This window comes from Cytobacillus pseudoceanisediminis (genome assembly GCF_023516215.1).
Taxonomy (GTDB): Bacteria; Bacillota; Bacilli; order Bacillales; family Cytobacillaceae; genus Cytobacillus; species Cytobacillus pseudoceanisediminis.
The window spans coordinates 5,273,430-5,331,100 of record NZ_CP097349.1; the positions used below are offsets into that span (position 1 = coordinate 5,273,430).

At 42.3% G+C, this 57,671-nt stretch carries 45 protein-coding genes, 1 other RNA gene, 12 pseudogenes and 1 other annotated feature (2 of these 59 cut by a window edge); of the genes and pseudogenes, 50 read left to right on the plus strand and 8 right to left on the minus strand.

Features of this window, described 5'->3' with window-relative positions:
* On the minus strand, nucleotides 1–1,135 hold the 5' portion of the coding sequence (locus M5V91_RS28005; RefSeq protein ID WP_284521634.1) for an IscS subfamily cysteine desulfurase. Its footprint begins 134 nt before the window's first position; the window shows 1,135 of its 1,269 coding nt (coding positions 1–1,135); it begins with the start codon at nucleotides 1,133–1,135; the stop codon falls past the left edge of the window.
* A gap of 141 nt (nucleotides 1,136–1,276) precedes the next feature.
* Here M5V91_RS28005 and M5V91_RS28010 point away from each other — a divergent pair.
* The 15 genes and pseudogenes from M5V91_RS28010 to yajC all read left to right on the plus strand — a co-directional run.
* Nucleotides 1,277–2,328 (plus strand): annotated as a pseudogene (locus M5V91_RS28010) (FAD-binding protein); the annotation flags it as partial.
* Between the two features lie 213 nt (nucleotides 2,329–2,541).
* The gene (locus M5V91_RS30775; protein ID WP_369426009.1) at nucleotides 2,542–2,859 is read left to right on the plus strand and encodes a hypothetical protein; all 318 of its coding nucleotides are present in this window, start codon (nucleotides 2,542–2,544) and stop codon (nucleotides 2,857–2,859) included.
* Nucleotides 2,828–3,664, plus strand: a complete 837-nt coding sequence (nadC, locus tag M5V91_RS28015; protein WP_251175119.1) for a carboxylating nicotinate-nucleotide diphosphorylase — start codon at nucleotides 2,828–2,830, stop codon at nucleotides 3,662–3,664. The genes M5V91_RS30775 and nadC overlap by 32 nt, the downstream gene beginning before the upstream one ends.
* 310 nt (nucleotides 3,665–3,974) lie before the next feature.
* Nucleotides 3,975–5,081 (plus strand): quinolinate synthase NadA, encoded by a 1,107-nt coding sequence (gene nadA, locus M5V91_RS28020; RefSeq protein ID WP_009333106.1) that lies wholly within the window; start codon nucleotides 3,975–3,977, stop codon nucleotides 5,079–5,081.
* 420 nt (nucleotides 5,082–5,501) lie between these two features.
* Complete coding sequence (safA, locus tag M5V91_RS28025; RefSeq protein ID WP_284521635.1) at nucleotides 5,502–7,511, plus strand: SafA/ExsA family spore coat assembly protein; 2,010 nt, start codon at nucleotides 5,502–5,504, stop codon at nucleotides 7,509–7,511.
* Nucleotides 7,465–8,487 (plus strand): phosphotransferase, encoded by a 1,023-nt coding sequence (locus M5V91_RS28030; RefSeq protein ID WP_026041805.1) that lies wholly within the window; start codon nucleotides 7,465–7,467, stop codon nucleotides 8,485–8,487. Before safA ends, M5V91_RS28030 begins: the two co-directional genes overlap by 47 nt.
* A 109-nt stretch (nucleotides 8,488–8,596) precedes the next feature.
* Nucleotides 8,597–9,340 carry a YhcN/YlaJ family sporulation lipoprotein gene (locus tag M5V91_RS28035; RefSeq protein ID WP_009333102.1) on the plus strand — a complete coding sequence of 248 codons (744 nt, stop codon included), beginning with the start codon at nucleotides 8,597–8,599 and terminating at the stop codon, nucleotides 9,338–9,340.
* A gap of 162 nt (nucleotides 9,341–9,502) precedes the next feature.
* Complete coding sequence (locus M5V91_RS28040) at nucleotides 9,503–10,051, plus strand: intercompartmental signaling factor BofC (RefSeq protein WP_019382921.1); 549 nt, start codon at nucleotides 9,503–9,505, stop codon at nucleotides 10,049–10,051.
* 238 nt (nucleotides 10,052–10,289) lie between these two features.
* A complete protein-coding gene (locus M5V91_RS28045; protein ID WP_019382920.1) occupies nucleotides 10,290–10,853 on the plus strand; it encodes a tyrosine-type recombinase/integrase in 564 nt (187 codons plus the stop codon).
* Nucleotides 10,854–11,015: 162 nt separating this feature from the next.
* Complete coding sequence (gene ruvA / locus M5V91_RS28050; protein WP_019382919.1) at nucleotides 11,016–11,627, plus strand: Holliday junction branch migration protein RuvA; 612 nt, start codon at nucleotides 11,016–11,018, stop codon at nucleotides 11,625–11,627.
* Nucleotides 11,628–11,679: 52 nt separating this feature from the next.
* Complete coding sequence (ruvB, locus tag M5V91_RS28055) at nucleotides 11,680–12,681, plus strand: Holliday junction branch migration DNA helicase RuvB (protein WP_019382918.1); 1,002 nt, start codon at nucleotides 11,680–11,682, stop codon at nucleotides 12,679–12,681.
* Nucleotides 12,678–12,884 (plus strand): DUF2905 domain-containing protein, encoded by a 207-nt coding sequence (locus M5V91_RS28060; RefSeq protein ID WP_009333097.1) that lies wholly within the window; start codon nucleotides 12,678–12,680, stop codon nucleotides 12,882–12,884. Before ruvB ends, M5V91_RS28060 begins: the two co-directional genes overlap by 4 nt.
* Before the next feature lie 27 nt (nucleotides 12,885–12,911).
* Nucleotides 12,912–13,940 carry a tRNA preQ1(34) S-adenosylmethionine ribosyltransferase-isomerase QueA gene (gene queA / locus M5V91_RS28065; protein ID WP_071156896.1) on the plus strand — a complete coding sequence of 343 codons (1,029 nt, stop codon included), beginning with the start codon at nucleotides 12,912–12,914 and terminating at the stop codon, nucleotides 13,938–13,940.
* 91 nt (nucleotides 13,941–14,031) lie between these two features.
* Nucleotides 14,032–15,171, plus strand: a complete 1,140-nt coding sequence (gene tgt / locus M5V91_RS28070; RefSeq protein WP_009333094.1) for a tRNA guanosine(34) transglycosylase Tgt — start codon at nucleotides 14,032–14,034, stop codon at nucleotides 15,169–15,171.
* A 73-nt stretch (nucleotides 15,172–15,244) separates the two neighbouring features.
* Nucleotides 15,245–15,529, plus strand: a complete 285-nt coding sequence (gene yajC / locus M5V91_RS28075; protein ID WP_009333093.1) for a preprotein translocase subunit YajC — start codon at nucleotides 15,245–15,247, stop codon at nucleotides 15,527–15,529.
* A gap of 146 nt (nucleotides 15,530–15,675) precedes the next feature.
* Here the strand turns inward: yajC and M5V91_RS28080 are convergent.
* Nucleotides 15,676–17,033 (minus strand): annotated as a pseudogene (locus M5V91_RS28080) (IS1182 family transposase).
* Nucleotides 17,034–17,152: 119 nt separating this feature from the next.
* On the minus strand, nucleotides 17,153–17,539 hold the full coding sequence (locus M5V91_RS28085; protein WP_082919404.1) for a TIGR04086 family membrane protein: 387 nt from the start codon (nucleotides 17,537–17,539) through the stop codon (nucleotides 17,153–17,155).
* Nucleotides 17,540–17,737: 198 nt separating this feature from the next.
* Between M5V91_RS28085 and M5V91_RS28090 the strand changes: the two are divergent.
* Nucleotides 17,738–18,386: pseudogene (locus tag M5V91_RS28090) on the plus strand (DUF421 domain-containing protein).
* A gap of 55 nt (nucleotides 18,387–18,441) precedes the next feature.
* Here the strand turns inward: M5V91_RS28090 and spoVB are convergent.
* Nucleotides 18,442–20,006: pseudogene (gene spoVB / locus M5V91_RS28095) on the minus strand (stage V sporulation protein B).
* A 122-nt stretch (nucleotides 20,007–20,128) separates the two neighbouring features.
* Between spoVB and M5V91_RS28100 the strand changes: the two are divergent.
* From M5V91_RS28100 to dtd, 8 genes and pseudogenes are all read left to right on the plus strand, one after another.
* Nucleotides 20,129–20,425, plus strand: a complete 297-nt coding sequence (locus tag M5V91_RS28100) for a post-transcriptional regulator (protein WP_019382914.1) — start codon at nucleotides 20,129–20,131, stop codon at nucleotides 20,423–20,425.
* A gap of 305 nt (nucleotides 20,426–20,730) precedes the next feature.
* Entirely contained in the window at nucleotides 20,731–22,995 is a 2,265-nt protein-coding gene (gene secDF / locus M5V91_RS28105; protein WP_251175122.1) for a protein translocase subunit SecDF, read from the plus strand.
* Between the two features lie 140 nt (nucleotides 22,996–23,135).
* Nucleotides 23,136–24,038, plus strand: coding sequence for a cation diffusion facilitator family transporter (locus tag M5V91_RS28110; RefSeq protein ID WP_009333088.1), 903 nt, complete (start codon nucleotides 23,136–23,138; stop codon nucleotides 24,036–24,038).
* Nucleotides 24,039–24,062: 24 nt separating this feature from the next.
* Nucleotides 24,063–24,380: a LapA family protein gene (locus M5V91_RS28115; RefSeq protein WP_019382912.1), complete on the plus strand. Its 318-nt coding sequence runs from the start codon at nucleotides 24,063–24,065 to the stop codon at nucleotides 24,378–24,380.
* A 162-nt stretch (nucleotides 24,381–24,542) separates the two neighbouring features.
* Nucleotides 24,543–26,910: pseudogene (recJ, locus tag M5V91_RS28120) on the plus strand (single-stranded-DNA-specific exonuclease RecJ).
* The gene (locus M5V91_RS28125) at nucleotides 26,901–27,413 is read left to right on the plus strand and encodes an adenine phosphoribosyltransferase (protein WP_009333085.1); all 513 of its coding nucleotides are present in this window, start codon (nucleotides 26,901–26,903) and stop codon (nucleotides 27,411–27,413) included. The pseudogene recJ and the gene M5V91_RS28125 overlap by 10 nt, the downstream one beginning before the upstream one ends.
* 291 nt (nucleotides 27,414–27,704) lie before the next feature.
* Nucleotides 27,705–29,899 (plus strand): annotated as a pseudogene (locus M5V91_RS28130) (RelA/SpoT family protein).
* Nucleotides 29,900–29,913: 14 nt separating this feature from the next.
* Nucleotides 29,914–30,354, plus strand: a complete 441-nt coding sequence (dtd, locus tag M5V91_RS28135; protein WP_251175124.1) for a D-aminoacyl-tRNA deacylase — start codon at nucleotides 29,914–29,916, stop codon at nucleotides 30,352–30,354.
* A 62-nt stretch (nucleotides 30,355–30,416) separates the two neighbouring features.
* Here dtd and M5V91_RS28140 read toward each other — a convergent pair whose 3' ends face one another.
* Together M5V91_RS28140 and M5V91_RS28145 are read right to left on the minus strand one after the other, a co-directional pair.
* Nucleotides 30,417–31,115, minus strand: a complete 699-nt coding sequence (locus M5V91_RS28140) for an N-acetylmuramoyl-L-alanine amidase (RefSeq protein WP_369426010.1) — start codon at nucleotides 31,113–31,115, stop codon at nucleotides 30,417–30,419.
* Nucleotides 31,070–32,158, minus strand: a complete 1,089-nt coding sequence (locus tag M5V91_RS28145) for an SH3 domain-containing protein (protein ID WP_284521636.1) — start codon at nucleotides 32,156–32,158, stop codon at nucleotides 31,070–31,072. Before M5V91_RS28145 ends, M5V91_RS28140 begins: the two co-directional genes overlap by 46 nt.
* Nucleotides 32,159–32,386: 228 nt before the next feature.
* Between M5V91_RS28145 and M5V91_RS28150 the strand changes: the two genes are divergently transcribed.
* The 5 genes and pseudogenes from M5V91_RS28150 to M5V91_RS28170 all read left to right on the plus strand — a co-directional run bounded on the left by M5V91_RS28150 (nucleotide 32,387) and on the right by M5V91_RS28170 (nucleotide 37,547).
* Nucleotides 32,387–32,611 (plus strand): hypothetical protein, encoded by a 225-nt coding sequence (locus M5V91_RS28150; RefSeq protein WP_284522321.1) that lies wholly within the window; start codon nucleotides 32,387–32,389, stop codon nucleotides 32,609–32,611.
* 63 nt (nucleotides 32,612–32,674) lie between these two features.
* Nucleotides 32,675–32,912, plus strand: a binding site (T-box leader).
* Nucleotides 32,913–33,042: 130 nt separating this feature from the next.
* Nucleotides 33,043–34,316: pseudogene (gene hisS, locus M5V91_RS28155) on the plus strand (histidine--tRNA ligase).
* Between the two features lie 28 nt (nucleotides 34,317–34,344).
* Nucleotides 34,345–36,138, plus strand: coding sequence for an aspartate--tRNA ligase (gene aspS, locus M5V91_RS28160; RefSeq protein ID WP_284521637.1), 1,794 nt, complete (start codon nucleotides 34,345–34,347; stop codon nucleotides 36,136–36,138).
* A 171-nt stretch (nucleotides 36,139–36,309) separates the two neighbouring features.
* A non-coding RNA gene (gene ssrS, locus M5V91_RS28165) (6S RNA) lies at nucleotides 36,310–36,497 on the plus strand.
* Nucleotides 36,498–36,785: 288 nt separating this feature from the next.
* Nucleotides 36,786–37,547 (plus strand): tRNA threonylcarbamoyladenosine dehydratase, encoded by a 762-nt coding sequence (locus tag M5V91_RS28170; protein ID WP_009333078.1) that lies wholly within the window; start codon nucleotides 36,786–36,788, stop codon nucleotides 37,545–37,547.
* A gap of 60 nt (nucleotides 37,548–37,607) precedes the next feature.
* On the opposite strand, the gene M5V91_RS28175 is transcribed toward M5V91_RS28170, so the two are convergent.
* Complete coding sequence (locus M5V91_RS28175; RefSeq protein WP_251175126.1) at nucleotides 37,608–38,126, minus strand: Myb-like DNA-binding domain-containing protein; 519 nt, start codon at nucleotides 38,124–38,126, stop codon at nucleotides 37,608–37,610.
* A 171-nt stretch (nucleotides 38,127–38,297) separates the two neighbouring features.
* On the opposite strand from M5V91_RS28175, the pseudogene M5V91_RS28180 reads away from it, so the two are divergent.
* Nucleotides 38,298–39,238, plus strand: a pseudogene (locus M5V91_RS28180) (ABC transporter ATP-binding protein).
* Nucleotides 39,216–40,175 carry an ABC transporter permease gene (locus tag M5V91_RS28185; protein ID WP_019382903.1) on the plus strand — a complete coding sequence of 320 codons (960 nt, stop codon included), beginning with the start codon at nucleotides 39,216–39,218 and terminating at the stop codon, nucleotides 40,173–40,175. Before M5V91_RS28180 ends, M5V91_RS28185 begins: the two are co-directional and overlap by 23 nt.
* Nucleotides 40,176–40,219: 44 nt before the next feature.
* On the opposite strand, the pseudogene M5V91_RS28190 reads toward M5V91_RS28185, so the two are convergent.
* Nucleotides 40,220–41,484 (minus strand): annotated as a pseudogene (locus M5V91_RS28190) (replication-associated recombination protein A).
* Between the two features lie 254 nt (nucleotides 41,485–41,738).
* On the opposite strand from M5V91_RS28190, the pseudogene M5V91_RS28195 reads away from it, so the two are divergent.
* The 19 genes and pseudogenes from M5V91_RS28195 to M5V91_RS28285 all read left to right on the plus strand — a co-directional run.
* Nucleotides 41,739–42,424: pseudogene (locus M5V91_RS28195) on the plus strand (YczE/YyaS/YitT family protein).
* On the plus strand, nucleotides 42,424–42,843 hold the full coding sequence (gene cymR / locus M5V91_RS28200) for a cysteine metabolism transcriptional regulator CymR (RefSeq protein WP_009333072.1): 420 nt from the start codon (nucleotides 42,424–42,426) through the stop codon (nucleotides 42,841–42,843). The pseudogene M5V91_RS28195 and the gene cymR overlap by 1 nt, the downstream one beginning before the upstream one ends.
* Nucleotides 42,844–42,911: 68 nt before the next feature.
* A complete protein-coding gene (locus tag M5V91_RS28205; RefSeq protein WP_009333071.1) occupies nucleotides 42,912–44,054 on the plus strand; it encodes a cysteine desulfurase family protein in 1,143 nt (380 codons plus the stop codon).
* A gap of 56 nt (nucleotides 44,055–44,110) precedes the next feature.
* Nucleotides 44,111–45,226, plus strand: a complete 1,116-nt coding sequence (mnmA, locus tag M5V91_RS28210) for a tRNA 2-thiouridine(34) synthase MnmA (protein WP_019382899.1) — start codon at nucleotides 44,111–44,113, stop codon at nucleotides 45,224–45,226.
* A 115-nt stretch (nucleotides 45,227–45,341) separates the two neighbouring features.
* Nucleotides 45,342–46,006 (plus strand): annotated as a pseudogene (locus M5V91_RS28215) (tetratricopeptide repeat protein).
* A 24-nt stretch (nucleotides 46,007–46,030) separates the two neighbouring features.
* Nucleotides 46,031–48,457, plus strand: coding sequence for an SF1B family DNA helicase RecD2 (gene recD2 / locus M5V91_RS28220; RefSeq protein ID WP_071156914.1), 2,427 nt, complete (start codon nucleotides 46,031–46,033; stop codon nucleotides 48,455–48,457).
* Between the two features lie 62 nt (nucleotides 48,458–48,519).
* The gene (locus tag M5V91_RS28225; protein ID WP_019382896.1) at nucleotides 48,520–48,681 is read left to right on the plus strand and encodes a hypothetical protein; all 162 of its coding nucleotides are present in this window, start codon (nucleotides 48,520–48,522) and stop codon (nucleotides 48,679–48,681) included.
* 37 nt (nucleotides 48,682–48,718) lie between these two features.
* Nucleotides 48,719–48,871: a hypothetical protein gene (locus M5V91_RS28230; protein ID WP_009333066.1), complete on the plus strand. Its 153-nt coding sequence runs from the start codon at nucleotides 48,719–48,721 to the stop codon at nucleotides 48,869–48,871.
* Between the two features lie 101 nt (nucleotides 48,872–48,972).
* Nucleotides 48,973–49,443: a PRC-barrel domain-containing protein gene (locus M5V91_RS28235; protein ID WP_009333065.1), complete on the plus strand. Its 471-nt coding sequence runs from the start codon at nucleotides 48,973–48,975 to the stop codon at nucleotides 49,441–49,443.
* 15 nt (nucleotides 49,444–49,458) lie between these two features.
* Nucleotides 49,459–49,649: pseudogene (locus M5V91_RS28240) on the plus strand (YrzR-like zinc ribbon domain).
* A 24-nt stretch (nucleotides 49,650–49,673) separates the two neighbouring features.
* Nucleotides 49,674–50,153 (plus strand): YrzQ family protein, encoded by a 480-nt coding sequence (locus M5V91_RS28245; RefSeq protein ID WP_284521638.1) that lies wholly within the window; start codon nucleotides 49,674–49,676, stop codon nucleotides 50,151–50,153.
* On the plus strand, nucleotides 50,056–51,051 hold the full coding sequence (locus tag M5V91_RS28250) for an AI-2E family transporter (RefSeq protein WP_284521639.1): 996 nt from the start codon (nucleotides 50,056–50,058) through the stop codon (nucleotides 51,049–51,051). Before M5V91_RS28245 ends, M5V91_RS28250 begins: the two co-directional genes overlap by 98 nt.
* A gap of 383 nt (nucleotides 51,052–51,434) precedes the next feature.
* Nucleotides 51,435–54,068, plus strand: a complete 2,634-nt coding sequence (alaS, locus tag M5V91_RS28255) for an alanine--tRNA ligase (protein ID WP_251175129.1) — start codon at nucleotides 51,435–51,437, stop codon at nucleotides 54,066–54,068.
* Between the two features lie 42 nt (nucleotides 54,069–54,110).
* Nucleotides 54,111–54,314, plus strand: coding sequence for a hypothetical protein (locus M5V91_RS28260; protein ID WP_019382892.1), 204 nt, complete (start codon nucleotides 54,111–54,113; stop codon nucleotides 54,312–54,314).
* Complete coding sequence (locus M5V91_RS28265) at nucleotides 54,311–54,577, plus strand: IreB family regulatory phosphoprotein (protein ID WP_009333061.1); 267 nt, start codon at nucleotides 54,311–54,313, stop codon at nucleotides 54,575–54,577. The genes M5V91_RS28260 and M5V91_RS28265 overlap by 4 nt, the downstream gene beginning before the upstream one ends.
* A 2-nt stretch (nucleotides 54,578–54,579) precedes the next feature.
* The gene (ruvX, locus tag M5V91_RS28270; RefSeq protein ID WP_026041800.1) at nucleotides 54,580–54,996 is read left to right on the plus strand and encodes a Holliday junction resolvase RuvX; all 417 of its coding nucleotides are present in this window, start codon (nucleotides 54,580–54,582) and stop codon (nucleotides 54,994–54,996) included.
* 14 nt (nucleotides 54,997–55,010) lie between these two features.
* Nucleotides 55,011–55,295, plus strand: a complete 285-nt coding sequence (locus tag M5V91_RS28275) for a DUF1292 domain-containing protein (RefSeq protein ID WP_009333059.1) — start codon at nucleotides 55,011–55,013, stop codon at nucleotides 55,293–55,295.
* A gap of 298 nt (nucleotides 55,296–55,593) precedes the next feature.
* A complete protein-coding gene (gene mltG / locus M5V91_RS28280; protein WP_019382891.1) occupies nucleotides 55,594–56,727 on the plus strand; it encodes an endolytic transglycosylase MltG in 1,134 nt (377 codons plus the stop codon).
* A 537-nt stretch (nucleotides 56,728–57,264) separates the two neighbouring features.
* Nucleotides 57,265–57,671: the 5' portion of an O-methyltransferase gene (locus M5V91_RS28285; protein ID WP_009333057.1), read on the plus strand. The gene runs 229 nt beyond the window's last position; 407 of the gene's 636 nt are visible here — the first part of the coding sequence; the start codon lies at nucleotides 57,265–57,267; the stop codon falls past the right edge of the window.

Below are 57,671 nucleotides of genomic sequence, written 5' to 3' on the forward strand. Positions count from 1 at the left end.
GGTCCGAGTTCCCGGGCCATTTCTGCCAGCTTTTCCCCCAGTGACTTTGCCTCCTCAACAGCAGTATTCCACCCGAAAGAAATCCGGAAAAATTCCTTTCCTTTTTTTCTGTAACCCCTAGGGCCATCATCGTTTTAGAAACAGTTTTCATGCCTGTGCTGCATGCGCTTCCTGTAGATATGGCATATCCATGTCTGTTGCATTCAAGCATGATATATTGCCCTTCGACCCCTTTTAACCGAAGTCCCAATGTAGAAGGAAGCTGGTAAGAGCCTGCAAAATCGTATAACACAAATTTCTCCTGTGAAGACTCAAGCTCCTTCAGCAGTGCTTCACGCAGTGTTTGGAAATGGCTGTTATGTCTGTTTAAATTTACATAAGCTTTCTGTGCAGCTACTGTCATTCCGGCAATTCCTGGAAGGTTCACAGTGCCTGGCCTGAAACCTTTTTCATGTGATACGCCTGGTAAGAAGGAGCTCCACCGCCTGCCAGGTTTGAGGTAAACCCCGCCCACCCCTTTTGGCCCGTAAAATTTATGGGCAGAAAAGGACAGGCTATCAACAAAGCTGGCGACTTCTTTTAAATCTGATTTTCCAAAAGTATGGACACAATCACTATGCAGCAATATCTTCCTTTGCCTGCAAAGTTGGCTGATCTCAGGGACAGGCTGCAATGTGCCAATTTCAGGATTTCCATGCTGTATGGTAATTAAGACGGTATCATCCCTGATGGCCGAACTTAATTTTTTTAGGTCAATACGGCCATCCGCCCCAAAAGGGATTTCTGTAATTTCATAGCCATTATCAAGGCTTAATTTCTCTAGGACACTATGAATAGAGGAATGTTCAGCCATTCCCGCTATAATATGTTTTCCTGATTTTTCAGAGGCAGACAGCAAGGCTAATATAGCGAGTAAATTGCTTTCTGTACCTCCACTGGTAAAGTAGATTCCTTCACTCTCAACTCCCAAAAGGATGGCTAATTCTCTCCGGCAGTTTTCAAGAAGCCCTTCTGCTGCGCTCCCGGTATCATGAAGGCTGAGGGAGTTGCCAAAGTATTCAGTTGAGGCTTTAATATAGGCATCTGCCGCTTCCGGATCAAGCGGACAAGATGCTGCATAATCGAAATATTTCATGTTCTCACCTGCTCTCTCTCTTTAAATAAAGCCTTCGAAAAGCAAGAAGTTCCTCTTAAACTATGAAAACCTCTTGTCATAATTCTAAATCTGTGTAAATATAGGTGTCAAGACACCTGTAAAAACAGGAGGTATAAAATAATGAATGCCGACGTTTTGATTATTGGAAGCGGGGTAGCCGCTTTGCAGTTGGCAAAGAGGCTGCGACAGGACTTAAATGTGATTATTCTCACAAAGTCAACTGTAAAAAATGGAAACTCATATATGGCGCAGGGCGGCATTGCGGCTGCCCTGGGAGTAAATGATCACCCATCCAAGCACTACATGGATACACTCGAAGCAGGAAGGTTTCATAATGATTCTGATGCAGTGCTGTCCCTGACCAGTGAGGCACCCTCCCTGATAAAAGAGCTTAATCAAGAGGGATGCCTGTTTGATATGGATTCTGAAGGAGCATTTGCGTTAGGCATGGAAGGGGCTCATTCAGAAAGCAGAATTGTTCATGGAGGCGGGGACAGCACTGGAAAAACAGTCATTGATTTTATGCTGTCAAATAAAAATCAAAACGTTCGAATCATGGAAAATGTTCTTGTGTTTCAATTGCTGATAAATGAAACGGAAGGCAGTTGTATAGGGGTAAAAGGAAAAGATTCCAATGGTGTAATTCATCGTTTCATTTCATCTCATGTTGTGCTTGCAACAGGGGCTGCGGCCAGCTATATGAATATACATCCAATGCCGATTCCGTAACCGGAGATGGTATTGCCTTAGCGTACAGAGCAGGTGCGGAGATAGCGGATATGGAGTTCATCCAATTTCATCCCACACTTCTATATAAAGACGGTAAAGCATTAGGGCTAATCTCGGAAGCTGTCAGGGGAGAGGGCGGCAGGCTCGTTACAGAAGACGGAAGACCAGTAATGGCAGGACTTCATCCACTGGGAGATTTAGCGCCAAGACATGTTGTGTCACAAGCAATTTTTCATTCTTTAGAGAAAGGGAAATCCGTGTTCCTGGATATCTCCTCAATTGAAAACTTTAAATCCAGGTTTCCGACAATAACAAAAATCTGTGAACAAAACGGAGTAGATCTAAGCATTGGGAAAATTCCAGTTTCACCCGGAAGCCACTTTTTAATGGGAGGAATTAAAACAGATTTATTGGGCCGCACCAGCATTCCTGGCCTGTATGCGATTGGTGAAGCTGCATGCACAGGCGTACATGGCGCTAACCGGCTTGCAAGTAACTCCCTTCTGGAAGGTTTATATTTGGGCAAAAGGCTTGCGGAGTGGATTAATGAACAGCCATCAAGTGATCCTGCTAAAGGACTGACATTTCCCGAGACAGCATTAAGATGTCAAGTCAAAGAAAGTTTACCTTCAGTTGAAGAAATTAAATTGAGAATGATGAAAAATGCAGGGATTATCAAAACAAAAGAAGGGCTTTTAGATCAGCTTGCCTGGCTTAAAGGCTGCAAAATTGAAGAATGGATTAAAGCAGAACTTGATGATCTTTCAATAGAGGAAGCAACACGGGCTTTCATGCTTATCGCAGCTTATCTGATAACAGACGCTGCAGTAAGGAGGACAGAGAGCCGGGGAGGCCATTTCCGGCAGGATTATCCCTTCGAAAGTCATGAATGGCTTGGAAAAAGAATCATTCAATCCCGAAAATCTGAAAAGGGTGGTAAATATGAACAAATTAAAGCTGCGATTGCAACTTGAACAGTTTTTTCTCGAGGATATCGGGGACCGCGACCTGACAAGCGGACTTATTTTTGGAGAAGATCAGACTGGAATGGTCGTTTTCCTTGCAAAGGACAATGGCATTTTTTGCGGAGAAGAAATAATCAGGTCCGGATATAAGATGCTAAATCCAGCCGCTGAAGTCAATATAATAGTAAAGGATGGAGAATGGATTGAGAAAGGTCAAGTCCTTGCTGAAGCTGCAGGGCCTGTATCCGATTTATTAAAAGGAGAAAGAGTGGTCTTAAATCTGCTCCAAAGAATGAGCGGAATTGCAACAAAAACAAGTGAGGCTGTCCGGGTATTAAATAGTTCACATACGAAAATCTGCGATACAAGAAAAACTACACCTGGCCTTAGAATGCTTGAAAAATATGCAGTCAGATGCGGAGGGGGATTTAACCATCGATATGGCCTCTATGATGCAGTCATGATTAAAGACAACCATATTTCTTTTGCAGGATCAATTTCGAAAGCTGTGGAAGAAGTACGGTCAAAAGTTGGGCATATGGTAAAAGTTGAAGTCGAAACGGAAACAAAAGAACAGGTTCTTGAAGCAGTTGAGTCAGGGGCAGATGTTATCATGTTTGACAACAGGAGCCCTGAAGAGATTAAAGAGTGGATCAGCAGCGTGCCGAAGGGGATCCTGACAGAAGCATCCGGCGGAATCACGTTGGATAACCTGTCAGCTTACAGCGATACAGGGGTTGATTTTATTTCATTGGGTTTTCTTACTCATTCCGTGAAATCGCTTGATATAAGTGTGAAGGTTACTGTGGAATAAAAGCGGAAGCGCCTTGCCCACAAAAGAACGCAGACTAGGAACGCCACGTCCTGTGGCAACGTCTGCAAGACCCCCATCCTAGGGGCCTCAACCCACAAGACGAGCCTCCCAGGAAGGTGTTCTTGCCTTTTTGGAGGATTGGCGCTTGTTACCTCGAGGTGGGAGACGCTTCTCTAATGAGCTAACGCTTTTAGTCGTGCGATGAATACGCTGTCGAAGCGTTCCATGTGGAGCTGGACTGTTACCGACGTTCAAAGGATATAAATTCCTAAAAAAATAAATGCATAATTGGCAAAGGGGTATGGAGGAAATGAATATTTTTCAGACAGCAGAAAAACAAACAACTATTCTTCCGGAAAAATATCGAATGATGACTATAAAGGAACTGGAGGATCGAGCAAGAGAAATAAAAGATAAGCTTGGAAATAAGCTGTTTATTCCGGGTCATCATTATCAGAAGGATGAGGTCATCCAGTTTGCGGACGCTACCGGTGATTCACTAAAGCTTGCCCAGCTTTCACAGGAAAATGCAGAGGCAGAATATATTGTGTTTTGCGGAGTTCACTTTATGGCTGAAACGGCAGATATATTAACAGATTCTAGTCAAAAGGTGCTATTGCCTGATATGCGCGCAGGCTGCTCTATGGCCGATATGGCTGATATCAGCCAAACAGAAAGAGCCTGGACGAAGCTGCAGAATATGTTTGGCGATACAATGCTTCCTTTAACATACGTAAACTCTACTGCGGGCATCAAGGCTTTTGTAGGCCGCCATGGAGGAGCAACAGTTACTTCTTCGAATGCTGAAAAAATGGTGAGCTGGGCGTTTGAGCAGAAGCCGAGAATTGTATTTCTGCCTGACCAGCATCTTGGAAGAAATACGGCTTATAACCTCGGAATTGGGCTTGAGGAAATGGCTGTATGGAACCCCATTACGGATCAGCTGGAATATGAAGGGCCGCTTGAGGACATTAAAGTAATTCTTTGGAAAGGCCATTGTTCAGTTCATGAAAACTTTACTGTTGAAAATGTCAAAGAAGTTCGGGAACAATATCCGGCAATGAAGATCATTGTCCATCCGGAATGCAGAAGGGAAGTTGTGGAACTTTCCGACATGGCCGGGTCGACCAATTATATAATAGATGCAATAGAACATTCAGAACCTGGGTCTTCATGGGCGATCGGTACAGAGATGAATTTGGTTAAAAGGATTATCACCCAGCATTCAGATAAAAAAATCATCTCACTTAACCCTCATATGTGTCCTTGCCTGACCATGAACCGAATCGATTTACCGCACCTTGTTTGGTGCCTTGAAGCAATTGAGCAGGGGGAAAGCCAAAATCTAATTCAGGTTGAAGAACAAACAGCAGCATTTGCTAAATTGGCATTAGATAGGATGCTCGAACGTCCATAAGCGTTTGCAAAAGGTTAGCCGGTCATTAAATCAGCGGAAATTACACAGAAATACTCTGCGTAAATTTAGGCAATAAAAAATTCTCCCCGCCCGGGAGGATTTTTTTATTGCCTTGCTGCCCTTTGCTGTTAATAGGATTAGAAGAAACGATGAAGCATAAATCCTGGGAAAAATGCATATCTTTTTGTGTAGATTGTTAGCAATTTGCCCATTTCTTCATACACTATATGGACTCATCGCGATTAACGGGCACTAATCTGCAATTTTCAAATAAATGGATGAAATGCCCGTAAATGCTGATTAGGAACACAGACTAGGAACGCCACGTCCTGTGGCAACGTCTGTGTGACCCACATCGTGTGGGCCTATACTAACCATCATTGATGGAAGTATCACCTTACGCATAGGAGGGAATTCAGAGTGAAAATCCATATCGTACAGAAAGGGGATACTCTTTGGAAGATTGCAAAAAAGTACGGCGTGAATTTTGAAGAGCTGAAAAAGATGAATACACAGCTCAGCAACCCTGATATGATTATGCCCGGTATGAAAATAAAAGTTCCTGCAAGCGGGGGCTCAATAAAAAAAGAGGCTCCTATTGGAGGAAAACCGGAAGCAAAAATAAATATGGGTGCCAAAAAGGAAATGCCAAAAGCAGAACAACCTTTTGCCAAAGAGAAACCTATTACCATGCCATCAGCTGAAGCACCTAAGGAGAAGCCGGTAAAAGAAGCACCGAAAAAGGAAATGCCAAAAGTAACGGCGCCAAAGGTTGAAATTCCGAAAGAAGTGCCAAAACCTGCACCAAAAGAAGTTCCCAAAAAACCTTATACGCCAAAAATGCCAAAGCCTATTATGCCTGAAATTGATATAAATAATTATTATATGATGAATATTCAGCAGCCGGCTCCGCAGCAAAAGCCGCTTCCAGCAAAAGAGATTAAACCGCAGCAGCAAAAGCCGCTTCCAGCAAAAGAGGTTAAACCGCAGCAGCAGAAACCGCTTCCGGCTAAAGAGGTTAAAGTGAAGGAAAAACCAGTGAAGCCTGCAGAAACAAAACCACAGCAAAAACCACTGCCTATATCAGAATCCAAGCCACAGCCCCAGCTCCCGCCTAAACCAGTCAATATCCTTCCGCAGGCAAAGCCGGCTCCAAATCAAGAAAGTCCTGAATCGCCGGAAAGCGAATCTTCTTTATATACACATCAAGGAGGTCAATATCAGCCAATGTTTCCTTTTAACCCATGTTACCCGCAAATGCCTTATCCTCAAGTACAGGGAGCAATGATGCCGCAGATGCCGCATCAGATGCCGCATCAGGTGCAGGGAGCAATGATGCCGCAGATGCCGCATCAGATGCCACACCAGGTGCAGGGAGCGATGATGCCGCAGATGCCGCATCAGATGCCACATCAGGTGCAGGGAGCGATGATGCCGCAGATGCCGCATCAGATGCCACACCAGGTGCAGGGAGCGATGATGCCGCAGATGCCGCATCAGATGCCACACCAGGTGCAGGGAGCGATGATGCCGCAGATGCCACACCAGATGCCGCAGGTACAGGGAGCGATGATGCCGGAGCATCAAATGCCGCATATGGGTATGATGGCTGGAGTTGAAAGTCCGGATTATGATGAATCTTCGCCGTTCATGCCAATGGCTCAAATGCCATCAGGTGTGATGGGTGCAGAAGATATGGGACAACAGATGCCACATCAAGTGCAAGGGGCGATGATGCCGCAGATGCCGCATCAGATGCCACATCAGGTGCAGGGAGCGATGATGCCGCAGATGCCGCATCAGATGCCACATCAGGTGCAGGGAGCGATGATGCCGCAGATGCCGCATCAGATGCCACAGGTGCAGGGAGCAATGATGCCGCAGATGCCGCATCAAATGCCATCGGGAGTGATGGGTGCAGAAGATATGGGAATGCAAATGCCGCATCAGATGCCGCATCAAGTACAAGGAGCAATGATGCCACAGATGCCGCACCAAATGCCATCGGGTGTAATGGGTGCAGAAGACGTGGGAATGCAAATGCCGCATCAGATGCCGCATCAAGTGCAAGGAGCAATGATGCCACAGATGCCGCATCAAATGCCATCAGGTGTAATGGGTGCAGAAGACATGGGAATGCAAATGCCACACATGCCGCAGGTGCAGGGAATGGAAGAATCTCCGGGTATGTCTCAAAAGCCATTAATGCCTGGTTCAGTGATGGGTGCTTCTAATGATTGCGGATGCGGAGGACCGAAATTTGCTCCGGGAGGATACGGTCCGGGACCAGGATTCGGTCCAGGGCCGGCATATGGTCCGGGATTTGGCTATGGCCCAGGACCAGCATTCGGTCAAGGTTTTGGCCAAATGGGCGGAGAGGCATTTGGAATGCCAAGAAGCTTTGACGAAAGCAGTGAATACGACGGTTAATAATGGAGGAGACGATTTAGTTCAAAATCGTCTCCTCTCCTATTTGCAAGATCAGCTGCCCTTTAAAATTGAAGAGTTAAAGCCGATTAGAAAGAAGGTTTATTTACTGAGGACACAGGAACGGGCCTTTGTATTGAAAGGATTTTCATCCTATCACCGGCTAAAGCTTCAGGAGGCATTTACTTCATCATTAATGAATGAAGGATTTGCAAAAACATATATTTTTTATGAGGTTGCCAAAGAACCGCCATTGTTTTTTGACCGGACATATTTTGGGTGTCTGGAATACATCCCGCCTTCTGAAGAAGTGTTCACCTATTTTTTGAAGAGCGATCGTTTGGAAGGGCTAAATTTGCTGAAGAATTTCCACGATACTACAGAGAAGCTTGTAAGCCGTTACCAAACGGTTGTGCCGGCATATCGGCAGGCAGACAAGTGGAGAGAGAGAGCGACCCTTTTCCTTAATAATCTCCCAGTAATAAGATATTTTGTCCAAAAAGAAATTATTAATGAATTATTAGCCTGGGCAGATTGGGCCTTGAAAGGCATTGAAGAGGACGCCTGGCTTTTTCAATCCGGGAGGAAGGTTATTCTGCATGGTGATGTAGCACATCATAATTTTCTCAGAGCTAAAGATCAATCTTTATATTTGCTTGATTTTGACCTGATAGCAATAGGTACTCCACATTCCGATTACCTGCAGTATGCGAACCGCATCCTCCCCTTTATGAAATGGTCATTTGACGATTTGGGAAAATATTCAATATTTAAATCCAATCTTGAAGAAAAGGGCTTTCTTCATGCATTGGCATTTCCAACTGATATATTTAGGGAATGGAATCGTGTAATAAGGGATAGAACATATCTTGATTCTGTAAAGATTCGTCCTGTTTTGGATTTAACTGTTGGTCAGTTTGCTGAGAGACAGCGTTTTATTAAAGCTCTTAAATATGCCGTTAATGAGATAAACAAATAATGTACAAAAAAATGGACGTAAATGGACAGAATGAAAGCCTCCTTTCGCTCACAAGCTAAGAAAGAGCAGCAATGCTCAGGGCTTGTAATATTAGCGAGGGGTTTTTCGCTTGCACAAGAAATTAATTGCAGTACCGATGGCTGCCATCATGACAATGGGATTGGCAGGATGCGGAACGAACGAAGATGCATCTGTTGATCGAAAGAATGAAATTGGTCAGCCCATGGGATATTATTCAAATGAAAATCACGGAAACCGCGGTGGAAATGTCCGGGTTGAAGATGGTACAGATAATGATGGGCCTCTGACAGAAATGATGGATCATACTCTGGGTGCAGAGGGAAAAAATAATGGCTCCAACAGAGTGGAAAATAATGCAAGAAGAGTCAGGAATGAAAATACCGGAAACCCAACTGTTCCTCTTGCTGACAGGGACCGCAGCTTTTTGCAGAGAGATAATCGTTTTAGCCATAGCGATGCAAATTATCATGGCCATCTCGATGACAATACACGACAAGCCAAAAATTCTTATTATCAGGCTTATGAAGGTGAGCTTGCTGAAAAAATTGGCAACGTTGCAGCTTCTGTTCCTAACGTTGAGGATGTCCGTTCCGTGACCTATGGAAGCGATGTTTTGATTGCTGTGGATTTGAATGATTATGATAAGGAAGAACAGACGAAAGAAGCGATTCATGAAGCTGTTCAGCCATATTTACGCGGAAGATCTGCTACGGTGGTAACGGACGAAGGAACGTTTAGCCGTTTAAGAAATATTGATAACAATCTTCGTGATGGCGGCCCGCGAGAGCAAATTGATTGGGATTTAAAAAGTTTATTCCGCAGGGAAAAATAATGATTCAGCAAAGAGGGCAAAGCTGCTGGGCTTTGCCCTTTTTACATAATTAATTTTTTTCAGGATAAACATGAAAATGTTGGTCACACTAAGCATAAAGATCTGGGAAAACAGGCTCAGGCGGATGCTGCAGAAGTTACTATTTAATCGAGGTGATCGATCATGAGAACCATATGGGGCTTGCTAATAATAGGAGCTGCTTCCTTTTATCCCTTCTTCCAGACGGATGCATTCAACTTTTTATCTGAGGGTACTTCTGTATATGCTGAGGCAGCAGGAAAACACATTGAAGGGCCGCTTAAGATGGATGTCATTTTGGAGAGAGAATATCTGGATGGGGAAGTAAGCCAGGAAACCATAGAGGAAATCATATGGACCCTTGAAGATTTCTGGGCTAAATATGATCAATGGCAGCTTGTTGATATGGATATGGATTATATAGTGTTCCGCCGGAAAATGGATGATATATCGCCATTATTAAAAGCAAATGGGTACTTCGGTGTAACCGAGGACGGCACATTAACCATTTTCAATGGAAGGCCGAAAAAAACAAATATTATTCAGTCTTTCTTTCAAATCGATTTAGGGAAATTAGAAAGCACGAAATGTGAAGAATTAAAAAAAGGAATCCCCATTGTAACAAAAGATCGATATGTGGAAGTTCTGGAGACCTTTAAAAGCTATACTGCCGGTGAAAAGCAAGCGAATTGAAAAGCAGTAAAACATGCAAGGGAATGGGATTCTCTTGCATGTTTCTGTTTTTTAAACAATAAGAAAATAATTATTTTGAACGTTGATAATCTGACTAGGTCCAGCGTCTTCCTGCTCAAGATGTCGGGGGAGAGCAAGGCGCTTCCGCTTTTCTTATGAACTGCATTCAATCATTTGTAATGTTACTTATTTTTTGATAGCTTATACTTATGTAACATTAGTTGCAGGAGGGAATCTTGTGGAATATGTTGATCCTATCAAGGACATCAAAAGCATAAATAAAATTAAAGAGATTTTAAGACAGCAGTCACAGCGGGATCTTTTGCTTTTTGTATTAGGTATAAATACGGGCATAAGAGTGAGTGATTTGCTATCTCTGAAAATTAGTGATGTTTGGGATGGGAAGGAGATAAAAGAGTTTATTTATTTAAACGATCTCAATAGTGATGAAATTAAAGCATTTTACTTAAATAGCAGCGTGAAAAAAGAACTGAAAAAATATTTTACTCAGCATGATTTCTCTGAATGTGATTATCTCTTCAAATCCAAAAAGAATAACCAGCCAATTACCCGCCAGCAAGCCTACCGGATCATAAATAATGCAGCAAAGGAAGCTGGAATTCCAGGGAAGATCGGAACACATACACTTCGAAAAACATTTGGCTATCATGCCTATAGAAAAGGGATTGCCATTTCAATCATTATGTCCATCTATAATCACCATTCTTCCGCTGAAACTTTGCGCTATCTCGGTATTGAAAGAGGCGGGAAGCAATTAATAAAAGTGGACGTTAACCTATAAAATGAGTTTAATGCATTGGCTGATATAAAGCGTCTTGTGTACCATAAGGATTTTCCTCCATAAGCAATGTATCTGGCCCCATTCTGTTCAGCATTTTATTCTTCGTGCCTAAAATATAATATGGTACAATGAGGTACAGTTAAACTAGAGGAGAGAAAGGCATTGTATGAATTCGTAAGAGGCAAGCTGGATTTTATCGGGCCGGAATATGTGGTTATTGAAAACAATGGTATTGGCTATCAGATTTTAACGCCAAATCCATTTAGCTATACCCCGGAGTTCGGGCAGGAAGTAAGGATATACACGTATCATTATGTACGGGAAGATATTATGGCACTGTACGGTTTTCAGACTCGGGAGGAGAAGACCCTTTTTACCAAGCTGCTGAATGTTACCGGAATTGGGCCGAAGGGAGCTCTTGCAATTCTTGCTTCAGGTGAACCGGAACAGGTGGTGCAGGCAATTGAAAATGAAGATGAAGCGTTCCTCGTTAAATTTCCTGGAGTCGGAAAGAAAACAGCGAGGCAGATGATTCTTGATCTGAAAGGGAAACTGCCGGATATTGTACCTGACTTTTTCCCTAATCTGTTTTCTGCGGATAAACTTCAGGCTGAAAGCGGACCTTCAGGGGACCTGGAGGAAGCTTTGCTTGCATTAAAGGCGCTGGGCTATTCAGATAAGGAACTGAAAAAGATTACACCGGAAATGAAGAAGGAAAAGCTTACAACGGACCAATACATAAAGAAAGCTCTGCAAAAGCTTTTAAAACTATAATGTATTGGACGGGTCCGATTCATTTAAGCTGATATTAAGTAGGTGATTATGTATGGAAGAGCGGATAATATCCGGTGAAGCTGATCTTCAGGATCTTTCATTCGAACAGAGTCTGCGACCGCAGACACTAAAGCAGTATATTGGACAGGATAAAGTAAAGCAGAACCTCGAGATCTTTATCAAAGCTGCCAGAATACGCGAGGAGACCTTAGATCATGTCCTTCTATATGGGCCGCCTGGATTGGGGAAAACCACACTGGCTGCCATTATAGCCAATGAAATGGGAGTAAATATCAGAACCACTGCAGGCCCTGCCATTGAAAGGCCTGGTGATTTGGCTGCGATCCTGACTGCATTGGAACCTGGTGACGTCCTGTTTATTGATGAAATTCATCGCTTGCCGCGTTCTATAGAAGAAGTTCTATATCCGGCAATGGAGGACTTTTGTCTTGATATCGTCATCGGAAAAGGGCCAAGTGCCAGATCAGTCAGATTGGACTTACCGCCTTTTACACTGGTTGGCGCGACTACAAGGGCGGGGTCGTTATCGGCCCCGTTAAGGGACCGTTTTGGTGTGCTTAGCAGGCTTGAATACTATTCAGAAGAGCAGCTGACTGATATTGTTGTCCGTACAGCTGAGGTCCTTGATACAGGTATAGATCTAAAAGCCGCCATTGAGGTTGCCAGAAGGTCAAGAGGCACGCCTAGAATTGCAAACAGGCTCCTCCGGAGAGTCCGGGATTTTGCTCAGGTCAAATCAGATGGCCAGGTTGATGAAACACTGGCAAAGGAAGCTTTGGAGCTTTTGCAGGTTGACCGTTTAGGCCTTGACCATATTGACCATAAATTATTAAGAGGGATTATAGAGAAATTCCGCGGCGGTCCTGTTGGCCTTGAAACAATTGCAGCGACCATTGGGGAAGAAGCACACACGATTGAAGATGTTTATGAACCATATTTATTGCAGATTGGGTTTCTTCAGCGGACGCCAAGAGGAAGAATTGTAACGGACCTGGTGTACCGCCATTTTCAGATGGAGGTGCCTGCTGATTGAGCGGCATATCAAAGTGGCTGATGGTCATTGGTGCCATCATTTTTGCTATCGGATTTATAAGCCAGTTTATTAATATTGGCAAGCTGCCGGGGGATATAGTGATCAAGAAAGGCAATACGACATTTTATTTTCCAGTCGTTACATCGATTTTGATCAGTGTTATCCTTTCTGCCATCTTTTATTTTATAGGAAGGCTTCGGTAGTCTATATGAATAACAGAGGGTGACATCATGAAAGTAGATTGGTTTGATTTTCATTTGCCTGAGGAATTAATAGCACAAACGCCTTTGGCTGATCGGACTAGCAGCAGGCTAATGGTCCTTGATAAAATAACCGGAGATCTTCAGCATAGTGTATTTAAAAATATTAAACATTATCTCAAAGCTGGAGATTGTCTTGTGCTGAACGACACAAAGGTCCTTCCTGCCAGGCTGTTTGGAGAAAAAACAGGCACTGGTGCGAAAATAGAGGTGCTTCTTCTAAAACAGCTTGAAGGGGATTCCTGGGAAACGCTGGTCAAGCCAGCCAAGAGAGTGAAAGAAGGAACTGAGATAACGTTTGGAAACGGCAATTTGACTGCTGTTTGCACTGGAACTTCAGATCATGGCGGCAGGGTACTGGAGTTTAAGTATGACGGGATATTCTATGAGGTGCTGGAGGAATTGGGAGAAATGCCATTGCCACCTTATATTAAGGAGCAGCTTGATGATCGTGACCGTTATCAGACTGTATTTGCCCGTGAACGCGGTTCTGCTGCAGCCCCTACAGCAGGCCTTCATTTTACTGAGCAGCTTCTTGAAGAGATTAAGGAAATGGGTGTGCATATTGCTTTTATTACTCTGCACGTTGGTCTGGGAACTTTCAGGCCGGTTAGTGTGGATGATTTGAATGAGCATGAAATGCACGCTGAATTTTACCAGGTAACAGAAGGGACTGCACGGCTGTTGAATGAAGTTCGTGAGCAGGGAGGAAGAATTATCAGTGTGGGGACTACATCCACAAGGACTTTAGAAACCATTGCTTCCATGCATAATGGCCGTTTTGAAGAAGCAAGCGGGTGGACAGATATTTTCATTTATCCCGGCTATGAATTTAAAGCGATTGATGGCATGATTACAAATTTTCATCTGCCTAAATCGACCTTGATTATGCTTGTAAGTGCACTGGCTGGCCGTGAGAACGTTCTGAATGCCTATAATCAGGCCGTGGAGGAGCATTATCGGTTCTTCAGCTTTGGAGATGCTATGCTCATTATTTAATAAATAGGTTATCTCTGTACTTCGATAACTGTCTAGCTCCTAGCGCCGATAAAGGGGCGCTCTGCGCTTTAAATGGAAGGAGAACTGTAAGTTGACTGCAATTCGTTATGAATTAATTAAAACATGTAAGCAAACCGGTGCCCGTCTGGGACGGGTCCATACGCCGCATGGATCTTTTGAAACTCCTGTGTTCATGCCTGTGGGAACACTTGCTACAGTAAAAACCATGTCCCCTGAAGAATTAGTGGAAATGGGTGCGGGCATTATTCTGAGCAATACTTACCACCTGTGGCTTCGACCCGGTCAGGAAATTGTGGAAGAAGCAGGCGGCCTGCATAAGTTTATGAATTGGGACCGGGCCATTCTGACAGATTCCGGCGGGTTTCAGGTGTTCAGTCTTAGTGAATTCCGTAAGATTGAAGAAGAAGGCGTTCATTTCAGGAACCACCTGAATGGAGACAAGCTGTTTTTATCACCTGAAAAAGCAATGGACATTCAAAATTCCCTTGGTTCAGATATTATGATGGCGTTTGATGAATGCCCGCCTTACCCAGCATCCTTCGAATATATGAAGAAGTCAGTAGAGCGGACTTCCCGCTGGGCTGAGCGATGCTTACAAGCACATAAACGCCCGAATGATCAGGGACTCTTCGGAATTATTCAGGGTGGAGAATATGAGGAGCTGCGTAAACAAAGCGCGAAAGACTTAACATCTCTTGATTTCCCGGGGTATGCTGTTGGCGGTTTATCTGTAGGCGAGCCTAAAGATGTAATGAACCGTGTACTTGAGTTCACAACACCGCTTTTGCCGTCTGATAAGCCAAGATACCTTATGGGAGTAGGATCCCCCGATTCCCTGATTGATGGTTCAATCAGAGGGATTGATATGTTTGACTGTGTTCTCCCTACAAGGATTGCCAGAAACGGAACATTGATGACAAGTAATGGCAGACTGGTTGTTAAGAATGCAAAATTTGCAAGAGATTTTGGCCCAATTGACGAGAATTGCGATTGCTACACATGCCGTAATTACAGCCGTGCTTACATCAGGCATTTGATCCGCTGTGACGAAACATTTGGAATCAGGCTTACAACTTACCATAATCTCTATTTTCTGCTAAAATTAATGGAGCAGGTAAGACAGGCGATTAGAGATGATCGCTTGGGTGATTTTAGAGAAGAGTTTTTCGAAAGGTATGGATTCAATAAGCCTAACGCGAAGAACTTTTAATAATAAAAATTGAGAGTTCGTTTAAGGAGCAGCTTTTCCTTAAATCGGGACAATCTTTGAAAGGGGGAAAACTATGGAGCTTTTAGGAACATTAGGACCATTATTGCTGATGTTTGTTTTATTCTATTTCCTGTTAATTCGTCCGCAGCAGAAACGCCAAAAGGCAGTTCAGCAAATGCAAAGTGATTTAAAAAAGGGAGATAAGGTTGTTACAATCGGCGGTCTTCATGGATTTGTTGATGCCATCGACGAAGACAAAGTGGTTATTAAATGTGGTGACGGAAGCCGTCTTACATACGATCGTGCAGCGATCCGCGAAGTAACGCAGGCAACTGGCGATGCATTAGCAAAATCTTAATATCAAAAAAAGAAGGTCCTGAATTTCAGGACCTTCCAGTTTGTAGACAAAAAGAGTTCGGAATAGTCTCATTCCGAACTCTTTTTTCATTTTTTGTAGGACTTCAAGTAATTACAGAGAATTGCAGACCTCTCCGAGGTTATCATTTAGGCCATTTCTGGACCTTGCCAAGTCCAGGTGGCCATTTTCTTCAAATTCATGGCAGCGAAAGTAAGCATCGCCTGCATCGACATTTTTTAAGTCCCCTGAGGGTTGTCCAACGCATGCCATGCTTTTCTTTTGCATCTGCGAATACTCGTTCAATTGTTTCTTTGCGTTTTTCATAGATCGGTTTGACGTCTTGATGGTGGCGAAGATGATCTGCTTCTTCCACATGTTCCTCCCACACATGACGTTGAATCAGTTTTTGATGTGCTTGACTCTGTGTGCATTGAGACAAGAAAGGGCATCCAGCACAAATTCGAGGATCTGATTTATATTGACGATACCCTTCCTTTGTAGTTGTAGTATATTTTAATATCTCACCAGTTGGGCAAATGTAACAGTCAAAATGCTCATCATAAACATACTCATGTTTTCTGAAGAAACCCTCTTTTGTGCGAGGTCGTGTGTAAGGTAAAGCAGGTGTGATGTCGTTTTTCAATAAGTAGCTCGTGATAGCAGGTGTTTTATAGGCTGCGTCTGCCGCAACAGCTTTTGGTTTACTAACTTTCTCAATAACTTGTTCTACCAATGGCTCTAAAATATGACTATCATGCGTGTTACCAGGGGTTACAATTGCGCCTAACACGAAGCCGTTGCGGTCTGCGGCCGCATGGAAAGAATAAGCGAACTGTTTTGTACGCTCATCTTTTACATAGTAGCCACTCTCTGGATCTGTTGTACTTTCCTTGATTTCTTTGTATTCTTCTTTATCAAACTTATCTGGTGGAAACGGCTTTTTTCCATGATCCTCGCGGTCTTGGTTAATCTCCTCTTGAAGGCGTTCTTGATAAGCACGGGTTTCTTTTCGAACAACTTTCTTTTCAAATTTGCGTTTATTTGCACTCGCTTTTACATGAGTAGAATCTACAAAAACGTGTTCAGCACTAATTAAATTCTTTTCAGCTGCGGTTTTTAAGATTCGGTAAAATATTTGTTCAAAGAGATCGGTGTCTTTAAATCGGCGCTCATAATTTTTACCGAAAGTTGAGAAGTGAGGAACTTTATCGTGAAAGCCATATCCTAAAAACCATCGATAAGCCATATTCGTTTTCAATTCTTCAATTGTTTGACGCATGGAGCGAATACCGAAGGTATATTGAATAAATGTGAGTTTAATTAATATTACAGGGTCAATACTTGGGCGGCCTTTTTCTGAATACTTATCTTTTACCAAGTCATAGATGAATGAGAAATTAATCGCCGCTTCAATTTTGCGGACCAAATGGTCCGCCGGTACAAGTTCGTCTAAAGCAACCATTTCAATTTGATCCCGTTGAATTGGATTATGTTTTGAAAGCATTTAAATCACCTCAAGCATTGTATTACTTCTATTTTAAAATAAAAAAGACTGCAGACAAGCACGATTTTCATCGAGTTTGTCGACAGTCTGGAAGGTCCTGAATTTCAGGACCTTCTTTTTTAAGCTGTTCTTTTAGTGTTGAGATTAACTCCCAATATACCGCCCATCATTGCAGTCAGCGTAAAACAGGTGTGGTATATCATTTGCTCCATATCAAATAAACTGTCATGTCCCAAATATTGAAATAGAAAAATAACGATTGAGTAAATAAGGCCTGTCAAGCCTCCAAGCAGCCATCCTTTTTGCTTCCCTTTACCTCCGGATATGAACCCGCCCGCAAAAAGAGAAACAAATGAAACAGCAGAAATAATATACTGCAGGGAAGACTCCTGCAGCGAGGTGAACCGCAGAAGCAGTGAAAAAACGAGACTGCTCGCTACAGCAATGGCAAAAATGGCGATAATTCCATAAAGTACAGCGCTTCCGAAGTTCTTTGACTCTTCTATATTGACCCTCTCCCTTCTGAATCAGTAAATAGGAACAGCTTTTACCCCAGAGGCTATTCAGCTTAATCCTTAGTACAAGCATATTCACACAATGAAAAAATAGAATCTAAAATGTTCAAAGAAAAAGCCAGATAAAATCATAAAAGTTTTAATATGCGGAAGGATATAAAGGATTGCATCAAAAGGAGTGCTGTAGAAGTGGAAGAATATCTAATCATTGTAGGAAGAACATTATTTCTCTATGCAGTCATTCTTCTCATTTTTAGACTAATGGGCAAAAGAGAAATTGGTGAACTAAGCATCCTGGATTTAGTCGTCTATATCATGATTGCTGAACTTGCAGTAGTGGCGATTGAAACTCCGGATTCAGAAATCCTGAAAAATGTGCTGCCAATGCTCCTTTTGATGGTTGTGCAGATTGTGCTGGCCATACTTTCCCTGAAGAGCAAAACGTTCAGGGATGTCGTTGATGGCAAACCGACCATTATTATTAATAAAGGAAAAATTGATGAAAATGCCATGAGGAAACAGAGGTATAACTTTGATGACCTGCTTTTGCAGTTAAGAGAAAAAGATATTTCCAAAATCTCAGATGTGGAATTTGCCATCCTTGAATCTTCCGGTACTTTGTCAGTGTTTGAAAAAAGGACAGCAAAGAGGGGGAATTACAATCCCTTTAATCATAGATGGGACAATTCAGAAAACTAATCTGGAAACGATAAACAAAAGTGACTTTTGGCTTCGTCAGGAGCTTAGAAAAGAGGGGTATAAAGAGATATCAAATATATCATTCTGCAGCTATGAAAATGGCCAATTTTATGTAGATCTGCTTGACGAAAGGAAATAAATCGAGGCCAGCTCAAGATAGGCAAAATTGAGCTGACCCTGCTGATATAGGCAGATTATCTAAATGCAAACCTTGATAATAATCTGCCAACCCATGGAATCCGAATCAGATCACTCTTTTTAATCAGCTTGAAGAATAATAAGAAAATTATATATACAGAAGTGATGGCGGAAGAAATCACAATTACCCTCACTGCTGTATTTAAGTCAGGGGAAAGTAAATCTTTGAGCATCCAGAAGCCAATGCCCCCTGACAAAAACATGGCAATAAACGTCATTAGATAGTCCCTGATGAAAAAAGTAAACGAAATAGCTTTCAGTACTGTTGCAAAGTGAAGCATTGTCACCAGGACTGTGCCGGTCAGAATTCCCATCGCAACACCATTGATGCCAAATGCAGGCTGGCTGGCAAGTAGGAAGATGACTGCCGTTTTAACGGCAGCGCCAATCAGACTGTTGATCATTGCGGCACGGGCCAGATTTAATGCCTGTAAAGTTGCCTGAAGAGGTCCCTGATAATAATAAAACAGAAAAAATGGCGCCATCAATTTAATAAAATGAGAACCGCTTGAGGAGCCGTACATTACTTCCATCAATTGATCGGAAAGGACATAAAGAACCACCACTGCCAGGCCGCCAGTAATAAATGCAAACCGAAGTGCCTGCTGAAGCCGGTATTCGATCAGACGCATATTATTCTGGGAATTTGCTTCGCTGATAGCCGGAACAAGAGATGTTGACAAAGAATAAGTAATAAACGATGGAAGCATCAGAAGAGGCATGGCAAAGCCGGTAAGAGCACCATATTGCTTCGTAGCCGCAGCGGCCGCCACCCCTGCAAGTGCAAGACTCTGTGCTACCACAATCGGTTCAAAAAACCAGGCGACTGAACCGATCATTTTGCTGCCTGTCGTTGGAAGAGCGACGGTCATCAATTCGTTAAATGTACTTTTTCCGGAAGACACAAATTTAAAGAATTGTTTCCTGACTCTGAATTTCTTTTTAAGCTTAAATGTGGTCATTAAATAAAGCAATGATGCAAGCTCCCCAATGACTGCTGCCAGCATGGCTCCGCTGCCGCATACTCAATTCCGTATGGCAGAAATGCCTTAGTCATCAAAGCAATCAGGCTTATTCGGACTACCTGTTCAATCATCTGGGAATAGGCAGCAGGCTTCATGTTCTGTCTGCCCTGAAAATAACCCCGAATGACAGAAGAAATTGCAATGATCGGCACGATAGGGGCGATCGCCATCAAAGGAAGCTGTGTGCGTTCATCGGTAAAGAGTGTATCTGATAATAATGGAGCAAGCAAAATTAAAGCAGGAGTGAAAACAATTGAAAGTGAGATAGTCGTCGCTAAGGAAACAACTAATATTTTCTTGATTTTTGCTGTATCTCCCTTTGCCTCCGCTTCGGCCACATTCTTAGAAATAGCAACCGGCAGCCCAAGCTGTGTGATAGTGACGACTAGAATCATGGTGGGAAAAGCCATCATATAAAGGCCAACGCCTTCTTCTCCAATAAACCGGGCAATGACAATTCTGTTTATAAAGCCCAGGACCCTGGTCACCAGGCCTGCAGCGAGCAGGATCATGGTACCTTTCAGAAATTTGGACATTCAACTCCCTGCCTTCTCAAAATGGGTATTATCATATACAATTATCTATATGCAAGGAAGAGGACAAAGCATGACAAGCTATCATAATTTCCATGTGAATAATGGCGGGGAGGCGGCTGAAAGTGAAAATCGGCCATGAATATGATTATTTTCGCACTACGGTAAAACCTGCATTGGAAAGCAAATTAGATGAATTTCGGCTGCTGGGATATAAAAAAGTGACTGAACAGGAGCTCTGGGAATTCCTCACAAAGAAGAAGTGGAAAAACACAAAAGAAAATGTCAGGCTATTTGAAATTGTAGAAGAAATCATGGAGGTAAAAGTGAGTGAATACATTCACTATGCTACCATCGAGGCTTTTAAAGAGGCTGACTTTGTTTTTGATAGTGAAGAAGAGAGAAGGGAACTGTTAAAATAGTCAACTTTCTACTTTTTACAAAAATTAACATGGTATATGACAAATTGACAGGTTTTACAATCTGTCTCATAATGAAAAGCGGAGTAAACGGTATTATTTCATGTCAGTTTTCATACATAGAATGAAATTCAAGAACGGATAGTAAAGCCAGCTAGGGTTCAAACAAAGTCATAATACTGGGGGCTGCATTGAAAAGATATGCAGCTTTCCGACGCAAGACTGTATGGTTAATGATGCATCACAGAGGTTGAAGTGGTGCTTGTGATTTCAATAAGCGGGCGATAGCTAAGGAGGATTTATTCATAATGGTAAAGCGCAGCCGTATTGTTGCCTTTTTCCTGATTGTTGTATTATTGGGAAGCCTGGCAGGGGCAACGACAAACAACATTTTAAAAAATATTAAGCTGGGCCTTGATTTGCAGGGCGGATTTGAAGTCCTCTATGAGGTAACGCCAAAAGATGGGCAGAAGGTTGATAAAGCCGTCCTTGCAAGTACTGCCGAAGCACTGGATAGGCGGATCAATGTTCTTGGAGTCAGTGAGCCGAATATCCAGATTGAGGGAGATAAGAGGATCCGCGTTCAGCTTGCTGGTGTAACAGATCAGAATAAGGCAAGGGAAATTCTATCCACAGAAGCTAATCTATCATTTAGAGATGTTAATGATCAATTGATGATGGATGGTTCAGACCTTGCTGAAAATGGGGCAAAGCAGACATTCGATGAAAACGGAAAGCCAAGTGTTTCATTGAAGCTGAAGAGTGCAAGCAAATTTAAAGATGTAACTCAAAAAATTGTCAATATGGGAGCGCCAAATAACCTGCTTGTCATTTGGCTTGATTTTGAAGAAGGCCAGGATTCATTCCAGGCTGAGTCAGCAAAAGAAGATCCAAAATACTTATCTGCTCCACAGGTAAGCCAGATCTTTAATCAGGATACCGTGTCCATTGTTGGGAATTTTACGATTGAAGAAGCAAAGACACTGTCGGATTTGTTGAATGCCGGTTCCCTGCCAGTACAGCTCGATGAAGTTTATTCGACATCGGTAGGTGCGAAATTCGGTGAGCAGGCAATGGAAACGACTATTCTTGCCGGTATTATTGGAATTGCCATTATATTTATCTACATGATTGCGGTATATCGTTTCCCTGGGTTTATAGCAACAATTACATTATCTTTCTATATTTATCTGATTTTACTCGTATTTGACTGGATGAATGGCGTATTGACGCTGCCTGGTATTGCTGCGCTCATTCTGGGGGTTGGTATGGCTGTTGATGCGAATATTATTACCTATGAGAGAATCCGCGAAGAAATAAAAGTGGGCAGAACAATCAAGTCAGCTTTTCAGGCTGGTGAGAAAAACTCCCTTTCGACGATATTTGATGCAAATATCACAACCATTTTAGCAGCAGCCGTTTTATTCATGTATGGGACAAGTTCTGTAAAAGGATTTGCTACCATGCTTATTATAAGCATCCTGGCAAGCTTTATTACTGCGGTTTATGGCACAAGGCTGCTAATGGGGCTTTGGGTTCATAGTAAAGCACTGAATAAAAAGCCAGGCTGGTTTGGTGTTAAAAAAAGTGAAATCAAAAACATTGCTGAAAATTACGATACTCTGGATTTGCCGACCAAGTTCGATAAATTTGATTTTGTAGGGAACCGCAAGAAGTTCTTCATCCTTTCTGCTGTATTAATTGCAGTGGGAATCATTGTTGTTTCTATTTTCCGTTTAAATCTAGGAATCGATTTTGTCAGCGGTACCCGCATCGAGCAGCAGGCAAGTGAACCTTTAACAAAAGAAAAATTTCAAGCTGAATTATCAGCGCTTGGAATCGAGACAGATGATATTGTCATCTCGGGCGATAATAAAGAAATCGGTGTTGCTAGATTTAAAGATGTTTTAACTAAAGATGAAATAGCAGAGGTTAAAACTCATTTTCATGAAGAATTCGGTCAAGATCCGAATGTCAGCACAGTTTCACCAACTGTAGGAAAAGAGCTCGCTAAAAATGCACTAAAAGCTCTTGCCATAGCCTCTGTAGGCATTATCATCTATGTAACCATTCGATTTGAGATCAAGATGGCTATTCCAGCAGTTTTTGCACTTCTGCATGATGCCTTCTTTATAATCGCTGTATTTAGCTTTACGCGTCTTGAAGTGGACATTACCTTCATTGCAGCAGTACTGACGGTAGTAGGTTATTCGATCAACGATACAATCGTAACGTTCGACCGGATGCGTGAGAATATGCAGAAAAAGAAAAAGCTCAAATCATTCGAAGATATTGCTGATGTTGTAAACAAAAGTCTTCGCCAAACGCTTGGCCGCTCTGTGAATACTGTTTTAACTGTTGTATTTACTGTCGTTGCGCTCCTGGTGTTTGGAAGTGAGTCAATCAGAAATTTCTCGTTTGCGCTTCTGATCGGTTTAATTGCAGGTACCTATTCATCGATTTTCCTTGCTGCGCAGATTTGGGCAGTATGGAAAGGCAAAGAACTGAAAGAAAAAGGCGTTATTAATACCGTAAAAGAAAAACGCAAAGTCAGTGACGAACCTCAAGTATAATACTTTCAAAAACTCAGGCGAATGCCTGAGTTTTTTTGTTAATCTGGAAAACTGGATGCCGTCTATTTTACAAAAAAGGTTAATGATTCCGGGAAATAGGATAAACTAAAAACAAGTTCAGGGAGGAAGGAAGTATCGCTTTGGAAAATAACGATCGTTTTAAGAAAGCTGAATTTGCAGCCATTATTGGCATCGTGGGCAATATTATTCTTGCTGCCATCAAATGGGGAATAGGCATTTATTCAGGAAGTAAAGCGCTCGTGGCAGATGCGGTCCATTCTGCTTCAGATGTAGCCGGATCCTTTGCTGTATATTTAGGGCTGAGAGCTGCAAAACAGCCGCCGGATAAGGATCACCCATATGGTCATGGAAAAGCTGAAATGATTGCAGCCATTATTGTTGCGGTTTTGCTGTTCCTCGTGGGAATTGAAATCGGCAAATCATCATTTGAGTCATTTTTTTCGCCAATTGAACCTCCAAAAGCAATTGCAATAGCTGCAGTGCTGGTTTCTATCATTGTGAAAGAAGCGATGTTTCGTTATAAGTATAATTTGGGAAAGAAACTAAACAGTGATGCTTTAATTGTAAATGCCTATGAACACCGTTCAGATGTCTATTCATCAATTGCAGCTTTAATAGGCATTGGATGTGCAATAATTGGCGGAAGAATGGGGATCGAATGGCTTGAGTATGCAGATCCTGTTGCTGGTCTCATTGTTTCCCTTATGATTCTCAAGATGGCATGGAGGCTGGGGAAAGAATCCATTCATAGCACACTTGATCATGTGCTTCATGAAGAAGATACACTTGAGATGCGCAAAACTGCTGAATCCGTTGATCTGGTTAAAAGGATTGATGAACTGCACGCCAGGGAACACGGACATTATGTTATTGTAGATATTAAAGTTTCAGTGGATCCCAATATGACTGTTGAGGATGGCCACCGGGTGGGCAAAGAAGTGAAACGCAAGCTGCTTGGATTGGAAAATGTTCAAAATGTATTTGTGCACATTAATCCTTATAGTGAAGAGCGCATAAATTAGAGAAAATATTGGGGAGAGGATTGCATGAAATTTCAATGGGCTTTATTATTTGGTTTTTTATTTGCACTAATAGTCGCTGTTTTTGCAGTAATCAATGTTGATAATGTAACGGTAAACTACTTGTTTGGGGAAAGCCAGTGGCCGCTGATTCTAGTGATTTTAGGATCAGTCCTTATGGGAGGAATGATTGTCGGGTCTGTGGGCCTTGTCCGTATTTACTCACTTCAAAGGAAAGTGAAAATACTAAAAAAGGAAAATGAAAAGCTGCATGCGGGACATGCGGTAAAGGATAATGCCAATAATGAAGAGTTTGAAAAAGAGCTGGATAGGGATATTCATTAAAATAAAACAGGCTTGGGCTTTTGCCCAAGTTTTTCTCTTGTCCGCAAAAAAGTGGCCTGCAATTCATATCTTTCTTTCCAAATCTGTATGGAATATCCCTATTTTAACTTATTGAAACACATGTCCCCCTCTTGTATAATTAATAAGCTGAGGGGTGAACGTATGTTACATTCAAGAACGCGATGGATCGTTCGGCAAACACAGGAGGATAAGGTGCAGCAGCTTTCAAAGGAATTGAATATTTCTCCACTGGCCGCATCGCTGTTAATTAATCGCGGAATGGATACCGTTGATTCAGCACGGTATTTTTTATTGGATAAAGACCAGGAATTTCATGATCCTTTTTTAATGACAGATATGGCAAAAGCTGTTTCCAGAATAAAAGAAGCAATTGAAAAACAGGAACCTATCTTAATTTTTGGTGATTATGATGCGGATGGAGTGACAAGCACTTCTGTCATGATGATGGCACTTAGAGATCTCGGTGCTGACGTCCAATTCTACATACCGAATCGATTTACTGAAGGTTATGGACCAAATATCCCGGCTTTTGAGCAAGCCGCTGATACTGGCATCCGTTTAATTATTACCGTAGATACAGGGATATCGGCTGTAAACGAAGCAAAGGCTGCAAAAGAGCTTGGAATGGATTTGATTATTACAGATCACCATGAGCCTGGCCATGAGCTTCCTGAAGCATGGGCAATTGTGCATCCTAAGCATCCGGAAAGCAGATACCCATTCCGGGAACTGGCCGGTGTTGGAGTAGCATTTAAACTTGCACATGCGCTATATGGTGAAATGCCTGATCACCTCTTGAAATAGCTGCAATCGGCACAATTGCCGACCTTGTTTCTTTAACGGGAGAGAACAGGCTTATTGCCAAGCGCGGGATTCAAAAGCTGAAATCAACTAAGAATACAGGTTTGAAAGCCTTGTTTAAAGCGGCTGGAATTGAACTTCCATCCATTAATGAAGAAACAATCGGCTTTACAATCGGGCCTCGCCTCAATGCAGCCGGCAGGCTTGAAAGTGCGGATCCGGCAGTGGATTTGCTTCTGACAAATGATCCTTATGAAGCACAAGCCATTGCTGAAGAAATTGAAACGTTAAATAAAGAGAGGCAAGCTATTGTCAATGACATTGCAGCACAAGCGGTTAAAGAGGTTGAAACTAATTTTCCTATCAGTAAGAATTCAGTAATTGTTGTAGGCAAAGAAGGCTGGAATGCCGGTGTAATTGGAATAGTAGCTTCGAAGCTTGTTGAAAAGTTTTACCGCCCAGCTATTGTTCTCAGTTATGACAGTGATAAAGGGCTGGCAAAGGGATCAGCAAGAAGTATTAAAGGTTTTGATCTGTTCAAAAATCTTTCTGAATGCCGGGATATCCTTCCCCACTTTGGGGGCCATCCAATGGCGGCAGGAATGACCTTGTCAATTGAATCGGTCGATGACCTCAGGGATAGACTGAATACTCTTGCAAATGAACAGCTGACCGAGGAAGATTTTATTCCGGTAACCAGCATTGATGGCGTCTTCCATCTAAAGGATATCAGCCTCTCTTCTATTGAAGAAATGCAGCTGCTTGCCCCATTTGGGATGGGAAATCCAAAACCGAAAGTCATGATAAAAGAGGCCAATATTGCCGCTATGAGAAAAATCGGATCTGATCAAACTCATATAAAGGTCACCATCGAAAATGATGGATCTTCCCTTGATGGAATCGGCTTTGGACTCGGACATTTGCATGAGCAGATTTCACCATATTCCAAGCTATCGGTTATTGGCGAATTATCCATTAATGAATGGAATAATATTAAAAAACCGCAAATCTTCCTGCAGGATATGGCAGTGAACTCCTGGCAGCTATTTGATATCCGGAGTTTAAAGCGGCTCGAAAGGCTCCAAAGCGTCATTCCTGAGGTAAACACTACTTGGATATTCTTTAATGAGGAACATATATCCAAATTCAGGACATATGCAGGGGAAAGTATGGTGAAAATATCATCTGAAGAGGATGCAGAAGCATTAAAACTAGATGGCTCAAACATCGTGCTTGCTGATATGCCGCCTTCAAAGGAAATGCTTGCTCATGTATTCTCCGGAAAAAACCTGCCAGAATTTATGCTCATTTTTATAAAGAGGACAGTGACTATTTCAGCACTATTCCAACAAGAGATCATTTTAAGTGGTATTTTGCCCTTCTTGCTAAAAAAGGCTCGGTCGATATCAGGCGTCATGGGAATGATATAGCGAAGCATAAGGGATGGAGCAGGGAAACGGTAGATTTTATGTCTCAAGTGTTTTTTGAATTGGATTTTGTTAAAATAAATAATGGTGTCATTTCGTTAAACAATACATCAATTAAACGTGATTTAGCTGATTCGCGAACCTATCAGCTTAAACAGGCACAATACACTCTTGAGAGCGATTTGCTCTATTCATCCTTTCAGCAGCTCAAAGACTGGTTTGATGAAGTTATGCAAGGGGCTGTAAAACTTGAGGAGGCAAAGGAAGAAAAATGGACTTAAAACAGTATATAACAATTGTTGAAGATTGGCCGAAGCCAGGCATAAAATTTAAAGATATTACAACACTTATGGACAACGGTGAAGCGTATAAATATGCGACTGACCAAATTGTTGAATATGCCCGTGAAAAGAAAATTGATCTGGTTGTTGGCCCGGAAGCCCGCGGATTCATCATCGGCTGCCCTGTTGCTTATTCATTAGGTGTAGGTTTTGCCCCTGTCCGCAAAGAAGGAAAACTTCCCCGTGAAACAGTCAAGGTTAATTATGGCTTAGAATATGGCAAGGATATATTAACCATTCATAAAGATGCCATCAAACCTGGGCAAAGAGTTCTGATCACTGACGATCTCCTTGCGACAGGCGGAACAATTGATGCAACCATCCAGCTGGTTGAAGAACTTGGCGGAGTAGTGGCTGGCATTGCATTCCTTATCGAATTAACATACCTTGATGGCCGTAAAAAGCTTGACGATTACGATATTCTGACATTGATGCAATATTAATTTTTTCATACCAAGAGAGCGCCATACGAAATGGTGCTCTTTTTAATTTATCTGTCAAAATAGGTATATAAAGTGCTTCCAAAACCAATTATGGAAAAACAATAAAGAAATTCGGACAAAAAACGACAAAATTTTTGTTATTCCCATAAAAATAACAGTCTATCCCTTTACATCTTCACTTTTTTTCGATAATAGTAGCAATATTAATTTTTTTATAACTTGTTATAAATCCAATTACAAAATTATTACATTATGCAAATGCATAAAATTCAGGGAGATAAAGGTGATTCCATGGCGAACGATCAAGTTCTGACCGCCGAGCAAGTCATCAACAGAGCAAAAGAATATTTAAACGATGAGCATGCAGAGCTTGTAAAAAAAGCGTACGAGTTTGCCAAGCATGCCCACCGTGAACAATATAGGAAGTCCGGTGAACCATACATTATCCATCCAATTCAAGTGGCAGGCATCCTTGCTGATCTGGAGATGGATCCATCAACGGTTGCTGCCGGCTTTCTTCACGATGTGGTTGAAGACACCGAAATCTCATTGGAGAATATCGAAGAAGCCTTCAATTCAGAAGTGGCAATGCTTGTCGATGGTGTAACAAAACTGGGGAAAATTAAATATAAATCACAGGAAGAGCAGCAGGCTGAAAATCATCGGAAAATGTTCGTGGCAATGGCCCAGGACATCCGTGTAATCTTAATTAAGCTTGCTGACCGTCTTCATAATATGCGGACACTTAAGCATCTGCCAGCTGAAAAGCAGCGCCGCATTTCGAACGAAACGCTTGAAATTTTTGCACCTCTTGCGCATAGGCTTGGAATTTCAAAGATTAAGTGGGAGCTTGAAGATACGGCTCTAAGGTACCTAAATCCGCAGCAATATTATCGGATTGTAAACCTGATGAAGAAAAAAGAGCGGAACGGGAAGAGTACCTGGATGATGTTATCAATGTCATGCGGGGCAGGCTGTCAGAGGTTTCAATTAAATCAGAGATATCCGGCCGCCCTAAGCATATATACAGCATCTATCGAAAAATGGCGCTTCAAAACAAGCAATTCAATGAGATATATGATCTTCTTGCTGTACGCATTGTTGTAAGCAGCATTAAAGATTGCTATGCAGTTCTCGGGATTATTCATACATGCTGGAAGCCGATGCCCGGCCGTTTTAAAGATTACATTGCCATGCCTAAACAGAATATGTATCAATCTCTTCATACCACGGTTATCGGGCCAAAAGGTGACCCGCTGGAAGTCCAGATCCGTACCATGGATATGCATAGAATTGCAGAGTTTGGTATTGCTGCCCATTGGGCTTATAAAGAAGGAAAAAGAGTGAATGAGGGCTCTTCATTTGAGGAGAAGCTGACCTGGTTCCGTGAAATCCTGGAGTTTCAGGATGATGCTGCAAATGCTGAAGAGTTCATGGAATCACTGAAGATCGATTTGTTTTCCGATATGGTGTTTGTTTTTACTCCTAAAGGGGATGTCATCGAACTTCCTTCCGGCTCCGTTCCCATTGACTTTGCTTACCGAATTCACTCGGAAATTGGAAACAAGACAATCGGTGCCAAAGTCAACGGAAAAATGGTCACGCTGGATTACAAATTGAAGACCGGCGATATTATTGAAATCCTGACATCCAAGCATTCATATGGACCGAGCAAAGATTGGCTGAAGCTTGCTCAGACTTCACAGGCTAAAAATAGAATACGAACCTTTTTCAAAAAGCAGAGAAAAGAAGAAAATGTGGAAAAAGGAAAAGAGCTTGTTGAGCGGGAGATTCGCAATATGGATTTCGACCTGAAGGAAATTTTGACATCTGATAATGTAAAAAGGGTCGCAGAGAAATTCAATTTTGCCACAGAGGAAGATATGTATGCTGCTGTTGGCTATAACGGAGTAACGGCACTTCAGGTTGCCAACAGGCTGACAGAAAAATGGCGCAAGAAACGCGATCTTGAACAAACCTCCGATATTACAAATGCTGTTTCGGAACTGAAGACTTTTCCATCTGCCAAAAAACGCGAATCCGGTGTCCGGGTTTCAGGCATTGATAACCTGCTGATTCGCCTTTCCCGCTGCTGTAATCCTGTCCCCGGAGATGAAATCGTCGGGTTTATTACAAAGGGCAGAGGAGTTTCTGTACACCGTGATGATTGTCCTAATATTGAAACGGATGATGCAAAACAAAGGCTCATCCCGGTTGAGTGGGAAACAGCCTTAAATGACCGGAAAGAATACAATGTTGAAATTGAAATTACCGGTTATGACCGCAGGGGATTATTAAATGAGGTCCTTCAGGCTGTTAATGAAACGAAAACCAACATTTCAGCTGTATCAGGACGATCAGACCGCAATAAATCAGCAACGATTAATATGTCCATTGCCATACACAATGTCAGCCATCTGCAAAAGGTTGTGGATCGGATTAAACAAATCCCTGATATTTATGCAGTAAGAAGGATTATGAACTAAAGGGAGCAGATAGAATGCGTGTTGTAGTGCAGCGAAGCAAAGAAGCCAGCGTAACGGTGGACGGCAAAACCGTCGGAAGCATAAAAAAGGGGTTTGTTTTGCTCGTTGGAGTCACCCATGAAGATAAGGAAGAGGACGCAGCTTTTCTGGCTGATAAAATTGCCAATCTTCGCGTCTTCGAAGATGAAAATGGCAAAATGAATTTTTCCCTGCTGGATCAGGAAGGTGAAATTCTTTCGGTTTCCCAGTTTACTTTATATGGAGACTGCCGGAAGGGCAGACGGCCCAATTTCATGGAAGCGGCTATCCCGGCGCATGCCGTAAATATCTATGATGCTTTTAACCGGTATTTAGAAGCTAAAGGCCTGAAAGTAGAAACAGGTGTATTCGGGGCCATGATGGATGTTCAGTTAACCAACGATGGACCCGTTACGTTAATTTTAGAAAGCAAGTAAGTTAATTTATAACGAAACGCAAAAAAGCCCCGGCACCCAAAGTAGGATGCCGGGGCTTTTTGCTAATTTTTGAAATAGCGGGCAAGTCCCTGATAAATTCCTGCTGTTGCTGATTGCTGATACTGTGCAGAAGAAATCAGGGCCTCTTCAGCCGGATTGCTCAGATATCCAAGCTCGATGAGAACTGCATTGCGTTTATTCTCTCTTATCACATGATAATCTCCAGCTCTATAGCCCCGATCTCTCAGGTTTGTCATGGCTATTACATTGGAGTGGATATTGGCTGCAAGTTCCTGTTGAAAAGGATGATAATAATAAGTAGTCGCTCCTCTTGCAGTGCGATCTGGCGTGCTGTCATAATGAATGCTGATGAAAGCATCTGCATTATGATAATGTGAAATGCCTACTCTGGAAGGAAGCGGCAAATAGGTATCTCCGCTTCTGGTAAGAATAACATTTGCACCTGCAGATCTTAATTTGTCTGCGAGCAATTGAGCGGTCCTGATTGTAATATCTTTTTCACGAGTCCCTCGTGCCCCTGTTGTCCCGTTATCACGGCCACCATGGCCGGGATCAAGGACGATTGTTTTATTTTCCAGGTGCTGTTCTGCTCCCGGTTTTGTTACTGCAGGTGCAGATCCTTCAACCTTGACGATCCATCCTGCTACAAAACCCGTCCCGCCGTTTGGAAGGCGGACTTCATACCAATCATCATTCAGGCTGATAATTTCAAAGCTGTCCCCTTTATTTGCCCTGTGAATGACAGATGACTGGCTGCTGGCTTTTTTCTAATATTTGATCCGTTATGTAATATAATTGCAGAACTGCCGTTTACACTCTGCTGGGAAGAGCCGGAATTTTTCTCGGCTGTTATGTCTATGAACCAGCTTGCTACCCATCCATAAGAACCAGTCTGATATTCAATTTTTGCCCAATTATCAGCTTGCTCAAGAATAGGAAAGGTTTGGCCTTTTGTAACAGAACCAATCGGTTTCCCATTTAACGATCCTTTATTCCTAACGGTTAAAGAAGTTGCCGTAACAGTGCCGGTTTTCCCGGACGCCGACTGTTTTGGCTTGCTTTCTGATTGTGAGGATTGAACCGCAATATATTGGCTGCTGATCCATCCGGCATTGCCCGAGAAAGAGATTTCTGTCCAGCTGTCATTTTGAGAAATAACAGCTACTGTCTCCCCCGAATTTAGTTTGCCGATGACGTCACTATTAAGCGATGGCCTGTTTCTTACATTCAAGGAGTTTGCCGTGATTTTCCCGGTTTGGCTGCTGCTTGATGAATTTTTCTTTTGGCTGCCGCTGTATTGGACGAATTCATTTGCGACCCATCCATCTCCATAAGGTGTTTGGATCTTAACCCAGCTTCCTTCTGTGCTCATGACCTTATAGGCTGTTCCTTTCTGTATAGTTCCCAGGACACCGTAACTTGTGCCAGGTCCCTTTCTCACCCTCAGGCCATCTGTTGTGATGATTGCCTGGGAATTTGAACTGGCTGCTTTTTCTCCTCTCTGACTGGTGGTCATATCGGAAACAAGCCAGCTGGCCACATAGCCGTTTTCCCCCTGGAAATTAATTTTAATCCAATCTCCTTCACGGGAAAGAGCGTTAAATTGATCTCCTTTCTGGGCTTGTCCCAGAATGGGGTAGCTTAAGCCTGGGCCTTGACGGACGTTAAGATTATTTGTGGGGATTGTTACAGAACTGTTTTCAGCTTTAACCTGTGTTTCCGCCTGTGTTATGCCAGCCAAAAGCATAAGACATATCACGAGAATAAGTGGTTTTTTCTTCAACAGGCCGCCTCCTTTCATAATTAAAATCCTTATTAAAAGAAAAACAAACAAGGTGCTGGCAGTCAAGATAACTTTGGTCCTAGAATACTTCTGCATCTTGTGCAATTTCCCTTCTATTATCGGTTTATCAGCAATCATTTTTAGCTGGGAATTAAATTTGTCCTGTTATGAAACATTTCATCTGAAAATGGAAAGAATAGAACAGACTATAAAAAAAGGGTGAGCACTATGAGATTTGGTGAAAAAGGGATGTCTGCACAATCTGGTGAAAATCAGCTGTTCGGGGTGGATTTTCATGATTTTATACAAAGAGAACAAAACTCAAACATGATTGAACTCGCATCAGAGTTTGGACTATCTCTCAAGGATGTCAGGAAACTGAAAAAAAGCTGGAACGATCATAACATGTTTTTAGTCTTGACATTGATGAAAATGCTCCGTATTATAATATAAATAAAATGACAATTACAATTAAATGTCTAGCTGCAGCGCCTGACCAAGGCGTTTCTGCTTTTCGATAAACCATTGATGGAGAAGAGTAGTTAAACCCCACATGAAAAGAGAGAGTGCCGCCCGGCTGAAAGCATTCTCACATGATGATTTAACGAAAGAACACTTCGTAGGTTTCTCTCTGAAAAAGGCGTGATCTTTAGTAGGAGCTGAACGTTAACAGGCGTTAACTGTAAAAGAGGAAGTCTATATATTGGCTTCAACTAGGGTGGCACCACGGGAAAACCAAACTCTCGTCCCTTGTATTTAATATACAAGGAGGCGGGAGTTTTTTTATTTTGTCGATGCTTTCGATTATGGCCTATTTATTAGCTAAAGCGTAAAGGGTCAATAAATTATACATAGTTATCATTTTGCATTAGGAGGTAATTTTCATGTCTATCCGAATACCGAGGGGAACGCAGGACATTTTGCCGGGGGAAGTTGAAAAATGGCAATTGATAGAAAAAAAGGCAAGGGAACTTTGTGAGAAATTTCAATATCGTGAAATCAGAACACCTATATTTGAACATACGGAATTATTTCTGCGCAGTGTTGGAGACACGACAGATATTGTTCAAAAAGAAATGTACACGTTTGAAGACCGCGGCGGACGAAGCCTGACACTTCGTCCTGAAGGAACGGCTTCTGCTGTAAGGTCATTCGTTGAACATAAAATGTACGGTGATGCGAGCCAGCCTGTAAAGCTTTATTATATGGGACCAATGTTCCGTTATGAACGCCCCCAGGCAGGACGTTTTCGCCAGTTTGTCCAATTCGGCGTCGAAGCGATCGGCAGCGCGGATCCGGCAATTGATGCGGAAGTTATCGCACTGGCAATGTCACTTTATAGAAGCATGGGCCTGCAAAAGCTTAAATTGATTGTGAACAGCCTGGGAGATAAAGAAAGCCGATCTGCACACAGAGAGGCTCTGGTCAATCACTTCAAGCCGCGGATCGGGGAGTTTTGCCAGGATTGCCAGAATCGCCTTGAAAAAATCCAATGCGCATCCTGGACTGTAAACAGGACCGTGAACATGAACTTATGAAATCTGCTCCATCCATCATTGATTATTTAAATGATGATTCAAAAACCTACTTTGAGAAGGTTCAAAAGTATTTAAAGAACCTGGATATTGACTTTATTGTTGATCCAAATCTTGTTCGCGGCCTGGATTATTACAATCATACGGCCTTTGAAATTATGAGTGATTCCGAAGGTTTCGGAGCAATTACCACTCTTTGCGGCGGCGGACGATACAATGGCCTCACTGAGGAAATTGGCGGTCCTGAAGCGCCGGGAATAGGTTTTGCTTTAAGTATCGAGCGATTCATTGCTGCTCTTGAAGCAGAGAAGGTGGATCTGCCTCTTAGTAAGGACATTGATTGCTACCTTGTATCCCTTGGAGAGGAAGCAAAGGATTACACAGTCGGCCTTCTTCAAAAACTTCGAATGGCAGGATATTCTGCTGAAAGAGATTATCTTGACAGAAAAATTAAAGCCCAGTTTAAAGCGGCAGACCGGTCGAATGCAAAGTTTGTTGCTGTCTTGGGTGAAGATGAACTTAAAGCGAACAAAATTAATGTAAAATCAATGGAATCGGGAGAACAAACAGAGCTTAGTCTTGATTCTTTCATAGAAAAATTTACAGAGCTTTATCAATCATAAATCAGTTTTATATTTGGGAGGAATTAGAATGTTTGGGCGAACGTATTTTTGCGGGGAAGTAACAGAAAAAGCTATAGGAGAAAAAGTAAGCTTAAAAGGCTGGGTACAAAAGCGCCGGGATTTAGGCGGGCTGATCTTTGTGGATCTTCGTGACCGCACTGGCATTGTTCAGGTGGTATTCAATCCGGAGGTTTCTCCTGAAGCTCTTGCAGCAGCTGAGAAGATCCGCAATGAATTTGTTCTAGATATAGAGGGAGAAGTAATTGCGCGTGAAGAAGGCACCATCAATGAGAACCTGAAAACAGGGCGCATTGAGATTAAAGCAGAGAAAGTGACTATCATCAATGAAGCAAAAACACCTCCTTTTGTCATTGATGATAAAGCGGATGTTTCCGAAGATGTCCGCCTAAAATACCGCTATTTGGATTTGAGACGCCCTATTATGTTTGATACCTTTAAGATGCGTCATCAAGTAACAAAAGCGATGAGGGATTATCTGGACAGCGAAGGATTTCTTGATGTTGAAACACCGATCTTAACGAAGAGCACACCGGAAGGAGCCCGTGACTACTTAGTTCCAAGCCGTGTGCATCCGGGTGAATTCTATGCTCTTCCACAATCACCTCAAATCTTTAAGCAGTTATTAATGGTAGGCGGATTTGAACGCTATTACCAAATAGCACGATGCTTCCGTGATGAAGACCTGCGTGCAGATCGCCAGCCTGAATTTACTCAGGTCGACATCGAAATGAGTTTTATGAGCCAGGAAGACATCATCGGCCTAATGGAAAACATGATGAAAAAGATCATGAAAGAAGTGAAAGGCCTGGATGTCCAGCTTCCATTCCCGCGCATGACCTATCAGGAAGCGATGGACCGTTTTGGATCTGATAAGCCGGATACACGCTTTGGGATGGAATTGACGGATTTATCCGAAATAGTAAAAGAGTCAAGCTTCAAAGTATTTGCCGGAGCAGTAGCTTCCGGGGGACAGGTTAAGGCCATTAATGTAAAAAATGGTGCAGGAAAGTATTCACGAAAAGATATTGATGCCCTAACAGAGTTTGCTGCTGTTTATGGTGCAAAAGGGCTTGCATGGTTTAAAGCGGAAGAAGACGGTTTAAAAGGTCCGATTGCCAAGTTTGTGACTGAGGATGAGCAAAAAGCATTCTATGCTGCTCTGTCAGTAGAACCAGGAGACTTGCTCCTCTTTGTGGCTGATAAGAAAAATGTTGTGGCAGATGCACTCGGCGCTCTGCGATTAAAGCTTGGAAAAGAGCTTGATCTGATTGATCAAAGCAAGTTTAACTTCCTTTGGGTTACAGACTGGCCGCTTCTGGAATACGATGAGGAAGAAGGCCGCTATTATGCAGCCCATCATCCTTTTACAATGCCTGCCAGAGAAGATTTAGATCTTCTTGATAAAGATCCTGCTCAAGTCCGTGCACAAGCATATGACCTTGTATTAAACGGCTACGAGCTTGGCGGCGGATCATTGCGTATTTTCGAAAGAGACGTTCAAGAAAAAATGTTCAGTGTGCTTGGCTTCTCAAAAGAGGAAGCTGTTGAACAGTTTGGATTCCTGCTTGAAGCATTTGAATATGGCACTCCTCCGCATGGCGGAATTGCCCTTGGATTAGACAGACTTGTAATGCTGCTTGCTGGCAGAACAAATCTAAGGGATACGATTGCCTTCCCTAAAACAGCCAGTGCGAGCTGTGTGCTAACAGAAGCTCCTGGTGAAGTTAGCCAGTCCCAGCTTAATGATTTGCATTTAGCGCTTAATTTGAAAAAAGTGAGTAATTTCCTATATAATGATTAAATGGTGAAAAAAACACATTTTTCAGAAAAATAAACTGGGAAGTAACTCCTGATTTTAAGGCAGGTTCCATAACTTCAAGGAAGAAGTGGATAAAAATGTTCAAATTAGCTCCATTTCATCAGCTTGAAAAAGAAGAAACCGTGTGATATGATCATATCAATAAATAAATAAAGAGTCCTGATGTGTTCGTTGTAAAACCTGAAATTTTGACCAACATTATTCCTTCGGGAGTCCGGAGTTTTCCCGCAGCGTAAAAGCCTCATGGATGAGGACTTACAAACGCAGGAAACAGGACACCCACCTGCTGAGTGCGGGTTCAAAACGAGGGCATCAATAGCGACGGCACGATTGGGACTCTTTAGTACATACGATTGTAAAAATCCATGCTCGTGAGCATGGATTTTTTGTTTGTCCTGCTCTTTATGTTCGTACTTGAACTGAGCTATTGCTGATATGATGATAAGGATTAAATATGATAGCGCAGTTAACACTATTGGATAGAAAGTTTCGATTTAATTATTGCTTAAAATGTTAATGTCATTAATCCTATAGAACTACTTGCTTTAAAGTTCAAGTATGATATATTCATTATCGGGTATAAGATAATACATGCTTTTTAAATAACATCTAATGGAGTTGATTTATATATGCTTCACCAATTTTCCAGGAATGAATTGGCTATTGGCAAAGAAGGCCTTGAAAAAATGAAAAATAGTACCGTGGCAGTACTGGGCATCGGCGGAGTTGGTTCCTTTGCAGCGGAAGCACTGGCGCGTTCCGGTGTTGGACGGCTTGTTCTGGTTGATAAAGACGATGTTGATATTACAAATGTGAACAGGCAGGTCATCGCTTTATTATCCACTGTCGGGAAACCAAAGGTGGATTTAATGAAAGAAAGAATCAAGGATATCAATCCTGACTGTGAAGTTATTGCTTTAAAAATGTTTTATACAGAAGAAACCTATGAGCAATTCTTTGATTATGGACTCGACTTTGTAGTTGATGCTTCCGATACGATTTCTTATAAAATTCATCTAATGAAAGAATGCCTGAACAGAGGGATTCCAATGATCTCAAGCATGGGTGCTGCAAATAAAATGGATCCGACCAGGTTCCAGATTGCTGATATCTTCAAAACTCATACTGACCCGATTGCTAAGGTTATCCGCACACGCCTGAGAAAAGAAGGAATCAGAAAAGGCGTTCCGGTTGTATTCTCCGATGAAAGCCCGATCGTTATCCGGGAAGATGTCCGCAAAACAGTTGGAAAAGATGATGCTGAAATAAGAAAGGCCAAAATGCCGCCTTCTTCCAACGCATTTGTTCCTTCTGTTGCAGGTTTAATCATGGCTAGCTACGTAACTAGAGAACTACTAAGCGATATTAAAATTGCACGTGTAAATGACTGAAAAGAGACCGGCTTTCTGCAGGCCGGTCTTTGCGCATATTAATGTTTTGGAATCCTCGAATCAATGAACAGCTCTTTTCTCTTCATTGCTTTCATGCTTCAGAAGCTGGTCGGCTTCTTTCAGGATGCTTGCCATTTCCTCATATTGCATAAGCTGATGTTTAAATTCCGCTTCTTTTTCCTTCAACCTTCTAATTAACTGCTGATTTTGAAGTTTTAAGTGCATTTGTTCTTCATGCAGACGTTTATTTTCCTTCATTTGCTCTGAAATAGGCTGTGTTTTCGCAAAGTTCCTTAGGAAGCGTATAACTTGAGCCAGATTTTCAGGGGGAACAGAGTCAGGATTTTCATGGGTTTGACAGGCTGCATTATTGCTTGAGATTTCTTGGGTTCTATAATCTGTCCTTTTTGTTATGACTGTGTTCCAGCGGTATTGGCAGGCTGAAACTGTACGGCCGAGTTCAGTACTTGCCTTCTTAAAAGCTGATGCTTTTGAATCCCCATTTGATGTGTATTCAAGTACTATCTCTTCGAGTAATTGATCCTCTTCCGGTTTCCATAAATCTTTCCGTTCCTTCATTCCTTTAACCACCTCGGAAAATACGATTGTTAGGCTTATCGTCACCCTAATAGATGAAAATATTCCATTCTCAGTTGTTGAAAGGTAAAATAGTGTAAGTCAAATAATAATCCCGACTTTAAAGGCGTCTGCAAAGAACCGGACTTTAAAAGATGGGAGGAGGTTGCCTAAATGGATACTCTTGTAGAAATACAGGACGTTACAAAAGTAATAAAAGGAAGAACGATTATTGATTCTGTCAGCTTTGAGGTGAAAAAGGGGAGGTATTCGGTTTCCTTGGCCCAAACGGTGCGGGGAAGACCACCACTATTCGAATGCTGGTGGGCTTGATCGGCATTACTTCCGGGGACATTAAAATTCTTGGCAGCAGCATCAAAACAGATTTTGAAAAGGCGGTTTCCCATATTGGAGCCATTGTGGAAAATCCTGAGATGTATAAGTTTTTGTCAGGCTATCAAAATCTGGTTCATTATGCACGAATGTCAAAAGGTATAACTAGAGAAAAAATTGATGAAACGGTTGAGCTTGTAGGACTGGCGGATCGGATTCATGATAAAGTCAGAACATACTCGCTAGGCATGAGGCAGAGGCTTGGTCTGGCACAGTGTCTTTTGCATGATCCCAAAATCCTCATTCTGGATGAACCTACGAATGGGCTTGACCCTGCCGGCATCAGGGAGATTCGGGATCACCTGAGGATGCTTGCAAGAGAAAGAGAAATGGCTGTCATTGTTTCCAGCCATTTACTATCTGAAATGGAAATGATGTGTGACAGAATCGGCATTATTCAAAACGGGAAGTTGATTGATGTTCAGCACATCAGTGATTTTGTACAGGGGAAAGAAAAAGTTTACGAAGTAGAAGTGGATGATCCTGGAAAAGCAAACGGAATTTTACAAGGGGCACATCCTGGTTTGCCTGTACAGCTTACAGAAACTAGTGTGATACTTTCGCTTGTCCGGGAAGATATACCTGAAATGATAAAAGTGTTTGTCCAGGAAGATATGAAAATATTTGCCGTTCGTGAAGTGACCAAAACATTGGAAGACCGTTTTCTGGAAGTAACAGAGTACAAAGGGGGTGCAGGTGATGCTCGGACTGATTCAAAATGAATGGATGAAAATTTTTAGGCGGCCGGGCACATACGTCATGATCGGACTTCTTTTAATTATGACGACTGTTGCAGGCGCCTTTATAAAATATCAGGAAAGCGGAGGGACAGTCCCGGATAATTCGGAATGGAAAAAGGGACTGCAGACTCAAAACGAAAGCTATAAAAAACAGCTTGAAGAGATGGGGGAAATGGCTCCCAGAGATATGAAGGAACAGTATCAGAGGGAGATTGCCATAAATGAATACAGAATTAAGAATGATATTTCACCGAATCAGGAATACTCTGTCTGGGGATTTGTATCTGACACCTCACAGCTGATTGAATTTGCCGGCCTGTTTACGATTATTATTGCCGGGGGAATCGTGGCGAGTGAGTTTACATGGGGAACCATCAAACTACTTTTGATTAGGCCTATTAAAAGAGTTAAAATCCTGGGAGCAAAGTATATTACCGTGATTTTATTCGGTCTGCTGGTGCTGGCCGTCCTCTTCGGATATTCAGCACTGCTGGGCGGACTCCTCTTTGGATTTCCTGCAGAAGCATTTCCTTATTTATATTATTACAATGGAACAGTGATAGAACAAAGCATGGGACTTCATCTGATAGCTTATTATGGTCTTAAATCCATTAATATGCTTATGCTTGCAACCATGGCTTTTATGATTTCAGCTGTTTTCAGGAATAGCTCGCTGGCGATAGGACTTTCCCTGTTTCTGATGTTTATGGGAGGACAGGTCACAAGGCTGATTGCAATGAAATATGATTGGGCCAAGTACAGCCTTTTTGCCAATACAGACCTCCTTCAATATTTTGAAGGAATGCCAATGGTTCACGGGATGACGATTGGATTTTCCATCATGATGATATTTATATATTTTCTGCTTTTCCAGGTACTTGCATTTTATGTGTTTAATAAAAGGGATGTTTCTGCTTAAAAGCCCAAATAGCAAAAGGTCTGGCATTACTGCCAGACCTTTTGCTATTTAAGAAGTTTTTCATAGACAGATGCTAATGCCTGTTCGAATTTGCCTGTTTTCTTAGGCTGATAATATACCTTGTTTTTAATTCTGTCAGGCAAGTACTGCTGTTTGACCCAGCCTGTTTCATAATCGTGAGGGTATAAATATCCGATGCCCCTGCCAAGCTCTTTTGCTCCTTTGTAGTGGGCGTCCTTCAAGTGATCAGGGACTTCACCGCTTTTGCCTGCGCGGATATCCGCTATTGCGGAATCCAATGCTGTGTATGCTGAATTGGATTTTGGAGAGAGGCAGAGCTCAATAACCGCATTTGCAAGCGGAATCCTTGCTTCCGGGAATCCAATCCTTTCAGCTGTTTCTATAGCTGCAAGGGTTCTGGCTCCGGCTTGCGGCGATGCCAGTCCAATATCTTCATAGGCAATAACCAAAAGTCTTCTGCTTATGCTTTGCAGGTCGCCTGCTTCAATTAATCTTCCTAAATAGTGCAATGCCGCATTTACATCGCTTCCGCGGATGGACTTTTGAAAACCGGATAAGACATCGTAATGGGCATCTCCATCTTTATCGTGTGTAAAGCTTTTGCGCTGAATGCATTCCTCGGCAACAGACAAATCAATCTTAATGATTCCTTCTTCATCTTCTTTAGTTGAAAGGACGGCCAATTCCAATGCATTTAGCGAGCTTCTGACATCACCATTTGAAGCGGTGGCAAGATGTGTAAGTGCATCATCGGTAACTTCAGTTTGTCTATTGCCAAGGCCTCGTTCCTTATCCAGTAAAGCCCTTGTCAGTGCTTTTTTTATATCATCAGCAGACAGCGGCTTTAGTTCGAAAATTTGGCATCGGCTTCTAATAGCCGGGTTAATTGCATGATATGGATTGCTGGTTGTGGCGCCAATTAAAGTGATGCTGCCATTTTCAAGATAGGGCAGCAGGAAATCTTGTTTGCCTTTATCAAGTCTATGGACTTCATCCAGCAGCAGAATCACCTTTCCGGACATTTTGGCCTCTGCCGCTACCACTTCCATATCTTTTTTATTGTTAGTCACAGCATTTAAAGTACGGAAAGCGTATTTGGTGCTCCCTGCAATGGCACTTGCAATCGAAGTTTTGCCTATACCTGGGGGCCGTACAGAATCATCGATGACAGCTGCTTAGCCTGCACCATGCGGTGGATAATTTTTCCTTCTGAAACAAGGTGCTCCTGGCCAATGATTTCATCAATCGTTCTAGGCCTCATCCGGAATGCAAGAGGTTTAATGTTCAAAGTTATCACTCCAGCCTTTTGCTGGCAGCCTTCAGTCTGCCTATCAATTTTCAGCAAAGTTTTCGCTTTCTATTTAAGATACCATAACATTTCCTGCTGCGAAATCAATTAGGCCACAGCCGGTATTGTACTGAGTCCAATCCCGGCCCGCCCCTTTTCCTCCTAAAATATGCTATAATGTCAAAAGTCTATAATATTACTAAGGATTTAAACTTCATATATATTTGCAGGTCTTGCGGGGAGCGTTGGGGCACATGATACTGAAAAATAAAGGGCAAATCGGTTCCAGGTTTTTGATTTATCTAATAGGGCTGCTTGTCATGAGCCTGGGGATTGTTTTGTTAATTACAGCTGATTTAGGGGCAACCCCTGGGATGTTCTGCATGTAGGACTCTACTACCAGCTGGGCCTGACGATAGGCAGCTGGTCCATTATTGTTGGGATATTCATATTAGCTGCTGCAGCCCTTATTTCAAAGGAACTTCCACAAGTCGGTGCTTTCTTGAATATGGTCCTAATCGGACTGTTTATTGACGCTTATCTGCTTTTGCCATTTATGCAGACCCCTGATGGGCTGGCGGGAAAATTGGCCATGTTTGGTTTTGGCATAGTTGTTTATTGCTATGGAATGGGGCTGTATATTTCGGCTCAGCTCGGAGCTGGGCCAAGGGATAGCCTGATGATTGCATTAACAGCAAAAACCGGCTGGAAAGTCAGAAATGTCAGAGCTTTAATGGAAATTGCTGTACTGACTGTTGGATGGCAGCTTGGGGGCCCTGTATTCTGGGGCACAATTGTGCTAAGTCTTGCAGTCGGGCCAATTGTCGGTGCTGCTTTGCCGCAGTGTCAGGCTTTAACTGACCGATTTTTGGCAAAACTTAGAGAAAAGGATATCTATGCGAATCAAATGCTTAAAGAAAAGGATAGAGGTGCAAGCTGATGAAAATATCTACTAAAGGACGTTATGGGTTAACTATAATGATTGAATTAGCCAAAAAGCATGGGGAGGGTCCCACTTCGTTAAAATCGATTGCCCAGACGAATGACCTGTCTGAGCACTATCTCGAGCAGCTTATAGCGCCGCTTCGGAACGCAGGGCTTGTTAAAAGCATCCGAGGTGCATACGGCGGATATATTTTAGGGAAAGAGCCTACAAAAATTACTGCCGGGGATATCATCAGAGTTCTGGAAGGGCCGATCAGTCCAGTGGAAGGAATTGAAGATGAAGAGCCTGCAAAGAGAGAACTATGGATGCGTATTCGTGATGCTGTGAAAGATGTGCTTGATAACACAACGCTTGAAGATCTTGCCAGCCATACAGATACCGGCGAATCAGATGCTTATATGTTTTATATTTAGTCCTTAATCAGGGAATAATTCATGTGGAAAATACAAGCAGCAGGACGAAATGAAGTAGGTGAGATAAATTGGAAAGAATATACCTTGATCATGCAGCAACTTCGCCAATGCATCCGGAAGTGATTGAACGGATGACTGAAGTCATGAAATCTGAATATGGAAATCCTTCCAGCATTCATTATTTCGGGCGGAGTGCACGCCATATTGTCGATGAAGCAAGGTCTGCTTTAGCAAACAGTATTGGTGCTAAAGCCAATGACATTATTTTTACAAGCGGCGGTACAGAAGCTGATAATCATGCGATTTTTGGAACAGCTGAATCCTGCCGCGATAGGGGCAAACACATCATCACAACCCAAATTGAACATCATGCGGTTTTGCATGCGTGTGAGGAGCTTGAAAAACAGGGCTTTGAGGTAACGTATTTGCCTGTTGATCCAAATGGGCGTGTTTCGGTAAAGGAAGTAGAAGATGCTTTGCGGGAGGATACCATTCTTGTAACCATTATGTACGGAAATAATGAAATAGGGACCCTTCAGCCGATTAAGGAAATAGGCGAGTTATTGGCGGAGCATCCTGCTAAATTCCATACCGATGCTGTTCAGGCTTACGGGCTTGAAAAAATTGATGTGCAGGACTTGAAAGTGGATTTGCTTTCCGTCTCCGCCCATAAAATTAATGGCCCAAAAGGGATCGGCTTTTTATACGCCCATCCTGATGTGAAACTTTCTTCACGGCTTTTTGGCGGTGAACAAGAAAGGAAGCGCAGGGCAGGAACTGAAAATGTTCCATCTATTGCAGGCTTCGAGGAGGCTGTTCGGATCACTCAGAAGGAGATGGAAACTAAGCGGGAAGAGCTGCATTCTTTAAGGAAGCTGTTCATGAATAAACTGAAGCAGGAAGGTGCTGTTTTTGAACTGAACGGATCACTTGATTATTCCCTGCCTCATGTTTTAAACTTAAGCTTTCCCGGAACAAATGTTGAAGCCATGCTAGTTAATCTTGATTTGGCTGGAATAGCAGCATCAAGCGGATCGGCCTGTACTGCAGGCTCCATCGATCCATCCCACGTCCTTGTCAGTATGTTTGGAAAAGGATCAGACAAACTGCAAAATTCCATCCGTTTCAGCTTCGGCCTCTTTAATACAAAGGAACAAGCTGAAAGTGCTGCAGAACAGACTGCTAAAATCGTGAAGCGGCTGGCTAAATAGATAGGATATTTGAAAAAAGTGCAAGTCTAAGCGTTTAGAATTGAGGTGAAATAGAGATGAAAAAAGATCCAAAGGATACCCGCGTAGTGGTCGGAATGTCCGGAGGCGTTGATTCTTCTGTTGCAGCCCTTCTTCTGAAGGAACAGGGGTACGATGTGATCGGGATTTTTATGAAAAACTGGGATGACACCGACGAGAACGGTGTTTGTACCGCCACAGAGGATTACAATGATGTCATCCGGGTATGCAACCAAATCGGAATTCCTTATTATGCAGTAAACTTTGAAAAGCAATATTGGGATAAAGTGTTTACCTACTTCCTTGAAGAATACAAGGCAGGACGAACACCCAATCCTGATGTCATGTGCAATAAGGAAATAAAATTTAAGGCTTTCCTTGAACACGCTATGAGCCTTGGCGCAGACTACCTGGCTACTGGCCACTATGCACGCGTGGAATTCAGGGATGGCGAATACAAAATGCTAAGAGGCCTTGATGATAATAAGGATCAAACGTATTTCCTGAATCAGTTAACACAGGATCAACTCGAAAAAGTTATGTTTCCTATTGGCGACATTGAAAAATCAAAAGTGAGAGAACTGGCAAAGGATGCCGGTTTGGCAACTGCAGCAAAGAAAGACAGCACGGGCATCTGTTTTATTGGTGAACGCAACTTCAAGGAGTTCCTTGGAAATTACCTTCCCGCTCAGCCAGGGAACATGGAAACCATGGACGGAAAGATTGTCGGCAAGCATGATGGTCTGATGTATTATACCATTGGGCAGCGACATGGACTTGGCATTGGCGGAGCAGGTGAACCATGGTTTGCAATCGGTAAAGACCTGAAGCGGAATGTCTTGTATGTTGGACAAGGCTTCCACAATGAAATGCTCTATTCAGACTCCATTATTGCTGTTAATGCAAGCTGGGTTACCGATTCAGAACAGCCGCAGGAATTTGAATGTACGGCTAAGTTCAGATACCGCCAGGCTGATAGCAGAGTAAAGGTTCAGATTCTTGGAGATGGAAAAGTACAAGTTATTTTTGACGAGCCAATCCGAGCTGTTACCCCGGGGCAGGCTGTTGTTTTTTATAATGGAGACGAGTGTCTTGGCGGCGGAACAATTGATAAAATATTCAAAGATGGCAAACAGCTGGATTATGTGGGTTAAGAAAAGACGGGCCCCCGATTCTTACATAGAATCGGGGTTTTATTATGGAAATAGCGGGCAGCGGAAAATGAAAATTCAAATATGCTATACTTTGATTTGAATGGAGTGATGAATAATGGATAAGAACCAAATGGGTATTCAATATATGCAAGAAGGAAAATGGGAAGAAGCAGCGAAGGTTTTTATGGAAGCAATTGAAGAAAATCCTTCTGATCCTGTTTCCTATATTAACTTTGGAAATGTGCTATCAGCTGTAGGGGAAAACGAAAAAGCGCTGAAGTTGTATGAAAAAGCAATAGGACTTGATGAAAACGCGGCAGCTGCGTATTACAGTGCGGGAAACTTATATTATGAATTGCAGCATTTTGACGAAGCCAAAAAGATGTTTGAAACAGCATTGAAAAAGGCCTGGAAACTGGAGATAACTTCTTCATGCTCGGTATGTCCCTAACAGCACTTGACCAGGGTAAACTGGCTTTGCCTTATTTGCAGCGCAGTGTGGAGCTGAATGAAAACGATGCCGAAGCACATTTTCAATATGGATTATGCCTTGCGCAGCTCGATTATATTGATGAAGCAATCCAGCAGATGAAAAAGTGCATTGAAATTGAGCCGGAGCATGCAGATGCCTATTACAACCTTGGAGTAGCTTATGGATTTAAAGAACAGGAAAATGAAGCACTCTCTTACTTTAATAGGGCACTGGAAATTCAGCCGGACCATATGCTTGCCGGGTATGGAAAAAAGCTGATTGAAAAAGGCGGCAGTGACTTGAGCTAAATGTATTATGGGGAGGATAAGGAAATGGAGAAACAGGATTCCATGGATCTTTTTGCCGAACAGGGAAAGTTCATAAAAGGCAGACATCTTGTCACAATCTTTCATAATGAGCAAAACTTATATACGGTTGTGCGAATCCGGGTTGATGAAACGAATGACTCTTATGATGAAAAAGAAGCGGTCATTACAGGTTATCTGCCAAAGATGCATGAGCAGGAAACGTATATTTTCTACGGTGAATTCAAGGATCACCCTAAGTTCGGTGTCCAATTCCACGCAAGCCATTACCGGAAAGATCTTCCCCAGACCAAACAAGGTGTAGCCAATTATTTATCAAGCGAATTATTTAAAGGGATTGGAAAGAAAACCGCCGAGCAAATCGTTGAAACACTTGGCGAAGATGCGATTACACGCATTCTGAATCAGCCGTCTCTTCTCGATAAGGTTCCAAAACTGTCACCTGAAAAAGCAAAATTGCTTTACGACACGCTTATGGAACATCAAGGCCTTGAGCAAGCCATGATTGCGCTAAATCAATATGGTTTTGGTCCGCAGCTTTCCATGAGAATTTATCAAGTATATAAAGAAATGACGATTGAAGTCGTCCAAAGCAATCCGTATAAGCTGGTTGAGGATATAGAAGGAGTCGGCTTTGGCCGTGCAGATGAACTGGGATATCAAATCGGCATATCAGGTAATCATCCTGATCGTATTAAAGCAGCCTGCCTCTACATACTTGAAATGGAAAGCATGCAGGCAGGCCATGTTTATACTGAAGCAAAACCTCTTCTGCAAAGTGTGAAGAAGCTTTTAGAAGAAAATAAGCGTGATAGCATTGAATACAGGGATATATCCAATGAACTGATTAAGCTTGAAGAGGAAGGGAAAATCATGGCTGAAGGCCAAAAAATATACCTTCCATCCCTTTACTTTTCTGAAAAGGGACTTGTAACCAATATTAAACGGATCCTTAAGCAAACACAATATGATGAACAGTTTCCGGAGTCGGAATTTCTTTTGGCCCTTGGCAATCTGGAGGAACGTCTGGGTGTTCAGTACGCCCCGACCCAAAAAGAAGCCATTCAAACAGCTCTTATGTCTCCTATGCTGATACTGACTGGCGGCCCTGGTACAGGAAAAACAACCGTTATTAAAGGAATTGTTGAGTTATATGCCGAACTGCATGGCTGCTCCCTGGAGCCAAAAGACTATAAAAAGGAAGAGCCTTTTCCCTTCCTGCTGGCTGCGCCTACAGGAAGGGCTGCAAAACGGATGGCCGAGTCAACAGGGCTGCCTGCGGTAACCATTCACCGCCTGCTTGGCTGGAATGGGACCGAAGGGTTTGACCGGCATGAAGAGAGTCCATTGGAAGGCAGGATTTTAATTGTAGATGAGACATCAATGGTTGATGTTTGGCTTGCTAATCAGCTTTTCAAGGCTCTCCCTGAAAATATGCAGGTGATCCTTGTGGGGGATGAAGATCAGCTGCCCTCAGTGGGGCCAGGCCAGGTTTTAAAAGATCTTTTGCGTTCAGAACGTATTCCTACCGTTCGTTTAACAGATATATACAGGCAGGCTGAAGGATCCTCAATCATTGAATTGGCTCATGAAATGAAAAAAGGCAAACTTCCGGCGAACATTTCTGCACAGCAGACAGATCGTTCCTTTATCAAATGCCAGCCGGGCCAAATTGCGGATGTTGTTGAAAAAGTTGTTCTGAATGCCAAGAAGAAAGGTTATTCTTCAAAAGATATTCAGGTGCTTGCCCCTATGTACCGCGGACCTGCAGGAATTGACAGGCTAAACGAAATATTGCAGGAAATACTAAATCCAAATCCTGATGGAACGAGAAAAGAGCTGTCCTTCGGTGATGTGAAATACAGAATCGGCGATAAAGTCCTTCAGCTTGTCAATCAGCCTGAGAATAATGTGTTTAATGGGGATATGGGTGAGATTGTTTCTATTTTTTACGCAAAGGAAAATACGGAAAAACAGGATATGATTGTCGTATCCTTCGATGGTGCAGAAGCTACTTATACAAGGCAGGATCTTAATCAGATCACACATGCCTACTGCTGTTCAGTCCATAAATCCCAGGGAAGTGAATTCCCTATCGTCATTTTGCCAATTGTTAAAAGCTATTACAGGATGCTTAGGAGAAATCTTCTTTATACCGCCATTACCCGCAGCAGACAGTTTTTGATACTGTGCGGTGAAGAAGATGCGTTGAAAATCGGTGTGGAACGTGCGGATGAACAGGCCCGACTGACAACTCTTTCAGAAAAGCTTAGAGATGCCATTCCATTAAATGGTGAAACAATACAGGAAGATACAGCAGAGTTATCCCTGCCTGAAACCTTAACCCTTGAAGAAAGGCTTCTCCAAGCCGATCCAATGATAGGAATGGGAAATATAACACCGTATGATTTTATGGAAAAAGAATATAGCTAAAAAGAACAGTCTTAATAACAGACTGTTCTTTTTGTATACCATCAGATTTCGAGGGGGATTTCATGGGAAAGTGGAATGAAGAAGCTGCACCAAACAACAATATGGCTTCAGAAGAGCTGTCAGCCTCCAATCTAACCTCCAGCGCTGACCTGGTTAAAGGGGATACTAAGAAAGATTCAGCCAAAGGGGAAATAAATAATCCTGGCAATAGAAGCACTGTGTAGTCGTTTGATTATAAATTTATATATAGGAGCAGTGAACATGAATAATAAAAGCAGAACCTCTCTTCTCAATCTCCATGGTGTGAAACGGCGTAAAAAGCCGCAGCAGCCGGATTATGAATTTTCAGAGGAACTTTCGGATGGTGGAGAGCGTAATGAGCGCTTTAATAAGCCGAGATATACTGGCAAGTAAAAGGGAAAGAAAAAATGTTTTGGCTCCCATGGCAAAGGTTTTTCGTCATGTTTTTTAAGGGACAGTGAAAACTAAAAATGTTCGGGAAGGCGGGATTCTCTTTGCGGACATTTTCTTTATTAAAGGGTTTGCCGGTTTTTGAATTGAAAACCGGCAATAAAGCAGGCGATATTTGTGATTTATCCATCACAGGCACCGGTAAAGTACAGGGATTACTGCTGCGAAAGGGCGCTCTTCTGAAAAAGACATATATCATCAATATTGAGGACGTAACATCTTTTGGCTGGGATGGAGTAATGATTGAAGATTCCTCTGTTCTGCAAGCAATTCCAAAACATGAGGATTATACATGTGAGACCCATAACCGGTTAACAGGCAAAATGATTATGAGCCAGGAAGGTGAACGGCTGGGCTTACTTGAGGATGTATACTTCAGGGAAGAATTGGGCACGATTGTAGGGTACGAACTGTCGGATGGCTTCTTTTCAGATGTGCTGGAAGGAAAACGTGTCATAAAAACCGATGACCCGCCTGCAATAGGAAAAGACGCCATAATTGTAAATGTAAAATAGTGAGGTGTCTTTTCCGTGCTGAAATGTCCAAATTGCCAGAGCAAAGATATTGGAAAAATTGGAATTAACCAATATTACTGCTGGAATTGCTTTATAGAACTTTCCTTGGCCAAGGGGTTATTAATACCCATCAGGTAGAGGAAGATGGTACACTTAGCTCCCTTGATGATTTATTTGAAGAAGATGAGCGCAGGTATCTTTCGTAATTTTGGACGAAAGAGGTGAGCAGATTGAACAAAATATTAACCTCTGCAATGATGCTTGGTGCAGGTATGGCGGCTTATAATTACGCCCAAAAAAATAATATGATATCAGGCCGAAAAATGAAACGCATGCAAAAAAATAACGAAAGCTTTATTCTAAAAATGATTTTGGGGCTGGTTCTTAAAAAGGGCCAGCTTTTTTGTGTAATGGAATGGCTGATTTCCTCTCATGTACAAATGTCTTGCGCTTATCTTATTAAGCACATGTATAAATCCCCAGGAACCTATCACAATAAAAACAAGGAGGCGGGCCATATTGAATATTCAAATGAAATGGTACTACCGGCTTGGATTTCTGCTTCTCTTGTTTATTGTGATTTTAGTCTTCCTAAAGCTTCAGGCATTATGGATGCCTGTACTGGAAATCTTATTTGCGGTATTCATACCGTTTGTTATTGGAGCATTTATTACATATCTCCTTCACCCGATTGTGGAGAAATTGCATGAAACTGGCCTTCATAGGGGGCTTGCCGTTTTTATTATATATTTTTTATTTTTCGGAGGAATCAGCCTTGCTTTATATAAAGGGATTCCGGCTTTTATTCACCAATTGCGTGATCTTGCGGAAAATGCTCCTCAATTTGCCAATCAGTACCGGGGATGGATAAACCTTATTCAGAGTAAAACATCAACATGGCCTGATGGCCTGCAAACCAGGATAGATGATTTCATTGCAGCGGTGGAGAAACGGTTGAATAATCTTTTATCAAAGGTAATCACATTTTTTCTTAATGTATTGAATTATGCTGTGATTATCGCTGTTATTCCCTTCATTTCTTTTTATCTGCTTAAAGATTTTTCGATTATGAAAAAGGCTGCCTGGTATTTGACGCCAAGGAAATGGAGAAAGGAAGGCGTCTTATTCTTAAGAGATGTAGATAAGTCCCTGGGAAGCTATATTAGAGGACAGCTTTTGGTATGTGCGGCCATCGGGGCCATTTCTTCTCTGCTTTTCTGGATCTTTGATATGCGCTACCCTCTTTTGCTTGGCACTATTATAGGGGTCACTAATGTAATCCCTTATTTTGGCCCAATTATTGGAGCGGTACCGGCTGTAATCATTGCCTCTGCTTTATCGGTCAAGATGATCGTGATTACGATTGGCATCATTATTGTTCTTCAGTTTCTTGAGGGGAATATCCTATCACCCCTCATTGTTGGAAAAAGCCTTCATATGCATCCGCTTCTTATTATGCTGGCCTTGCTGGCTGGCGGGGAAGCAGCAGGGATATTGGGATTAATCATTGCAGTTCCAATTTTAGCTGTCATTAAAGTAAGCATCATACATGCGAAAAAACACTTTTCAAAAAATAAACAGCCAAAAATCACTGGAACATCATCATGATGTTGACAACAATAAAGATAAATCGCTATAATTCGTCTATAAAGCTATATTAAACATGTTGAAGGAATAAGTATGTTATAGGCCATCTGCGTGAAATGCTACTATTGCATTCACATAAGAGAGGGAGTTCCCAGGCTGAAAGAACTCCTAGATGAAGGATAACAGAAAGCTAATCCCGAGTGCAGCTAATCCCTGCCGTTTATCCGCGTTAAGGATCTGAGAGATGGGAGATTTCCTAATGAACTGGATAAAGGTCTGGTCATTGGTTCATAAACTTCCATAATCAGGGTGGTACCGCGAGCAAGCTCTCGTCCCTGTCCAGGGATGAGGGCTTTTTTTGTTGTTTTTAAAAGCTTTTACATAATTTTAGGAGGCTGGTTAGTATGAAACAATTATCAGGTGCAGAAATACGCCGAATGTTTTTAGACTTCTTCAAGGAGAAAGGACACGCTGTTGAACCCAGCGCTTCCCTAGTTCCGCACGAAGACCCTTCTCTGCTTTGGATTAATAGTGGTGTTGCCACTCTAAAAAAATATTTTGACGGCCGTGTCATCCCAGAGAATCCAAGGATTACAAATGCCCAAAAATCCATCCGCACCAACGATATCGAAAATGTAGGCAAAACAGCAAGGCACCATACATTTTTTGAAATGCTTGGCAATTTCTCAATTGGTGATTACTTTAAAGAAGAAGCCATCATTTGGGCCTGGGAGTTTTTGACTGATAAAAATTGGATTGGGTTTGAAGATGAAAAGCTATCTGTTACGATTCATCCCGAAGATGACGAAGCTTTTAAAATCTGGCGGGAAAAAGTGGGGGTTCCGGAAGAAAGAATTATCCGCCTCGAAGGAAACTTCTGGGATATTGGAGAAGGCCCAAGCGGCCCAAATACAGAAATTTTCTATGATCGCGGACCCGAATATGGAAATGACCCGGAAGATCCTGAACTATACCCAGGCGGTGAAAATGATCGCTATTTAGAAGTTTGGAACCTTGTGTTTTCTGAATTCAATCATAATCCGGATGGCACCTATACGCCTCTTCCAAAGAAAAATATTGATACCGGTATGGGTCTTGAACGGATGGCATCTGTCGTACAAAATGTGCCTACAAACTTTGATACAGATTTATTTATGCCGATTATCCGAGGAACAGAAGAAATCTCGGGCAAGAAATATGGAGCTTCTAAAGAAACCGATGTTGCATTTAAAGTTATTGCTGATCATATCCGCACAGTAGCATTCGCAGTGGGGGATGGTGCACTGCCTTCCAATGAAGGACGGGGTTATGTTTTGAGAAGATTGCTTCGCCGTGCAGTCAGATATGCCAAGCAAATCAATATAAATGAGCCATTCATGTATGATTTGGTGCCGGTAGTAGGGGAAATAATGCATGACTTCTATCCGGAAGTAAAAGAAAAAACAGAATTTATTCAAAAAGTCATCAAAAATGAAGAAGAACGTTTCCATGAAACACTTCATGAAGGTCTGGCCATCCTGTCATCTGTAATTAAGAAAGAAAAGGAAAAAGGCAGTGTTACGATTCAGGGGGCAGATGTCTTCCGACTTTATGATACGTATGGATTCCCCGTAGAATTAACTGAGGAATATGCGGAAGAAGAAGGAATGAAAGTGGATCATGCCGGGTTTGAAAAGGAAATGGAAGGTCAGCGTGAGCGTGCACGTTCAGCGCGCCAGGATGTAGATTCCATGCAGGTCCAAGGCGGCGTATTAGGTGAGCTGAAAATTGAAAGCGAATTTGTTGGATATGATAAGCTTCAGACAGCAGCTAAAGTAGCAGCCATCGTAAAAGACGGGCAGCTAATTGATGAAGCCCATGCTGGTGAAGAAGTCCAGCTGATTCTGAATGAAACACCATTTTACGCAGAGAGCGGCGGACAGATTGCGGACCAGGGAACTCTTAAAGCAGAGGGTTTAAAGGTTTCCATTAAGGATGTTCAAAAAGCGCCAAATGGACAAAACCTTCATAGAGCTGTCATTGAAGAAGGGACCCTGAAGGCTGAAGAATCTGTATTGGCTTCGGTAGATGAGCAAATACGTTCTAAGGTAATCAAGAATCACACAGCAACTCACTTGCTTCATCAGGCTTTAAAAGATGTATTGGGAAGCCATGTCAACCAGGCTGGATCTCTGGTAGGTCCTGATCGCCTGCGCTTTGACTTCTCTCATTTCGGTCAAATTACCTCTGAAGAACTGGAGAAGATTGAGGCTATTGTCAACGAACAAATTTGGGAAAGCCTTGATGTTGATATCAATTTCAAAGATATTGACGAGGCAAAGGCAATGGGGGCTATGGCACTATTTGGAGAGAAATATGGAAAAATCGTCCGTGTTGTTCAGGTTGGAGATTATAGTCTTGAGCTTTGCGGCGGGTGCCATGTTCCGAACACTTCTTCGATCGGATTGTTTAAGATTCAATCGGAAAGCGGAATTGGGGCAGGAACTCGCAGAATTGAAGCTGTAACCGGCGAGGCTGCATACAAGCTGATGAACGACCAGATTCATGTTTTAAAAGAAGCTTCAGGCAAATTAAAAACCAATCCAAAAGATTTATCTTCAAGAATTGATGTGCTGCTTGGAGAAATGAAGCAGCTGCAGCGAGAAAACGAATCTTTAGCTGCGAAATTGGGCAATATTGAAGCAGGGAGCCTGGTATCAAAGGCGAAAGAAATCAACGGCATTACTGTTCTTGCTGAGAAGGTCCAGGCGTCAGACATGAATAACCTGCGCAATATGGCCGACGATTTAAAACAAAAGCTCGGATCTGGAGTTGTTGTATTAGGCAGTGTAAATGAGGGTAAAGTGAATATTATAGCTGGGGTAACAGATGACCTTATCAAAAAAGGTTTCCATGCGGGCAAAGCGGTCAAAGAAGTCGCTGCAAAATGCGGCGGCGGAGGAGGCGGCCGTCCGGACATGGCCCAGGCTGGCGGAAAAGACCCGGAAAAACTTGAAAGTGCTCTGCAATTTGTGGAAGAATGGGTTAAATCCGTTTGATATCCCTGAGAAGTAGTGTAAAATGAAGGTAACCAAGAGAAATTGTTCATCATCAGGAAGAAACAGCTTGTTCTTCACCATGTTTTCCTGTCACGAACAAGATCATTTATTGATCGCTCTGTATATTCAGGCGGCAGGCCAAACCGTTATGAAGAGCAGGACAAGCTGGCTGTTCACCGGATTTCAGTTCCGGCACATTTAAGCTATCCTCATCCTTCATACAGAAAAGCGAGGTGTAAGATATGAGCTCATTTGATAAAACAATGAGGTTCAATTTTCCTGAGGAACCAATCGAACAAGATGTGAATGAAGTTCTTTTTCAAGTTTATGGGGCCCTCCAGGAAAAAGGGTATAACCCTATTAACCAAATTGTCGGTTATCTGCTGTCCGGGGATCCAGCTTACATTCCCCGCCATAAGGATGCCCGCAATATCATCCGTAAACTTGAACGGGATGAGATCATCGAAGAATTGGTTAAATCATACTTAAAACAGCAGCGTGAGGGGTAAACATGCGGACTATGGGACTGGATGTCGGCTCTAAGACAGTCGGCGTCGCTCTAAGTGATGCGTTTGGATGGACAGCGCAGGGCTTGGAAACCATCAAAATCAGCGAGGAAGAAAAAGAGTTTGGTTTTGAAAGAATTAGTGAAATAATAAAAGAGCATGAAGTCAGTAAAATTGTTGTCGGCTTGCCTAAAAATATGAATGGAACCATTGGCCCCCGCGGAGAAGCAAGCCAGTTCTATGCTTCAGAGCTGGAAAAGCTATTTGGTCTTCCAGTCGTATTATGGGACGAACGTCTCTCTACAATGGCAGCTGAAAGAGTTTTGCTTGAAGCGGATGTCAGCCGCAAGAAACGGAAAAAGGTCATTGATAAAATGGCAGCCGTCATGATTTTACAAGGCTTTTTAAATAGCCAAATTTAATGAGGTGAACAGAAATGAACCATGGAGATAACAACATTACTGTAATTGACGAGGAAGGCAACGAGCAGCTTTGCGAAGTATTGTTCACGTTCGATTCCGAAGAATTCGGCAAATCATATGTCCTGTACTACCCAGTGGGGGCAGATGAAAATGATGATGAAGAAATTGAAATTCATGCATCGGCATTCAGCCCAAGCGAAGACAGCAAGGACGGCGAACTGCAGCCAATCGAAACAGAAGAGGAATGGGATTTAATTGAAGAAATGCTTAACACATTCCTTGATGAGCAGGAAGATTAATAAAACTGGCCCCCGGGCCAGTTTTTTTATTTTCTCTGGATTTCTGATATTAGTTCAGATGGACCATAATTAATAAAATCAGGAGTGAAAAATGTGGAAAAAATTGGCGAATCTTTTTGGTTTTTGTAATATCCTGCGACTTCCAAAAGAAAATATAGTATAATAAGCCGAGATGTATCAGGAATTATTCTTAGGCCTGTTGGCAAGCAAGCATACTGGTTAATTTACAGGATAACATCATGATTTAGCCTGTCTTTTGCAAAAGAAGCCAACGTCTTTGGAACGGAGGGGATATGTGATGTCGGCAGACGATAAAAAAGGGAAAAAAGAAATAATGCGCGAAAAAATGATTGAGCGCCAAGGGGAAGCGAAAGTAGTCCGGAAAATTGTAATGATTGTTGCAATCATATTATTAATCTCAGCTGCTGCAGTGATTGGCGGCGGATATTTTTATATTAATTCAGCTTTAAAGCCTGTTGATCCCGACAATGATAAGCCAAAGAAAGTAGAAATACCAATCGGTTCATCTGTTACAGGAATCGGCACTGTTCTTGAAGAAAATGGAATCATCAGGGATGCACGTGTATTTAAATATTATGTGAAATTTAAAAATGAAGCTGGATTCATGGCAGGAGAATATGAATTAAAGCCTTCCATGAATATGAAGGAAATCCTGGATAGCTTGAAAACAGGTAAAGTTATGGAAGAAATGGCTTTCAAGATCACCATTCCTGAGGGAAAACAGCTTGAGCAAATTGCAGGAATTATTGCCGAAAAGACTGATAAAAAACCTGAAGACGTTTTAAAGAAACTCAATGATAAAGCGTTTATTGAGTCGTTAATGGCAGAATATCCTAAATTGCTGACAAAGGAAATCCTTGCACAAAATATTAAGTATCCCCTTGAAGGATACTTATTTCCGGCAACCTATCCTTTTTACAAAGAAGATCCGACTATAGAGGAAATTGTCAAAGTTATGCTTGATAAAACGGCATCAGTTATTAATGAATATAGAGGTGACATGGAGCAGCGGGAATACACCCCGCACAAATTATTGACAATGGCATCGCTCATTGAGGAAGAAGCAACGGCGAAAGTAGACCGTGATCAGATTGCCAGTGTTTTCTACAATCGGATAGACACAGGAATGCCGCTTCAGACAGATCCAACTGTCCTGTATGCACATGGAGAGCATAAATCAAGGGTCCTATATAAAGACCTGGAGATCGACTCGCCATACAACACTTATAAGTATCCTGGACTGACGCCAGGACCAATTGCCAATGCCGGCGTTTCATCGATTGAAGCAGCATTGGTGCCTGCAGAGACAGATTACCTGTATTTCCTGGCTACCTCTACAGGAGAAGTGCTTTTCTCAAAAACTCTGGATGAGCATAATCAAAAGAAAGCACAGCATATAACAAATAATTGAACAGCAAAAAGGGGAATGTGCAGATATAGCATTCCCCTTTTAATTATGGTAAAATAGATCAGGTGTTTTATTACAGTGAAACTTCAATTAGTGGGGGCCTTATCCCCGCTAATTGTTAGTTGAGGCCCACAGGATGTGGGTCACAAAGACATTGCCACTGGACAAGGAAAGCTACGGCAGCGATACATCGCACGACCGAAAGCGCAGCTTTTGGAAGGACGTGGCGTTCTTAGTCTTTGTTCTTCTTTCGTACCTTTAAGGACAGTTTGACCTCACATATACTTCTTTGATTTTCATTCAGTCTTGGAGTGGGGTCTTATTGTCCGTTAGACTGCGATATAGCTTTGCAATAGCGTAAATCACGGACAAGCATGGATACAGGCTCACCTAAGCCGGAATGCCGCATAGCGCATTTTCACATCCTATCTGTGAACGCTATTTTTTCATGTCTAAATAGAAAAGCGGCTGAGACCTGTGAGTCCCTGGGAGCCGCAGCTTGACAATAAAATTCCGTCTGAACGAGGTGATGCCAGCTTGATGAACGATAAGCTGCATGCATATATAGAGGAAATAATACCTGAAAGACCCCAGTTACTGGACAAAATGGAGCAATTCGCCAGGGAACATAATGTACCGATCATGGAACTGGCAGGGATCGAGGCAATGCTTCAGCTTTTGCGCATCCAAAGGCCTAAAACGATTTTGGAAGTAGGCACAGCAATTGGCTATTCTGCTCTCAGAATGGCATTTGCAGTTCCTGAAGCGAAAATTGTAACAATTGAACGCGATGTTGAACGTTATCAGCTTGCCGAGCAATATATAGATGAAGCCCGGAAAAAGGAGCAAATCCTTATTATAAAGGGAGATGCTCTGGAAGTTGAGGAGGATGTCAAAAAACATGGACCCTATGATGCTATATTTATCGATGCAGCAAAGGGACAATA

Coding starts and splice junctions, on each gene's coding strand:
- mnmA (WP_019382899.1), top strand. CDS start 44,111: ATGAAAAAAGATCCAAAGGATACCCGCGTAGTGGTCGGAATGTCCGGA.
- M5V91_RS28265 (WP_009333061.1), top strand. CDS start 54,311: ATGAGCTCATTTGATAAAACAATGAGGTTCAATTTTCCTGAGGAACCA.
- queA (WP_071156896.1), top strand. CDS start 12,912: ATGAAAGTAGATTGGTTTGATTTTCATTTGCCTGAGGAATTAATAGCA.
- M5V91_RS28150 (WP_284522321.1), top strand. CDS start 32,387: ATGAGATTTGGTGAAAAAGGGATGTCTGCACAATCTGGTGAAAATCAG.
- ruvB (WP_019382918.1), top strand. CDS start 11,680: ATGGAAGAGCGGATAATATCCGGTGAAGCTGATCTTCAGGATCTTTCA.
- M5V91_RS28170 (WP_009333078.1), top strand. CDS start 36,786: ATGCTTCACCAATTTTCCAGGAATGAATTGGCTATTGGCAAAGAAGGC.
- mltG (WP_019382891.1), top strand. CDS start 55,594: ATGTCGGCAGACGATAAAAAAGGGAAAAAAGAAATAATGCGCGAAAAA.
- nadA (WP_009333106.1), top strand. CDS start 3,975: ATGAATATTTTTCAGACAGCAGAAAAACAAACAACTATTCTTCCGGAA.
- yajC (WP_009333093.1), top strand. CDS start 15,245: ATGGAGCTTTTAGGAACATTAGGACCATTATTGCTGATGTTTGTTTTA.
- recD2 (WP_071156914.1), top strand. CDS start 46,031: ATGGAGAAACAGGATTCCATGGATCTTTTTGCCGAACAGGGAAAGTTC.
- M5V91_RS28275 (WP_009333059.1), top strand. CDS start 55,011: ATGAACCATGGAGATAACAACATTACTGTAATTGACGAGGAAGGCAAC.
- M5V91_RS28230 (WP_009333066.1), top strand. CDS start 48,719: ATGAATAATAAAAGCAGAACCTCTCTTCTCAATCTCCATGGTGTGAAA.
- M5V91_RS28185 (WP_019382903.1), top strand. CDS start 39,216: ATGCTCGGACTGATTCAAAATGAATGGATGAAAATTTTTAGGCGGCCG.
- ruvX (WP_026041800.1), top strand. CDS start 54,580: ATGCGGACTATGGGACTGGATGTCGGCTCTAAGACAGTCGGCGTCGCT.
- secDF (WP_251175122.1), top strand. CDS start 20,731: ATGGTAAAGCGCAGCCGTATTGTTGCCTTTTTCCTGATTGTTGTATTA.
- M5V91_RS28115 (WP_019382912.1), top strand. CDS start 24,063: ATGAAATTTCAATGGGCTTTATTATTTGGTTTTTTATTTGCACTAATA.
- M5V91_RS28250 (WP_284521639.1), top strand. CDS start 50,056: ATGCCTGTACTGGAAATCTTATTTGCGGTATTCATACCGTTTGTTATT.
- M5V91_RS28125 (WP_009333085.1), top strand. CDS start 26,901: ATGGACTTAAAACAGTATATAACAATTGTTGAAGATTGGCCGAAGCCA.
- cymR (WP_009333072.1), top strand. CDS start 42,424: ATGAAAATATCTACTAAAGGACGTTATGGGTTAACTATAATGATTGAA.
- M5V91_RS30775 (WP_369426009.1), top strand. CDS start 2,542: ATGAAAAATGCAGGGATTATCAAAACAAAAGAAGGGCTTTTAGATCAG.
- alaS (WP_251175129.1), top strand. CDS start 51,435: ATGAAACAATTATCAGGTGCAGAAATACGCCGAATGTTTTTAGACTTC.
- M5V91_RS28175 (WP_251175126.1), bottom strand. CDS start 38,126: ATGAAGGAACGGAAAGATTTATGGAAACCGGAAGAGGATCAATTACTC.
- M5V91_RS28225 (WP_019382896.1), top strand. CDS start 48,520: ATGGGAAAGTGGAATGAAGAAGCTGCACCAAACAACAATATGGCTTCA.
- M5V91_RS28040 (WP_019382921.1), top strand. CDS start 9,503: ATGAGAACCATATGGGGCTTGCTAATAATAGGAGCTGCTTCCTTTTAT.
- nadC (WP_251175119.1), top strand. CDS start 2,828: ATGAACAAATTAAAGCTGCGATTGCAACTTGAACAGTTTTTTCTCGAG.
- dtd (WP_251175124.1), top strand. CDS start 29,914: ATGCGTGTTGTAGTGCAGCGAAGCAAAGAAGCCAGCGTAACGGTGGAC.
- aspS (WP_284521637.1), top strand. CDS start 34,345: ATGTTTGGGCGAACGTATTTTTGCGGGGAAGTAACAGAAAAAGCTATA.